30 protein-coding genes and 1 pseudogene are annotated in these 51,723 nt (G+C 68.0%); 15 read left to right on the top strand and 16 right to left on the bottom strand.

The features are described 5' to 3' along the window. From NOD94_RS18555 to NOD94_RS18525, 7 genes are all read right to left on the bottom strand, one after another. The coding region (locus NOD94_RS18555) for a type I polyketide synthase (RefSeq protein WP_281207087.1) at positions 1-1,562 on the bottom strand (1,562 nt) is incomplete at its 3' end. Next, positions 1,559-4,771 carry an amino acid adenylation domain-containing protein gene (locus NOD94_RS18550; RefSeq protein ID WP_281207086.1) on the bottom strand — a complete coding sequence of 1,071 codons (3,213 nt, stop codon included), beginning with the start codon at positions 4,769-4,771 and terminating at the stop codon, positions 1,559-1,561. The genes NOD94_RS18550 and NOD94_RS18555, both read right to left, overlap by 4 nt. A 14-nt stretch (positions 4,772-4,785) precedes the next feature. Beyond that, entirely contained in the window at positions 4,786-13,518 is an 8,733-nt protein-coding gene (locus tag NOD94_RS18545; protein WP_281207085.1) for a non-ribosomal peptide synthetase, read from the bottom strand. A gap of 45 nt (positions 13,519-13,563) precedes the next feature. Continuing rightward, positions 13,564-21,588, bottom strand: a complete 8,025-nt coding sequence (locus tag NOD94_RS18540; protein WP_281207084.1) for a type I polyketide synthase — start codon at positions 21,586-21,588, stop codon at positions 13,564-13,566. After that, entirely contained in the window at positions 21,585-26,081 is a 4,497-nt protein-coding gene (locus tag NOD94_RS18535) for a MupA/Atu3671 family FMN-dependent luciferase-like monooxygenase (RefSeq protein ID WP_281207083.1), read from the bottom strand. Before NOD94_RS18535 ends, NOD94_RS18540 begins: the two co-directional genes overlap by 4 nt. Positions 26,082-26,104: 23 nt before the next feature. After that, on the bottom strand, positions 26,105-28,120 hold the full coding sequence (locus NOD94_RS18530; protein ID WP_281207082.1) for an AMP-binding protein: 2,016 nt from the start codon (positions 28,118-28,120) through the stop codon (positions 26,105-26,107). A gap of 267 nt (positions 28,121-28,387) precedes the next feature. Further along, on the bottom strand, positions 28,388-28,615 hold the full coding sequence (locus NOD94_RS18525) for an MbtH family protein (RefSeq protein ID WP_281207081.1): 228 nt from the start codon (positions 28,613-28,615) through the stop codon (positions 28,388-28,390). A gap of 527 nt (positions 28,616-29,142) precedes the next feature. Between NOD94_RS18525 and NOD94_RS18520 the strand changes: the two genes are divergently transcribed. The 4 genes from NOD94_RS18520 to NOD94_RS18505 all read left to right on the top strand — a co-directional run bounded on the left by NOD94_RS18520 (position 29,143) and on the right by NOD94_RS18505 (position 34,465). Continuing rightward, positions 29,143-30,708, top strand: a complete 1,566-nt coding sequence (locus tag NOD94_RS18520) for a conjugal transfer protein (protein WP_281207080.1) — start codon at positions 29,143-29,145, stop codon at positions 30,706-30,708. A gap of 131 nt (positions 30,709-30,839) precedes the next feature. Continuing rightward, positions 30,840-31,133 (top strand): TcpD family membrane protein, encoded by a 294-nt coding sequence (locus NOD94_RS18515; protein WP_281207079.1) that lies wholly within the window; start codon positions 30,840-30,842, stop codon positions 31,131-31,133. 48 nt (positions 31,134-31,181) lie between these two features. Then, the gene (locus NOD94_RS18510) at positions 31,182-31,778 is read left to right on the top strand and encodes a hypothetical protein (RefSeq protein WP_281207078.1); all 597 of its coding nucleotides are present in this window, start codon (positions 31,182-31,184) and stop codon (positions 31,776-31,778) included. Then, positions 31,775-34,465 (top strand): ATP-binding protein, encoded by a 2,691-nt coding sequence (locus tag NOD94_RS18505; RefSeq protein ID WP_281207077.1) that lies wholly within the window; start codon positions 31,775-31,777, stop codon positions 34,463-34,465. The genes NOD94_RS18510 and NOD94_RS18505 overlap by 4 nt, the downstream gene beginning before the upstream one ends. Here NOD94_RS18505 and NOD94_RS18500 read toward each other — a convergent pair. Beyond that, positions 34,444-35,034 (bottom strand): hypothetical protein, encoded by a 591-nt coding sequence (locus tag NOD94_RS18500; protein ID WP_281207076.1) that lies wholly within the window; start codon positions 35,032-35,034, stop codon positions 34,444-34,446. The two genes, NOD94_RS18505 and NOD94_RS18500, sit on opposite strands and share 22 nt — an antisense overlap. 100 nt (positions 35,035-35,134) lie before the next feature. After that, complete coding sequence (locus tag NOD94_RS18495) at positions 35,135-35,785, bottom strand: hypothetical protein (RefSeq protein WP_281207075.1); 651 nt, start codon at positions 35,783-35,785, stop codon at positions 35,135-35,137. Positions 35,786-36,048: 263 nt separating this feature from the next. Here NOD94_RS18495 and NOD94_RS18490 point away from each other — a divergent pair, with 263 nt between their 5' ends. The 3 genes from NOD94_RS18490 to NOD94_RS18480 are packed head-to-tail and all read left to right on the top strand — an operon-like array spanning position 36,049 to position 39,923. Beyond that, entirely contained in the window at positions 36,049-38,748 is a 2,700-nt protein-coding gene (locus NOD94_RS18490) for a hypothetical protein (RefSeq protein ID WP_281207074.1), read from the top strand. Between the two features lie 43 nt (positions 38,749-38,791). Further along, on the top strand, positions 38,792-39,355 hold the full coding sequence (locus tag NOD94_RS18485) for a hypothetical protein (RefSeq protein ID WP_281207073.1): 564 nt from the start codon (positions 38,792-38,794) through the stop codon (positions 39,353-39,355). 7 nt (positions 39,356-39,362) lie between these two features. After that, positions 39,363-39,923 carry a hypothetical protein gene (locus tag NOD94_RS18480; RefSeq protein ID WP_281207072.1) on the top strand — a complete coding sequence of 187 codons (561 nt, stop codon included), beginning with the start codon at positions 39,363-39,365 and terminating at the stop codon, positions 39,921-39,923. A 22-nt stretch (positions 39,924-39,945) separates the two neighbouring features. On the opposite strand, the gene NOD94_RS18475 is transcribed toward NOD94_RS18480, so the two are convergent. Next, a complete protein-coding gene (locus NOD94_RS18475) occupies positions 39,946-40,737 on the bottom strand; it encodes a hypothetical protein (RefSeq protein WP_281207071.1) in 792 nt (263 codons plus the stop codon). Between the two features lie 131 nt (positions 40,738-40,868). Here NOD94_RS18475 and NOD94_RS18470 point away from each other — a divergent pair, with 131 nt between their 5' ends. The 4 genes from NOD94_RS18470 (at position 40,869) to NOD94_RS18455 (ending at position 44,369) form a co-directional block, all read left to right on the top strand. Further along, positions 40,869-41,738 carry a hypothetical protein gene (locus NOD94_RS18470; protein ID WP_281207070.1) on the top strand — a complete coding sequence of 290 codons (870 nt, stop codon included), beginning with the start codon at positions 40,869-40,871 and terminating at the stop codon, positions 41,736-41,738. 337 nt (positions 41,739-42,075) lie between these two features. Continuing rightward, positions 42,076-42,444: a hypothetical protein gene (locus NOD94_RS18465; RefSeq protein ID WP_281207069.1), complete on the top strand. Its 369-nt coding sequence runs from the start codon at positions 42,076-42,078 to the stop codon at positions 42,442-42,444. A 330-nt stretch (positions 42,445-42,774) separates the two neighbouring features. Then, positions 42,775-42,993 carry a hypothetical protein gene (locus NOD94_RS18460; RefSeq protein WP_281207068.1) on the top strand — a complete coding sequence of 73 codons (219 nt, stop codon included), beginning with the start codon at positions 42,775-42,777 and terminating at the stop codon, positions 42,991-42,993. Between the two features lie 428 nt (positions 42,994-43,421). Continuing rightward, complete coding sequence (locus NOD94_RS18455; RefSeq protein WP_281207067.1) at positions 43,422-44,369, top strand: MinD/ParA family protein; 948 nt, start codon at positions 43,422-43,424, stop codon at positions 44,367-44,369. A gap of 33 nt (positions 44,370-44,402) precedes the next feature. On the opposite strand, the gene NOD94_RS18450 is transcribed toward NOD94_RS18455, so the two are convergent. Together NOD94_RS18450 and NOD94_RS18445 are read right to left on the bottom strand one after the other, a co-directional pair. Then, positions 44,403-44,810, bottom strand: a complete 408-nt coding sequence (locus tag NOD94_RS18450) for a hypothetical protein (RefSeq protein ID WP_281207066.1) — start codon at positions 44,808-44,810, stop codon at positions 44,403-44,405. A 224-nt stretch (positions 44,811-45,034) separates the two neighbouring features. Continuing rightward, the gene (locus NOD94_RS18445; RefSeq protein ID WP_281207065.1) at positions 45,035-46,204 is read right to left on the bottom strand and encodes a C40 family peptidase; all 1,170 of its coding nucleotides are present in this window, start codon (positions 46,202-46,204) and stop codon (positions 45,035-45,037) included. 183 nt (positions 46,205-46,387) lie between these two features. Here NOD94_RS18445 and NOD94_RS18440 point away from each other — a divergent pair, with 183 nt between their 5' ends. Continuing rightward, complete coding sequence (locus tag NOD94_RS18440; protein ID WP_281207064.1) at positions 46,388-47,011, top strand: hypothetical protein; 624 nt, start codon at positions 46,388-46,390, stop codon at positions 47,009-47,011. A 196-nt stretch (positions 47,012-47,207) separates the two neighbouring features. Next, a pseudogene (locus NOD94_RS18435) lies at positions 47,208-47,369 on the top strand (thymidine kinase); the annotation flags it as partial. A 26-nt stretch (positions 47,370-47,395) separates the two neighbouring features. Here NOD94_RS18435 and NOD94_RS18430 read toward each other — a convergent pair. From NOD94_RS18430 to NOD94_RS18420, 3 genes are read right to left on the bottom strand one after another with little or no spacing between them, the layout of a single operon-like run. Further along, a complete protein-coding gene (locus NOD94_RS18430; RefSeq protein WP_281207063.1) occupies positions 47,396-47,671 on the bottom strand; it encodes a DUF3817 domain-containing protein in 276 nt (91 codons plus the stop codon). A gap of 1 nt (position 47,672) precedes the next feature. Then, positions 47,673-48,152, bottom strand: coding sequence for a hypothetical protein (locus tag NOD94_RS18425; RefSeq protein WP_281207062.1), 480 nt, complete (start codon positions 48,150-48,152; stop codon positions 47,673-47,675). A 38-nt stretch (positions 48,153-48,190) separates the two neighbouring features. Beyond that, on the bottom strand, positions 48,191-48,859 hold the full coding sequence (locus NOD94_RS18420; RefSeq protein ID WP_281207061.1) for a DJ-1/PfpI family protein: 669 nt from the start codon (positions 48,857-48,859) through the stop codon (positions 48,191-48,193). A gap of 220 nt (positions 48,860-49,079) precedes the next feature. Here NOD94_RS18420 and NOD94_RS18415 point away from each other — a divergent pair, with 220 nt between their 5' ends. Next, entirely contained in the window at positions 49,080-50,033 is a 954-nt protein-coding gene (locus NOD94_RS18415; RefSeq protein WP_281207060.1) for a helix-turn-helix domain-containing protein, read from the top strand. A gap of 84 nt (positions 50,034-50,117) precedes the next feature. Here the strand turns inward: NOD94_RS18415 and NOD94_RS18410 are convergent, their stop codons facing one another. Then, positions 50,118-50,939, bottom strand: a complete 822-nt coding sequence (locus NOD94_RS18410) for a class I SAM-dependent methyltransferase (protein ID WP_281207059.1) — start codon at positions 50,937-50,939, stop codon at positions 50,118-50,120. A gap of 101 nt (positions 50,940-51,040) precedes the next feature. Between NOD94_RS18410 and NOD94_RS18405 the strand changes: the two genes are divergently transcribed. Next, the coding region (locus NOD94_RS18405) for a helix-turn-helix domain-containing protein (protein ID WP_281207058.1) at positions 51,041-51,723 on the top strand (683 nt) is incomplete at its 3' end.

The following is a 51,723-nucleotide window of genomic DNA, read 5'->3' as shown; positions in this document are numbered from 1 at the left end:
TGCCCGGTCACCGGACCGGATCCCTCCGCCAGCGCCCGCGCCGCCTCGTCACCGCTACGGGCCACCACCGCGGCACGGTACTCGTGCTGCCTCCGCCCCGTCTGTAGGCTGTACGCCACGTCCGGGAGGGTATGCGTACTACGTCCCGCCAGGTGTTCTGTCAGGCGCGCCCGCTGGCCGGACAGCGAAGCCGCCGTCTTGCCCGAGGTGATGAGGACCTCCCACGCGGGTTCGGCGCCGGAATCCTCCCGGCCGGGAACTTCCACCACGGGGGGCTGCTCAAGGATCACATGCGCGTTGGTGCCACCCATGCCGAAGGAGCTCACCCCGGCCCGCCGTGGTGACGGGCCGGACCAGTCACGCAGCTCCGAGTTCACGAAGAACGGGCTCGACGCGAAGTCGATCTCCGGATTGGGCGTCCGGTAATGCAGACTCGGCGGAATCAGCCCACGTTCCACACACAGAACTGCCTTGATGAACCCCGCGACCCCCGCGGCGGTATCGAGATGCCCCACGTTCGTCTTCACCGAACCGAGCGCACAGAACCCACGCTTCGACGTCGACGCACCGAACGCCTGGCTCAGGGCGGCGATCTCGATGGGATCACCGAGCGGTGTCCCCGTCCCGTGTGCCTCGACATAGCCGATCGACTCGGCGGCGACCCCCGCCACCTGCTGCGCCTCATAGATGACGCTCGCCTGCCCCGTCACACTGGGCGCGGTGAAACCGACCTTGTCCGCACCGTCGTTGTTGACCGCCGAACCACGGATCACCGCACGGATCGTGTCCCCGTCACGGACCGCGTCGGCCAGCCGCTTCAGCACCACGAGTCCGACGCCACTGCCGCCGACGGTACCGCGCGCTTCCGCGTCGAACGTTCGGCAATGGCCGTCGGGGGAGAAGATGCCCCCCTCCTGATACTGGTAGCCGCCGCGCTGAAGGACGTTGATCGTCGCCCCACCCGCGAGTGCCACGTCGCATTCGAACTCGAAGAGACTCTTGCACGCCTGATGGACCGAGACGAGCGACGTCGAGCAGGCAGTGCCGATCGTCATGCTGGGTCCGGTCAGGTCCAGGCGATGGGAGATCTGGGTGGCGGCGAAGTCCTTGTCGTTGAACAGTGAGATCTGGCGCGCGAACGAGGCCATCAGATCGGTTCGTGGCAGCAGGTGGTGGAGGAAGTATCCGCTGCGCCCGATACCGAGGAACACGCCGATCGTGTCCTCGATCTCCGCCGGGTCGCAGCCCGCATCCTCGAGGGCCTCGACGGCCACTTCGAGGAGGAACCGCTGCTGCGGATCCATGATCTCCGCTTCGCGTGGCGTATAGCCGAAATACGCGGCGTCGAACTCCTCGATCCGTTCAAGAATTCCGCCCGAGTTCACGAGTGCCGGATCCGCCAGGATCGCGGGGTTACCGTGTGCGGCGATGACGTCGTCGTCGCTGAGGCGAACGATCGACTCTGTTCCCCGGACGAGGTTCTGCCAGAATTCCTCGGCGTTCGCGGCTCCGGGGGCACGCAGTCCGATCCCTACAACGGCGATGCTTCGATCGTCGGTCACTGCTTGTCTCCAGTTCGTGCTGCGCCCATTGCAGCGCGGCGCCTTTCGAGTCGGCCCTGGACACCGGCGAAAGCCGGCTTGTCCTCGCTCCCGGATATATGCCGGGCCAGAGAGGCGATCGTGGGATATCTGTACAGATCGGTCATGGTGACCCGGTTCGGGTAGGCGGCCTTCAACTGACCGAAGACTCGTGCCAGGAGGATCGAATCGCCTCCGAGGTCGAAGAACCCGTCGTCGGCTCCCGGGCGGGAGACACCGAGTACCGCCTCCCAGATCGCGGCGATCGCCTTCTCGGTTTCGGCCGACGGAGCCCTGTAGGCGCGCTGTGCCCGCGCCGGTTCCGGAGAGGGGAGCGCGGCCCAGTCGACCTTTCCATTGGGTGTCAAGGGTATGGTGCCCAGTTCGACGAACCCGGCAGGAACCATGTACTCGGGGAGCGTCGCCCGGACCGCTGCCACCGCCTCTGCCCGATCGATACCGTGGCCGGCTTCTGCGACGACGTACGCCACGAGGCGCTTCGTGCCCATCCGGTCCTCGCGTACGACGGTCACCGCGGCACGGACACCATTGAGCTTCCTGAGTGCCACGTCGATCTCTCCAAGCTCGATACGGAAGCCGCGCAGTTTCACCTGGCGGTCGTTCCGCCCCAAATATTCGAGTTCGCCGTGCGGGAGCCACCGAGCCAGGTCCCCGGTACGGAAGAGACGGGCTCCGGGGCGTTTACCGAATGGATCCGGAACGAACCGCTCGGCCGTCAACGACGGCCGACGGTGGTAGCCCTGCGCAACGCCTTCACCCCCGAGGTAGAGCTCTCCCGCGACCCCCGTCGGGACGGGGATCATCGAGCGGTCGAGCACGTACGCCTGGGTGTTCGCGATGGGGCGCCCGATGAGGGGCTTCGTGCCGTCCTCGGCGACGAGGGCGAATGTCGAGTACACGGTGTCCTCGGAAGGCCCGTACAGGTTGTGAACCTTGCGTATGCCGTCGCGCGCGTAGAGCCGGTCGACGAGATCGCGGGGCACCGGCTCTCCTCCGAGGTTGACCACGCGCAGGCGGTCCGGCAGCTCACCCAGGCGCAGAAGGGCGTCCATCGCGGAGGGGACGGTGTTCACCAGCGTCACGCTGTGGCGGGCGGGCAGGGACGGCAGGAGGAGCGCGTTCCCCGCGAGTATGACGGTGGCTCCGGTCGTGAGCGGCAGGAAGAGCTCGAATACGGAGAGGTCGAAGCAGATCGATGTCGAAGCCAGCGTTCCCTCGAGCTCGGCGGGGGAGAATACCTCCCGCGCCCAGGCGAGGAATTCCCCGACATTGCGATGCGTGACCTTCACGCCCTTCGGCGTGCCGGTCGAACCCGACGTGTAGATCACGATGGCCACGGACTGCTCGTGCAGGGCCGTGCAACCTGCCGGGGCCCCGGCCTCGGCGGGGGATTCCCGGTCGGCCTCCTCATCGACCATCAGCAGCCGGGCCGACGAGCGGGAGAGAGCCTGGCGCGTGGAGGCCTGGGCCAGCACCACGGTGGGTGCCGCGTCGGCCAGGATCTGGTCGACGCGTGCCGCCGGGTACGTGGGATCGAGCGGGACGTACGCCGCTCCCACCTTCCAGATCGCCAATAGTGCTGCGGGGAGATGGGCGTCACGGTCGAGGCACACTCCCACGAACGCTCCGGGGGTCACCCCCGCCGCACGGAGCCGCCGTGCGAATCCGTTGGCGACCGAGTCGAGCGCCGCGTAACTGAACTGCACGTCCCCCGCGATGAGGGCCGTCGCATCCGGTGTCGCCGCCACCTGCGCCTCGAACAACTGGTGCACGGCCGGCTGTACGCGTTCGTCGGTCGTCGGTCCGTTCCAGTCGGCCAGCAAACGCTGCCGCTCCAGCTCGCCCACGATCGGCAGCGTGCCGATCGTGCCCTGCGCGTCGGCCAGTCCGGTGAGCAGGACCTGGTAGTGCTCCAGCATCCGCTCGACGGCAGCGGGGTCGAACCGGTCCTCGTCGAAGGCGACCTGGATGGACATCTGTTCGCCGGGCGCGACCACCAGCGTGAGTGGGAAGCTCGTCTGCTCCGACATACGGACCGATTCGACGCGTATCCCTGCGCCAGGGGCGTCGAGTGCCGCCCCCAAGGGAAAGTTCTCGAACACCACGAGTGACTCGAACAGCGGCACATCGCCCTGCACGTCCGTCCAGCGCCGGATCTCCGAGAGAGGCGAGTAGCCGTACTCCTCGCGCTCGACCTGTTCCATCTGGAGCTTACGGAGCCAGTCGGCGGCACGCGCCTCGTCGTCGACAATGACTCGCACCGGAAGCGTGTTGAGGACGCACCCGACCATCGACTCCACACCGTCGATGGATGGCGGACGCCCTGACGTCACCATCCCGAGGAGGACGTCGCGTTCGCCCCCGTAGCGTCGGAGGAGGACAGCCCAAGCTCCCTGTACCAGAGTGCTGAGCGTGATCCGCTCACGCCGCGCGGCGCCCTGGAGGGCCGCCGTGGTCTCCCGCGAGAGCAGCACACGCCGCCTTTCGATCCGGCCGGGCTCCCGGTGGCCGGCCGTCGGTCGGTCGACTCCCAACGAAGTCGGGCCGCGCACTCCGGCGAGCGACCGGCGCCAGTAGTCCTCGGCCTTGGCGGCATCCTGCGCGCGCAGCCACGCTATGTACTCGCGGAACTCCGTGACCGGCCCGAGCGCTGCCGATCCGCCTTCCACCAGGGCCCGGTAACAGCGCATGATCTCGCCCATCACAACCGGCATCGACCAGCCGTCGGAAATCGCGTGATGGCGCGTCCATAGAAACCGGTGCCGGTCCTCCGAGAGGCGCACCAGGAAGCAGCGCATCAGAGGGGCGCGGGACAGCTCGAAGTCCTGCCCGCGGTCCTCCGCCATGAAGGCGTCGAACCGGGTCTCCTGCTCATCGGCCGGCAGGCCGCTCCAGTCCTCCTCGCTCCAGGGAAGGCTCACCCGCCGGCGTACGACCTGCAGCGGCCGGCTCTGGTCGAGACGCATGAACAGAGTGCGATGGGCCGCATGACGCGCCGTCACTTCGTCCCAGGTCGCTCGGAACGCATGCGCATCGAGGGGCCCGCAGACATCGAATGCCAGCTGTACGACGTAGACACCGCTGTTAGGGGTGAGCTGTGACTTGAGCAGCATCGCGTGCTGTAGCGGCGACAGCGGATAGATCGCCTCGATGTCGTTCGTCTTGTTCATTGCGTCAGTCAGTCCTAGCTCTCGAGGTCCTCAAGAAGGTCATCGAGCTCATCCTGGGTCAGGTCGATGTCCGGGAATGCGGTCGGATCGAGCCGCAGGCGGCCCGCTCGGCAGTCGTCGAGAACTCGTCGCACCGAGGCGGTGAACCGGTCGGCCAGTGCCTCGATCGTTCCCGTGTCGTGCACCGACTCGCCAAAGGTGAAGTCGACGCGGAGCCCGCCGTCCGCCACGATCCCGTTGATGTTCAGCAGGTGCCTGCGCCGTTGTGCCCCGCCGTGCGACGCGCCGACAGAGTCGGTGGACAGCGTGAACAGAGAGTCCGGCAGTCGTGAGGCGTCGGCTTGCCCGAGGTAGTTGAAGACGATCTCCGCCTCGCTCCCGCGACCCAGGCGTGCGCGGGTTGACTCATCGGCCGCCAGATGGCGCAACAGACCGAACCCGACCCCGCGGCGCGGGATGCTCCTCACCTGCTCCTTCACGGCCCGCAGGCCGTTGTCCCCGGCCACGTCGAGGCGCAGCGGATACATCGAGGTGAACCAGCCCACGGTTCGCGAGATGTCCACGTCCTCGAAGAGCTCCTCGCGGCCGTGGCCCTCCACGTCGACGAGCAGCGCGCTGGAGCCGGTCCATGGCGCGCACGCCTCGGCCAACGCATACAGCAGCACCTCGTGAACATCGGTCCTGTGTACGGCGGGTACGTCGCGCAGCAGCGTCGTCGTGTCGTCGGCGGAGAGCTCCGCGGTGACCGTCCGCGCCATCGCCTCTGTGTTCTCCCCGTCGTGCTCGCGCGGCAGCGGCGGCGTCGCCCACTCGACCTGGTTCGCCCAGTATTCGAGCTCGGCTTGCGTCTCGTCGTCGGCAGCGTGTGCTTGGAGCCTCGCGACCCATTCCTGGTACGAGGTCGTCTTCAGTGGCAGCAGGACGGAGCGTCCTTCACGCAGCGCCTCGTAGGACGTCTGTAGGTCCTCCATGAGGATGCGCCACGAGATGCCGTCGACAACAGTGTGGTGGATGACGGTGTAGAGCTGGTCCTGGCGCCGGCCGCCGTAGTCGATGCAGACCATACGGATCAATGGCCCCTGTTCCAGATCCAGATCACTCTGGGTGTGCGCCTGCATGGCGGCGATCGCCTCGGCCCAGGACGACGGCGGCTCATTCGTGAGGTCGAGGCGGCCGACCGGTACGGCCCGGTCCTCTGGTGCGCTCGTCCACTGGCGTACGCCGGCCCCGTCGCGAACGAAGCGGTTGCGGAGGGCGTCGTGGTGGTGCACAAGGGCATCACGCGCCTGTGCGAGGAGGCTGAGGTCCAGGCGTCCCGAAGTGACGTCGACCAGCACGGCTTGGTTGTAGTGGTGGGCGTCGGCGAGCTCTTGCTCGAAGAACCAGCGTTGTATGGGGGCCAGCCCGGTCTCGCCCCGCACCAGGCCCTGATCCGCCCGCGTTCCGGTGCCCTCCTTGACGACCCGGGCCAGCTCGGAGAGCGTCTGGTGCCGGAAGAGGTCACGGGCGGAGAGGACGATCCCGGCGTTCCTCGCGCGCGAGACCATTTGGATGGCAATGATCGAATCGCCGCCGAGCTCGAAGAAGTTGTCGTTCGCGCCGACCCTGGGCAGGCGTAGCAGCTCGCTCCAGATCTGTGCGAGCCGCGCCTCGACGGGTGTCCGGGGTGCGAGGAAGGCGGCTGCTGGCCGCTGCTCGGTGTGGGGTTCCGGCAGCGCCTTGCGGTCCACCTTTCCGCTGGGCAGCAGCGGCATCACGGCCAGCTCTACGAACAGGGCGGGGATCATGTAGCGCGGCAGCCGCCCCTCCAGGTGCGTGCGTACGCGGGCCGGGTCGAAGCCGTCCGCCGTGACCACGTACCCGAGAAGCCGCTTGCCGCCGCGTCCGTCATCGTCGGCCACGACCACGGAGGTCGTCACGCCGGGCGCGTCCGCGAGTACGGACTCCACTTCGCCGAGTTCCACCCGGAAGCCGTGCACCTTGACCTGGTGGTCCCGCCGGCCGATGAACTCCAGTCGTCCGTCGGGCAGGTACCGGACGATGTCGCCCGTGCGGTACATGCGTGCCGCGGGGTCCGCCGCGAACGGGTCGGTGACGAACCGTTCGGCGGTGAGCTCGGGTTGGTGCAGGTAGCCCAGGGCGACACCGTCACCCGCGATGCACAGCTCGCCGGGTACCCCGACCGGAACCGGGTTCAGCCGCCCGTCCAGGACGTGGGCGCGTGTGTTGGAGAGCGGACGTCCGATCGAGTTGTCGGCGCCGTTCACCACATGGCTGGTGGACCAGATCGTCGCCTCGGTCGGACCGTAGACGTTGAGCACACGGCCGCGAACGCTCTCGGAGAGCGTGGCGGCCAGCGCGGGCGGCAAGGCCTCTCCGCCGACGAGCATCCAGTCGAGGCCGCTCAAGGACCGTCGTGCCTCGTCGTCGGACACCATCAGCGCGGCCAGTGACGGCGTGCACTGGAGATGCGTCACCCCGTGCTGCTCGATGAGCCCGGCCATGTCCTGGCGCGGCTCGTGCGCGGGGAGGCGTGTCACCAGCCGGCGCAGGGCATCGAGGTGCTCGAAGCTCGCCAGCACCTCGTCCGTGTCGACCCCGAAATCGACGAGGCAGGCAATTTCGTCCACTCCGCTCTCACGGAGCCGGTCCACGAAAGTCGCGCACTGTTCCGGTGTACCGAAGAGCCCGCTGCTGTCGTAGTAGCGGTCGAAGGCGTGATCGAGGAGTGCGTCGAGGTCGCCCGCGTCGAAGTCATCGAGTTCGAGCCCTCGCGAGCGCGCGATGGGACGGACGAGATCGACGGACTCGCGGAGGTAGTTCTTGAACGGCTCGCGCACCGTCCGCCGGACGAAGTCCTCGTCGTCCGATACGAACGTGTGCAGCATCAGCGTGACATGACCCTCGCCGGCATGTCCGGCCTCGGTCCAGGCCGCGCGGTAGACCTCGATCACCCGCGCCAGGTCCTCGGCCGACTGCCCGAGGAGGTGCGTCAGCAGATTGGCGCCGATGGCACCGGCACGACGGCACGTCTCCGGATTGCCCGCCGCCGTGATCCAGACCGGGAGTTCCGGCTGTACCGGCCGCGGCAACGTGCGCACCTCGATCTCCTCGCCGGTGCCGGAGGTCGTGCGAACCGCCTCGCCGCGCCACAGCCTGCGCACCGTGTCGAGATCGCGGAACATGACTTCTTTGCGGTCGGCGAAGTTCTCGGGAGCGAGGGCGAAGTCGTGCGGCTGCCAGCCGGCGGCGATCGAAAGCCCCACGCGCCCGTTGGACAGGTTGTCGATCATCGCCCAGTCTTCGGCGACGCGGATGGGATGGTGCAGCGGGAGTACCAGGCTTCCGGTGCGGATTCCGATCCGCCGGGTGCAGGCGGCGAGGGCGGCCGCGGTGATTCCGGGGTTCGGGTAAAGCCCGCCGAACGTTCCGAAGTGGCGCTCCGGGGTCCACACCGCAGCGAAGCCGTGCTCGTCGGCCCAGCGTGCGCCTTCGAGGAGCAACCGGTACTTGTCGGTTTCGCGCTCACCGGCGTCGCTCGCGAAGTAGAACAGGCTGAGGTCGACGGACCGGCCGGACTCGGCTGTGCGGGCCTCGCTCAGCACCAGGTCCTCACCGGCCAGGACGACCTTGAAGCCACGCGTGAGCGACCACAGCAGTTCGAGCACCGAGATGTCGAAGGTGTAGTGCGTCAGCGCGAGCCAGGTGCCGGGTGTGGAAGCGCCGAAGCGCTGGTCCATGGCGGAGAAGAAGCCGGCCAGGTTCTGCTGGGCGACCATGACCCCCTTCGGGCGGCCGGTGGACCCCGACGTGTAGATCACGTACGCGCGGTGCTCGGGGCGGACCGTACGGACGGTCGGGGGCGCGTCGGTGGACGCGGATGTCCTCGGGTCGATGAGCTCGGCGCCCTCAGGGAGCTCCGCCGCACGGATACCCGGGGCGACCACGAACCCCAGCCGCGCGTCCTCGATCACGTACGCGATCCGGGCCGGGGGAGCTTCGGGGTCCAACGGGACGTACGCGCCACCCGCCTTGAGCACGGCGAGCATGGCCACCACCATCTCGACCGAACGTTCCAGCCAGATGCCGACGAGCACGTCCTCGGCAACGCCCCGTGCCCGTAGGACCCGTGCCAGCCGGTCTGCCTCCCGATCGAGTTCGTCGTAGGTGAGGGAGCGGTTTCCGAACACCAGCGCCGTGGCATCGGGATCGGACCGCACACGTGCCTCGAAAGCGTCGGCCACGAACGGCCCGTCGCCGGGAACCGCGTACTCCCGGTTCCACTCCGAGAGGAGGTTGTCCCGTTCCGGCTCGGTCAGAAGGCCGAACTCGCCGATGCAGGTGTCCGGCTCGCGGACGATCGCGCGCACCAGCTCAGTGAAGTGGCCGGCCAGCCGCTCCATCGTGGCCTCGTCGAAGAGATCGGTGCGGTACTCGATGCGCCCCACCAGTCCCTCGTCGTTCTCGACCAGGTCGATGGTGAGGTCGTACTTCGCGAAGGCCCCCGGCAGGGGCAGCGGCTCGATTCCGAGGCCGTCCATGTCCAGGCCGTCGCCCGGCGCGTTCTGGTACACGAAGAGGGCCTGGAAGAGCGGGGTGTGCCCGGGGTCACGCGGTGGGTTCAATGCCTCGACGAGGCGTTCGAAGGGCAGGTCCTGATGCGTCTGCGCGGCCAGGGTCACCTCGCGCACCCGGCCCAGCAGCTCGGAGAACGATGGATCGCCGGACAGGTCGGTCCGGATCACCAGCGTGTTGAAGAAGCACCCGATGAGGTCCTCGACCTCGGCTCGCGTCCGGTTCGCGACGGGAGTGCCGACGACGATGTCCTCCTGGCCCGTGTAGCGCGAGAGCAGGACGTTGAACGCGGCGAGCAACGCCATGAACATCGTCGACTGCTGCTCGCCGGAGAGGGCCCGCAGCGCGGCCGCGGTGTCGGGGTCGATGACGAGCGGGAGGGTCGCTCCCCCCATCCCCTGAACGGCGGTCCGCGGGTGGTCGGTCGGGAGTTGCAGCAGTGCGGGCATGCCGCGCAGATGCTCCGTCCAGTACTCCAGCTGAGGCCGGATCTCGTCGGCTTCGAGCCGGTGGTTCTGCCAGGAGGCGAAGTCGGAGTACTGGATCGCCAGGGGTGCCAGGGGGGACCCCTGTCCCGCGCGGAACGCCGTGTACAGCGTCACGACCTCCCGCCACAGCACGGCAGTCGACCAGCCGTCCGAGACGATGTGGTGCAGGCATAGGAGCAGGACGTGCTCCTCGGGCGTGACGCGCAGGATCTCGGCCCGGAACAGCTCGTCGTGCTCAAGGTCGAAGGTGCGCGCGGCGAAGTCCTTCGCCCTGGACAACACGGCCGGGGCGGAAACGTCCACCACCGGGACTTCGGTGGAGGAGGCCGTGCGCACGACCTGCAGGGGAACGCCGTTCACGGGCACGAAGTTGGTGCGGAGCGCCTCGTGGCGGCGGACCACCTCGCTCAGCGCCCGAACGAGGGGATCGATCTCCAGGGCGCCTCTGATGCGAATGGCCGCGGGGATGTTGTAGGACGCGTTGGCGCCGTCGACCTGCGAGAGCACCCAGAGGCGCCGCTGAGCGTAGGACAGGGGCAGCGGTCCGGTGCGCTCGATCGACATGATCGCGTCGTTGTCCGCGGCGTTCCCAGCCGTTTGTTCGCGGTCGATCAGTTTGGCCAGCTCCGCCACGGTGGGGGCGTCGAACAGGCTGCTGACCTGGAGCCCCACTCCGGTCGCCGCCCGTACTCTGGCGACGACACGGGTGGCGCCCAAGGAATTGCCGCCGAGCGTCTGGAAGAAGTCGTCGTGCGCGCCGACCTTCTCGCAGCCGAGGATGTCTTCCCAGAGCCCCGCGAGCAGGGTCTCCGTCTCCGTGCGCGGTGCGACGTAGCTCTCCGCCCTGGCCGCGTCGGGGTCCGGCACCGGTAGCGCCCGCCGGTCCACCTTCCCGTTGGGGGTCAGCGGCAGTGCCGGCAGGGTGACGATGGCTGCGGGGATCATGTAGTCGGGCAGGTGCGCACGTAGCTGCTCGCCGAGTTCGGCGGTCTGCAGGTGGGTGCCACGGCGCGCGACGACGTACGCGGCGAGGTAGGGGTCGGCGTCCTCGGAACGCACGACGGCCACGGCGTCGCTGACCCGCTCACTGCGCAGGAGCACCGTCTCGATCTCGCGGAGCTCCACCCGGTGCCCGCGGATCTTCACCTGCTGGTCGGCACGGCCCAGGAACACAAAGGTGCCGTCCGGCCGTTGCCGGACCACATCTCCCGAGCGGTACATGACCGCGCCCTGCTCGCCCGAGAAGGGATCGGGAAGGAAACGCTCGGCCGTCGCGCCCGGCCGCCCCCAGTAGCCACGTGCGAGGCCCCGGCCACCGATGTACAGCTCGCCAGGGGCTCCTTCCAGCACCGGACGCAGCTCCGCGTCCAGGAGGTAGGTGCGGTAGTTCGGCAGGGGACGGCCAATGGGGACGGGCCCGCTCACCGCGTCGGGCATGGCGAGGGCCAGGGCGCCGACGGCCGTCTCGGTCGGCCCGTAGTGGTTGAGGATCCGGAGGCCGGGACGCAGCCGCCGCACCTCCTGGGCCAGGGATGCGGGCAGCTCCTCACCACCGAGCACGAGACAGGTGGTGGGAAGCAGTTCGGGACCCTCTGCGGAGTCCAGCAGTGCTGCGAGGTGCGAGGGAACGATCTTCAACATGTCGACGGGCTGCTCGCGGAACCGGCGGACGAGGGCCTCGGCCGACAGGACTTCGTCCGGCGCGGCGAGGAAGAGCGACCGCCCGGTGCACAGGGCGCCGAACACCGCGGTGTGCCCGAGGTCGGCAGCCGTGGTCGCCAGGGTGCCGAGTACGGCGTCCTCCGGCAGTTGGAGCTCGGGCAGGATGCCTTCGGCGTAGGCGCGGATCGCGCGGTGCGGTACGCCGACGGCCTTGGGGCGACCGGTCGAGCCAGAGGTGAAGATGAGGTAGGCGAGGTGCTCCGGCTGCACGGCGACGACGGGCGGGGTGTCCGGCAGCGAGTCGAGCTCCGGGGCGTCGTCCAGGTCGATCACCGGTATGCCTCCCGCTCCTTCGCGAGAGGTCAGACCGCGGTGCGTGACGATCACAGCCGGGCGGGTGTCCTCGACCATCTGGGCGAGGCGGACGGCCGGTACGGACGGGTCGAGGGGGACGAAGGCGCCCCCCGCCTTGAGCACGGCGAGCAGGGCGATGACGTACTCGACGGAACGCTCGAGCATCAGCCCGACGGGCACGTCGGGGCCTGCTCCCCGCGCGCTCAGGGCGTGCGCCAGCCGGTTCGAGCTCCGCTCGACCTCGGCGTACGTCAGGCGCTCGCCCCCGCACACGACGGCGAGGGCGTCGGGCAGGGCGGCGGCCCACCGCTCGAAGCAGGTGTGTACGAGCTGGTCGTCCGCGGGCGGCCGGCGCTCACCGGCACCGTGTGCCAGCACTCGCGCGGTCTCCTCACCGTCGGCGAGCCCGAGGTCGCCGACGGGCGCTCCGGGATCGGCAACGATCGCGCGGACGACGGAAGCCAACTGGTCGGCGATCCGCGCCGCCTGCCGTGCCGACACCTGTCCGGTTCGGTGGATGATGCTCAGGGCCGGCTCGCCCTGTGCTCCGTGCGCCACATCGAGGTGGAGGGACGAGCCCACCGGTGGTACGCGGAGCCCCACCAAGGCCACGCGCAGGTCACCGAGGTGTACCTCTCCTGGCATCTCGGTGCAGGCGAAGGAGAAGGGGACCGGCTTGGTGGCCCTGGCCCCGTCGAAGGAGAACTGGTCCGCAGGTGCCTCGGCCTGCGCCCTGTCGAGCTCCTTGACGAGGGCCTCGAAGGGCAGCTCCGGATCCATCAGGGTGAGGAACGGGACGGGGCCCTCGAAGGTCCCGACCACGTACTCCAGTTCGTCCAGACCGCGGGACGTCGGCAGGACCGCCGTCACGATCCGGTCGTCGCCTGTGAGCCGCCACAGCAGCACCTGCCAGGCTCCGAGCAGCAGCGAGGGCACCGACCGTCGCAGCTGCGCCGCCGCCTGCGCCAATGCTGCGGCCTGACTCCCGTCGAGCGGGACCCGCACCACACCGCTGCCGGTGTCCGTGCCGGTCTCGAAGGGCAGGCGCATCTCATGGGCGGCGGGCAGCTCGCGCTCTAGCCAGGTGTCCATCTGGGCCCGTGCCTCGTCGCCGGCGACCTGCTCGTGCAGCCACTCCGCCGCGTCCAGGTACTGCAATGACACCTCGTCCTGCGCCTGCCCGCCGAGCGCGGCGGCGAAGTCTTCGAAGACCACGGCGAAGGACCGGCGGTCGACGAACATCCCGGAGGCCGTCAGAACAAGGACGGACCGGCCGGAGCCCAGCATGAGCCGTGCTCGGAGCGGTTCGGCGTACCCCCCGGCCGTGGCCGGACGATGCGCATCCTCGTCGGCCGCCCGACGGACCGCTTCGGCCGCGTCGGCCGCCCCGTCCGGAAGGACATCGTCGATCCAGTCCGGCCCGGCGGGGCCGTCCACCGTTTGGAGGGGTGCTGCCAGTCCGGACACCGGCACCAGAGCTGATCGCAACGATTCATGACGTTCCATCACAGCCCGCACGGCGCGCAAGACCTCGGACCGTCGCACCGGTCCCTCCAGCGCGATACGGCACTGTGCGCGGCGCTCGGCGGCATGCGACCACGCATGGGCCTGCTGGGGCGACAGCCGGAAGCCGGAAGTCGGCGTAGGTTCGAGATCGGCGTCGTTCATCGTATTGCGACTCTCCATAGGTGTCAGCTGACAAGGCGGGCGGTATCAGCTGTTTTCTGCGACCGGTTGCGGAGAGCTCATGTCTCCGAGCGCCACCACGATCTTGCGCGGTCCGACGAACGGACGGCGAGCGTGGGCGACGAGCATGTTGTCGATGACCAGCACATCGCCCTCCTGCCAAGGGAATGCGAGCGATTCCCGGTCCATCAATGCCCGGATTTCATCGACCACGGCGTCCTCGATCACTGATCCGTCACCCCAGTAGACGTTGCGCGGCATGCCCGCTTCGCCGTAGAGGTCAACGAGTGACTGGCGGGTCTCGGAGTCGAGGCAGGAGACGTGGTGCAGTGCCAGTTGGTTGAAGAAGACCATTTCCCCGGTACGCGGGTGCGGCAGGACCCCGTCGGCCACCCGCCAGGTCTTCAGCGTGCCGTCGGGGCTCCACTCGAATCCCATTCCGGCCTCGGCACACTTGCGTTCCACCTCGGCCGGGTCGTCGGTGCCGTAGAAACGAGACCAGCTCACGTCGACCGATTCGATGAAGTTCCGGACGTAGCGCAGCTTCTTCTTCTCGAACTGCTCGACCAGCTCCGGGCGAAGCTCGGCGTATACCTTGCGGCAGTCGACGATCGGCGTCTCGCCTCCCTCCTGCGGTGCCACGATGCACGAGAAGAACTGCCTCATGGGCCAGGTGTGCAGGTGCGAGCTCTCGTTGTGGAAGAGGATCGACTGGTCCTCCGGGTACGGGGTCGACTTATAGATCTGGTCGGACTCCCCCTCACGAGGAAGGTCCCCGTACTCCCGGAAGAGTGTCGGGCAGATCGCGCCCGCGGCCTCCTCGAACTCGGCCACCGAGCTGGAGTGGAAGCCTCGAAGCAGCAGCGCCCCGTGACGGTGGAGGTGCGACTCCACGAGGTCCCGGTTCGCCCTGAGCCAGCCGGGCAGGTCAACGCCTTCACCCGTCGGCTCCAGGACGAGCGGCGTCTCCGGCAGGCCGGGCAGGAAGCCCGTCTTCACCGGATTGATGTCCGTGATCTCCACCGAGCGCCGCTTCGCGGTGCGCAGTGACTGGAGCCTCGTAGTCTTGGAATTCTCCACGGTCATGTTCCTCAACCTCACCTCGTCGTCCGTCTCCATCCGCAGCGATCCAATGCGCTCCTCCGGCGTTTCCGCCGCACTCGTCAGAAGCTGGACGAGATGCGCCGACAAGCGCTCGACGGTGGAGGCGTCGAAAAGTGCCGCGTTGTAGATGAACGTTCCTACGATTCCCTGTTCCTGTTCTTCCATGAACAGCGTCAGGTCGAATTTCGTGTGCAGTGAATCGACTTCGATCGTGTGCGCCGCAATTCCGGGAAGCTCAAGCGTGATGTTCAGCTTCTGTAGCAGGAAGAGGACCTGGAACAGCGGCGTATGGCCCGGATTCCGTCCCTGTCGCATTTCGTCGACGAGAGTCAGGAACGGCAGGTCTTGATGCGCGTAGGCATCGACGGACGTCGCCCGTACGCGTTCGAGAAGCTCCGTAAAGGTCGGGTTCCCCGCCAGGTCCGTACGCAGCACGAGGTTGTTCACGAACATGCCGATCATCTGCTCGAAGACGGCGCGCGTGCGGTTCGCGTTGGTCGTTCCCACGGCGATGTCGGTCGTGCCGGCATGGCGTGAGAGGAGCACGTTGAACGAGGCGAGCAGCACCATGAACAACGTCGCACCCTCGTTCCGGCCGAGCGCGTCGAGCCGCGCCGACAGCTCCGGGGGGACGACGAAGCGGTGTACGGCATTACGTATGTTCTGCCGGTCGGGCCGCGGCCGGTCCGTCGGCAGTTCGAGCAGCGGAGGTAGCCCCGCGAGCTTGCGCTTCCAGTAGCGGAGTTGCTCGTCGAAGACCTCGCCGTCGAGCCAGTGCCGTTGCCACTGCGCGAAGTCCGCGTACTGGTGCTCCAGCGGCGGCAAGGGGGACCGCTCGTCCCGCGCGAACGACGAGTACAACGTGACCAGCTCATGAATCAGTACGCCGAGCGACCACCCGTCGGAGACGATGTGGTGGATGTTGACGAGGAGCACATGGTCCTCGTCGTCGATCCGCAGCAGTGCCACCCGGATGAGTGGACCGGTCTCCAGGTCGAAAACACTGCGCGCATGTTCCTGGGCCAGGTCCTGGATCTGGTCCTCGCGCACCTTGCGGACCGGCAGCTCCACGGTGAAGTCCTCGTGGACCCGCTGCACCGGAGTGCCATCCACCGAGTGGATGGTGGTGCGCAGCACTTCGTGCCGGCTGATCACCTCGTGCAGGCTGCGCCGCAGGCAGTCGATCTCCAACGCACCGACCAGGCGCACCGCGCCCGGAATGTTGTACATCGCGCTGGGCCCGTTGAACTGTTCGGCGAGCCAGAGAGACTGCTGGCCGAACGACAGCGGTAGCACGGCGTCCCGCGACACGCGCAGCAGAGGGACATCCGTGTGCGAGCCTCCACGCTTCGCCTCGCGCACCCTTCCCGCGAGCCCGGCGACCGTCGGCGCGTCGAACAGCGCCTTGACCGCGAGATCCACGGAGAACCTGCGGCGGACACGAGCGATCACCTGTGAGGCGAGGAGCGAGTCGCCCCCGAGACGGTGGAAGTCGTCGTGCCGACCGACAGCTTCTGTTCCGAAGAGCTGCCTGAAGATGGCGAGGAGTTCGGCCTCGACGTCCTCACCGGCCGGTGCTCCCCCTGCCCGGTGGGACCGGTGCAGCGCACGGCGGTGTTCGGCACGGACGGCGGACGCCGCAGCGGGGTGCTCCGAGGACACCACGATGACTCCGGTCCGGCCGAGGGCGCGTCCGACCGAGGACACGTCACCGTCGTCCGTCCAGTGGATCGAGGCGTTCTTGGTCCGCTGGGGCTGCGGGCCGGCGAGAGCGTCGAGGAACCCACCGATGGCGGCGGATGCCGGCGTGCCCTTCCCGCCACGGTCCTCCGCCGGGGACACGAACGCGACGTGCCGGACCCCGGCGGAGGCAGCGGCGCTTTCGATGGCCAGCGCGGCCTGCGCCTGGGCGGACACTTCAGTCCTGAGGTCCACCGGTGTCCACTCGGACGGGGCACCCCAGGCCGTCGGATCCACGGCGTGGACGATGCGGTCCACCCCGCCGAACCGTGCCTTGGCGAGGGCGATGACCTCGGCGAACTGCTCAGGGGAGGTCAGGTCCGCGGAGGTCAGGAGGACCTCGGCCCCGTGCTCTTCGAGCTCGCGGACCGTGTCGATCAGCGTCCGGCGGGCGTCGAGGATTTCCTCGGCCCTGCGCACCTGATAGGCGGTGAACTCCGGAGACTGGATGACCTCCGGCTGCTGCGCGAGCACGAGACCGTAGTCCGTCGAGGCTCGCGCGGCCGCTTGCTGGGGGAACGACACGACGTCCTCGAACGGCTGCTGACCCAGTACCCGGTCCCAGGTGTCGAGCGAGATCAGCGGTGAACGCGTCCTGACGTCCTCGTCCTCGAAGAACCACCATCCTTCGGCGAGGCCCCACAACATCTCGACCCACCGCAGCGACACGACCGCCTCAACGAGGCACAGCACGCCGCTCGGGGCGAGCAGCTCGCGCAGGTTCCGTGTTGTCGCGTCGATTCGCGGCGTCGCATGGACCACGTCGAAGCCGATGATGACGTCGAAGGAGTACGGGTCGAAGCCCTGGGCCTCGGGGTCCTTGGAAATGTCGAAGACCTGACAGTGCATCTCGGCGAACCCGTAGTCGGTGGCCGCCTGCCGGGCACGCCGGACGAAGGAGCTACCGAGATCGGTGAACGTGTACCGCACGTCCCGGCCCCGCAGCAGCGGGGCGACGAGGCGGGTCAACTGGCCGTTTCCGCCGCCGACTTCCAGGATCCGGAGTGGACGGCCCACCGTGGAGTCGGCCAGTCGGGCCAGCAGCCGGCCCAGGAGGGACGCGTAGACGCCGTAATTGCTCCCGCCCAGCAAGCCGCGGAAGGCGGTCTCCAGCCGCTTCGGGTCTCCGTCGGGGAAGAGCACACCGACGGCGTCGATGTCACCGCTCAGCGCCGCCGGGTAGTGGCGCACACAGTGTTCGAGGAACGTGATGGTGTCCTCGAAGCCGGGCAGTTGCTCCAGAGCGGAACGCGTGTCCGTGAAATCCGCGGCCCCTCGGTCGGCGAGGACCTCGATGCGATCTCCGTCGCGGCGGATGACCCCGTCCTCGCGGAGGACCTCCAGGAAGAAGTCGAGGAACTTGTCGAACTTGGGCAGGATCCGCATCCGGTCGGCGATCTCCGCACGCCGCTGGACGACTCCCGGGGTGAGATCGACACCCGCCGCGGTCAGCGCGTCGTACACGTACCCGCCGCAGAGCCGGTTCAGTGTCCGCTCGACGGAGCTCCGGTCCTGTCCCGAGTCCGCCGCGTCGGTCAGTTCCCGCTCGATCCGGCCGAGCCACGCGGCTTCGTCACGTATGGGGTCCTCGACGGCGCCACCCAGTCCGGCGGTGGCCTCGGCCAGAGCACGCCCCGGTCCGGTGGAACCGTCGAGCCAGTGGGACCACTCGGCACGGTCGGGTACCGGTTGCCGGCCGACGAGGGTGAGCCGCGACCGGTGCGTCTCCGCGAAGTGCCGGGCCAGACGTGCCGAAGTACCGGTGAACCCGTCGGTGACGATGAGGCTCGCCGTCTCTCGGACGGGATCGAGCGGACCCTCGGGCAGAGGACCGTACGTTTCCGTGTACCGGGCGTCCTCGCGATGGGCGACCACAGCATCGCCGAGTCCTGCCGCGACCTCCATGACGACGCTCTCGGCGGACGCCGACAGGTTTCCCTTGATGTCCAGGCAAGCGATGGCGAGTTCCGGGTGGTCGTCCGCGGCGGCCCGGCAGAAACCGCTCAGCGTGCTCTTGGCGACCGAAGGAAGGTCGCCGGCCACCACCGCGTGCAAGCGGTCCGACACCACGGCGAGCCGTATGGGAGCGTCGGTCACGCGCCCGGCAAGGGCGTGGACCCATGCCGCCGCCCTACCCAGACCGTCCCGCTGAACCGCGTCGAAGTCCTCGGCCTCTCCGGTCGCGCAGGTGAGTACGACGGAGCCTGGTAGCCGGTCCTGTTCCTCCAGCGCGTCGAGCAGACGGTCGATGTCCTCGGGGCGCGAGGGATCGATCACGTAGCCTTCATCGGATGCTGAGAAGGCCGCACCGCTACCGACCAGCACCACCGACTGGTCGGCCTCGACGAGCCGTTGGGCCAGGGCCCATCCGAAATCGTCCTCGTCCACTGCCAGCAGCCACGTGCCCCGTTCCCGGAGCGAGGCCTCCGCGACGGCACCGTCCAGCGAGGCAGTTCGCCAGCCGGGTGCGAAGTGGACCGGCTCCTGCAGGTCCCGTCCCGTGACGGGCGGAATCTCACCTGTGTGCGCGGCGAGCAGGGACCTCTTCGGATCCGCGTCGATCCAGTGGCGCTGCCGCTCGAACGGATATCCGGGCAGGGGAAGACGGTGACGCCGCTGACCTTCCCAGAACGCGTCCCACGCGACGGGGACGCCGGCGCAGTACAGGGAGCCAAGGGCCGCGAGGAGCGCCCCTTCGTCGCTCCTCGCGTCACTTCCGCCGCGCCCGGAGGTCACGATGCGCAGCGGATCGACCCCCGCACGGCGCACCATCGGGGTCAGTGTCCGCCCCGGACCCACTTCCAGGAACACGTGCTGCGGGTCCTCGGCGATGGTGCGCACGGCATCGGCGAACCGCACCGTGCCACGCATCTGGCGCGCCCAGTAGGAGGGATCGCAGATCTCTGACGGGTCGAGGACACGACCCGTCAGACACGACACGACGGGAATGGCCGGCAGGTTCCGCTCTACCTGGGCGACCCGGGCCTCGAAGGCCCGGGCCATGTCGTCGAGCATCGATGAGTGGAACGCGTGGGAGGTGCGCAGACGCCGGTACTCCACACCCTGCGCCGACAATCGCTGTTCCAGTGCCTCGATCGCCTGATGTGGGCCGGAGGCCACGCACTGCTGCGGGTCGTTGACCGCCGCGAGTGAGCAGTCACCCAGCAGCGGTGTGAGCGAAGGCTCGTCGAGGGAGATGGCGAGCATCGCTCCGGGCGGCAGATCGTTCATCGCCCGGGCCCGGTCGACGACCAGGTCCAGCGCGTCCTCCACCCGGAACACTCCGGCCAGCGTCGCGGCGACGTATTCGCCGAGGCTGTGCCCGAGCATGACGGAGGGCTCCACGCCCCAGTCCTGCCACACCCGGGCCATGGCGAGGGAGACGGTGAAGAGCGCCGGCTGGGTGAGCCAGGTCTCGTCGAGCCGCGCACGTTCACGTTCTCCGGTCGCGGCGGACGGATAGATCAGCTCGCGCAGGTCGACGCCGAGCCGCCCCATGGTGTGCTCGGCGCACCGGTCGACCTCTTGGCGAAACGCGTCCTCGCCCTCGTACAGGCCCGCGAGCATGCGCAGCTGCTGCGCGCCCTGCCCCGGGAAGATGAACGCGACCCGGGGCGCGTCGGTTTTCCGCTCCCCGGAGACAATGGTCTCAGGACGGGCGCCTTCGAGGGCGGAGATCGCCTGCGCCCGGCTGGCGCAAACGAACGCACGGCGGTGCGCATAGGCGCGGCGTCCGCTGCTCAGTGTGTACGCGAGGTCCGGCAGCGCCGTTTCCCCGGCCTCCTGGAACACCGTCACGAGATCGCGGGCAGCACGTTCCAGCGCTTCGGGAGAGCGGGCGGAGACAACGATCAGCTGCTCGTTGCGAGACTCTCCCGATGCCTCCCGGATGGGCGCCTCCTCCAGTATTACGTGCGCGTTCGTTCCGCCGATGCCGAACGAACTCACTCCCGCGCGGCGGGGGGTGTCGGAGGCCGGCCAGGGGCGGCGCAGGGTGTTGACGTAGAAGGGGCCGGCGTCGAAGTCGATCGCGGGATTCGGACGCTCGAAGTGCAGCGTGGGCGGAAGCTCCGCGTGGCGCAGCGTCTGGACGGCCTTGATCAGACCGCTTACCCCCGCGGCCACATCGAGGTGACCGACGTTGGTCTTGACCGAGCCGATCGCGCAGAACTGCCGCTGGTCGGTCTTCTCGCTGAACGCCCTGGTCAGTCCGGCGATCTCGATGGGATCGCCGATGACCGTGCCCGTACCGTGCGCCTCTACGTACCCGACCGTCTGGGCTGGAACCTCGGCGAAGGCAAGTGCGTCGGCGATGACAGCGGCCTGGCCGGTGGCGCTGGGGGCGGTGAATCCCGCCTTGGAAGCCCCGTCGTTGTTCACGGATGAACCACGGATTACGGCCCATATGTGGTCGCCGTCGGCGCGCGCGTCCTCGAGGCGCTTGAGCAGGACGAGGCCCACCCCGCTGCCGAAGACCGTCCCCCCCGCACGCGCGTCGAACGCACGGCAGTGGCCGTCGGGCGAGGCTATCCCGCCCTCGTGGTAGGTGTAGCCGACGCCGTTGGGCAGGACCGCGCTGGCACCACCGGCGATCGTGAGATCGCAGTCATAGGCCAGCAGGGCCCTGCATGCCTGGTGAATGGCTACGAGTGAGGTCGAGCACGCGGTGTCGACACCGATGCTGGGGCCCGTCAGATTGAACTTGTGTGAGATCCGGGTCGGCGCGAAGCCCTTGTCGATGGCGAAGAAGATCTTCTGCATCCCGACCTGTTGCACGATCTCGGGCCGGGTGAGGACATTGTTGACGAGGTACGAAGGGAATCCGACGCCGACGTAGACCCCGGTGAGCTGTTCCAGAGTGTCCGGGTCGTAGCCGGCATTGTCGAACAACGCCTGCGTGCACTCGAGCAGCATCCTGTGCTGAGGGTCGAGAATTGATGCTTCCATCGGTGTGAGACCGAAGAACTCGGCGTCGAAACGGTCCATCTCCTCGAGGATGCTGGCCGCCGGCACGTAGTGGGGATCGAGGAGCTGCTCCGCCTCGACGCCTGCCGCCCGGAGATCGTCCGGCGACAGCCTGGAGATCGATTCGACCCCTTCGGCGATGTTGCGCCAGAACTCCTCAGGATCAGCCGCTCCGGGGAAACGGCCTGCCATACCGATGATGGCGACGTGCTGACTCTCGTCGCTCAAGTGTTGCTCGCTCACGAACCCTGCCTCCTGCGCTGCCGTTGACGAACGGCAGCCTTCTGCTTGCTTGCCCGCCTCTCGGCACCTGCGGCCAGTGTCTGGACACCGGTCTCTCCGCTCGCGCTGATGTGTGCCGCGAGCTCGGCGATCGTCGGGAAGGTGAACAGGTCGACCAGTTCGACCCGGCCGAGTGCCGCCGCGGTGATGCGCGCGTGCATCCTCGCGGCGAGCAGTGAATGGCCACCGACTTCGAAGAAGTTCTCGTGGATGCCGACGCCATCGCGTTCGAGCAGTTCCTGCCAGATCTCCTGGAGCAGGCTCTCGACCTGATTGCGCGGCGCCAGGTACGTGGCCCTTGGGCTGCCCTTTGTCTCTTGCGCCAGCCTGACGAGCGCACCGCGATCGACCTTGCCGTTCAGAGTCAGCGGCAGCCGGTCCATCACAACGATTCGCGACGGCACCATGTACTCGGGCAGTGTGCTTCGGGCGTGGGCGCGCACATTCGGCTCGTCGAAGACCGCCGCGCCGCGCACTACGACAAAGGCGACGAGGCTCACGTCTCCGTCGCGGTCAGGCCGGGCCACCACGGTGCAGTTCGCAACGGCCGGGTGCGAACCGAGCACGGCTTCGATCTCGCCGAACTCGATACGGAAGCCGCGTACCTTCACCTGGTGATCGGAGCGGCCCAGGAACTCGAAGCGGCCACCGCCCAGGGGTCGGACCATGTCACCCGTCCCGTACATCCTGGCACCCGGCCGGTCGGTGAACGGGTCCGGAAGGAACTTCTCGGCGGTCAGGGCAGGCTTGTTCCAATATCCTCGGCCCACGCCGGCCCCGCCGATGTACAACTCTCCCTGCACGCCGACCGGCACCGGCCTGAGCTGCGCGTCGAGAACGTAGAGCGAGGTGTTCACGAGGGGGCCGCCGACCGTCACGCGGCCGTCATCATCCGCTTCGAGCCGTTGTACCGCCGACCAGACACACGTCTCCGTCGGGCCGTACATGTTGAACACACCGGCCATTTCGGCGTCCCGCAATTGCGCGACGAGATCCGGCGGTGACGCGTCTCCTCCGACGAGGAGGGTGCTCAGCGTGCTTCCGGCCGAAGGATCGTTTCCCTGGTCGAGAAGCAGAAGGCGCGCGAACGCGGGCGTGCACTGCATGTGCGTGACGCCGTGCCGTGCGACGGCTTCCGAGGGCGTACGGGACGGCCTGGCCGCCGGCTCCGCCAGCGCGCGCTTGACGGCCGCGATGTGCCCGAGCGCCTCGAACGCCACGTGGTCGGGGACACCGAAGTCAATGAGGCAGGCGATCTCGTCCACCCCGGTCGCCGCCAGGTCCCGGACGAAAGCGGCGCAGGACTCCGGTGTCCCGAACAGCGCGCTGGTGGTGAAGTAGCGCTCGAAGGCATGCTCGACGATCACTTCGCGATGCCGCACGGGATCGAGTCCGAGACCCTTCGCGATCCCCTGCATCAGATCGATCGAACTGCGGAGGTAGTTCTTGAAGGGCTCGCTGACGGCCTCGCGGACCACCCCCACGTCAGGGTGGACGAAGGTGTGCAGCATCAGCGTCACGACGCCCTCGTCATGCCCGGCTGCGGCTCGCGCCGAACGGTAGACACCGATCTTGCGGGCGAGCTCCTGCACGTTCTGCCCCAGCAGGTGCGTCAGGAGGTTCGCGCCGGTCTCACCGGCCCTGCGGAATGTCTCGTCGCTGCCCGCGGCCGTCGCCCACACCGGAAGTTCGGTTTGCACGGGCCGTGGGAGCGTGCGCACCTCGATGTCCGCACCGACACCGTTCCGGCGGGGGACGCCCTCCCCGCGCCAGAGCCTGCGGACCACGTCGATGTCGTCCCACATCGACTCCTTCCGCGAGGCGAACCGTTCGGGTGCGAGAACGAAGTCGTTGGGCTGCCAGCCCGAGGCGAATGACAAGCCGACACGTCCGTCGGACAGGTTGTCGACCGCGGCCCATTCCTCGGCGACCCGGAGCGGGTCCTGCAGGGGAAGAACGACGCTTCCGGCACGTATCCCGATGTTCTCCGTCATGGCAGCTACCGCGCCCGCGAGGACCGCGGGGTTCGGGTACGCGCCGCCGAAGGTGTGGAAATGCCGTTCGGGAACCCATACGGCGCGGAAACCATGGGAATCCGCGAAGCGGGCTCCGTCGAGGAGCAGCCGGTACAGGTCCTTCCCCTTGTGTTCGCCGGAGTCGGCGGCGAAGTAGAACAGGCTGAAGTCCACGGGGCGTTGCCGTGGCTTCACGGCCTGCGGAGCAGGCGCCTCTCCATGGGAGGTCCACAGCTCGGGCTCGATGACGACCTTGTACCCCCGGCAGAGGGTCCAGAGGAGTTCGAGGACGGATATATCGAAGCATACGCTCGTCACGGCGAGCCACACGGGTTGCTCGTCCCCGGTTCGGCCTTCGTCTCCCAGCGCCCGGTCGAGACCTTCGAACAGGTTGACGACGTTCCGGCGGGTGACCATCACGCCCTTGGGGCGGCCGGTGGAACCCGAGGTGTAGATGACGTAGGCGAGTGCCTCGGCGGCGTTCCCGTCGAGGGGGTCGGGCTCGAGACGCTCCGCCTCGCTCTCGAGGGCGTGCAGAGGCAAGACATCTCCGGCGTAGGAACCCAGGGCGCGTCGCCCCGGTTCATCCGCCACGCACAGCGCCACTGCCGCGTCCTCGGCCATGTAGGCGATCCGGTCCTGCGGGTAGGCGGGATCCAGCGGAACGTGGGCGCCGCCGGCTCGCGCAGTCGCGAGCAAGGCCACCACGAGGGCAGCCGACCGTTCGATGCACAGACCGACGCGGACTTCTTCCCGTACACCGCGCGCGCGGAGTGCCGCGGCGAACCGGCCCACCCTGGCGCTCAGTTCTTCGTAGGTCAGCGTCTCGTCGTCACAAACCAGCGCCGTTGCCCGTGGAGTCCGCAACACCTGCGCGTCGAACTGTTCGAACCACGTGCGCCCGCGGATGTCGATCTGTGGGCCGTTCGCCTCGTGGAGCAGGGCGCGCTGCTCGTCCGGGGACATCGAAGGCAGCGACGAAACACGCGCGTCGGGACGCGCGGCGATCTCACCGAGCAGCGCGAGGTATCCGTGTGCCAGGCGTTCGACCGTCGAGTCCTCGAACAGGTCGACGTTGTACGTCCATGAGCAGACGAACCGCCCACCCGCCTGGTGTACCGACAGCACGATGTCGAACGGCGCACCGCGCTGGCCGGAGGAGGACAGCGTCTCCAGCGGCACGTCCTGCCCGCCGGAACGCGTCTGCTGCCAGACGTACATCACCTGGAAGAACGGCGGGCGGCTCGGGTCGCGCGGAGGGCTCAGCCGCTCGACGAGAAGCGGGAAGGGATAGGGGTGGTCGAGAGCGTTCAGGAGTGTCGAGCGCGTCCTGTCGAGGATCTCGGTGAACGTCGGGTCGCCCCGCAGATCACCGCGTACGACGACCGGATCGGCGAAGAAACCCACGGTGTCCTGCATCTGCGGTGAGCGCCGCCCGGCCGTGGGTGTACCCACCACCACGTCGTCGGAGGCACTGTACTTCTGCAGCAGCACCTGGAATGCCGACAGAAAAAGCATGTTCGGTGTCGCGTCGCCGTCACTCGCAATCCGGGCGAACCTCTGCGACAGCGCGGGGTCCACCTCGACGGAGAGACGGGCACCACGCATTGTCTGGGCCGGCGGACGCGGACGGTCGAACGGCAGGTTCATCACCGGCAGGGCGCCGCCGAGTTGTTTCCGCCAGTACGCGAGATTGCGCTCCGCCTCGGGCCCGGTGAGCCAGGCGCCCTCACTTCGTACGTGCTCCACGAACTGCTTCGCGGCGGGCAACGATCGAGCCTCGTTACCCGCTGTCCGGGCACGATAGGCGGTTAGCCACTCGTCGACGATCACGTCGATCGACCAGAGATCCGCAGCGATGTGATGAACGACGATCACCAGCACGGGCCGCTCGTCGTCCGGACCGGTGCGCACCAGCATGGCCCTGACCGGAAGATCGTGTTCGAGGTCGAAAGGGGAGTCCATGAAGGTCTCCACGACACACTCGACCGTATCTTCCGTCGCGGTTTCCTCGGTCAGGATCCGGGGCGGAGCCTCACGCGCCGACTGGGCCGGGTCACCCTCGCCCCACGTGTAGGTCGTGCGCAGGATCGCGTGCCGCCCCACCACCTCACACAAGGCGGCGTCCAGTTCCGCCGCGTCCATGGCGCCCACGGCACGCGCGGCGAAAGCCAGGTTGTAGGCCGCGCTGTCCGGCGTCACGCGCTGGTGGAGAAGAAGACTCTGCTGGCCGGCGGTGAGCGGGTTCGAGTCGGACGGTTCGCTTCCACGCTCCAGGTGGGCACGGAGCTCGTCCCTACGACCACGGACCAGGTCGAGAAGCTCGGGCGTCAGTGCGTCGCGGGAACCCCGGCATTGCAGCCGTCCGTTCTCCAGGAACACCCGTACGCCCTGCGAGGCAAGCGAATCGACCAGCTCAGAGGTGTTGTCAGGCTCCATCGTGTCCTTCCCCCTCCCGATCATCACCCGAGATCGACCTGAACTTCGTCGTACGCATCCCGCTCAGCGGCGCGGCTGCGGATGAGCTCCGCGCATTCCTCGACCGTGTGCACCTGGGCGACATCGGACAGGGTTAGCTCATATCCACAGCTGTCCTTCAAATCGGCGAGCACGCGGACTGCCCTGAGTGAATCTCCCCCGAGCTCGAAGAACCGGTCGTGGATCCCCACCCTTTCCACACCGAGGGCCCGCCCCCAGGAGTCGGCGACGGCTTGCTCCTCCGCGTCGCGTGGTGCGGAGTACGGCCTGTGGGCACGTGTCTCGCGCCTGTATTCGCCCGCGAGATAGGCGGCCCGCACCGCGGATCGCTGAAGCTTTCCGCTCGATGTACGGCGGATTCCTCCACGCGGCACGAAGACGATTTCGTGTACGGCCACCTCGTGGTGTTGACCGATACGATCACGGATCGTCCCGGCGGTCTCGTGGCGGTCCCCCTCCGACATCCTCGGAGCTGCCTCCACAGCCAGTACGAGCTGCTCCTCGCCACCTTCGTCGACGGAGAACGCGACACACCGGCCGCTCCGGCCGGAGGACGGGTAAGCCTCCTCCGCAGTCATCTCCAAGTCATGCGGGTAGTGGTTGCGGCCGCGGAGAATGATGAGGTCTTTCAGACGGCCGGTCACGAACAGTTCGCCGGACCGTACGAATCCGACATCGCCGGTGCGCAGATAAGGCCCTTCACCGGTAACCGCGATGGTTGCCCGGAACGTCGCCTCGCTCTCCTCACTGCGATTCCAGTATCCCTGCGCGGCGCTTCCACCACTGACCCATATCTCGCCCACGATGCCGTCCGGGCAAGGTACGCACGTCTCCGGATCGACGATGTCCACGTGTTGCTCGGGGTCGGCGCTGGCGCCGCAGCCTACGACGGTGCGCAGCTTCCCTCCCGAAACCGCCTCGACCGCGCGATTCTTTTCGAGCTCCGCAGCGTCCAGTGACACCACGGAGGATCCTCCGGAGTTCGCGGTCACCACGAGCGTGTTCTCGGCGAGGCCGAACGAAGGATAGAAGGCGTCCCGCCGGAATCCAGCGGGAGCGAAAGCCTGGGCGAACCTGTCGAGCGTATCCGCACGCACCGGCTCTGCCCCTGAGATGGCGACGTGCCAGTTCGAAAGATCGAGCCCCGCGACTTCCTCCGGTGCCGACATCGCCGCTCGTGCGCACATTTCATAGGCGAAGTTGGGAGCGGCGCTCACATACGCACCGTAGTGAGACATCGCCCGTACCCAGCGCAAGGGGTCACGGAGAAAGGCGAGGGGTGTGAAGAGTTGAGCGCGACCCCCACAGAAGAGGGCCATGAGAATTCCCCCGATGAGCCCCATGTCGTGATAGGGCGGCAGCCAGAAAACCCCGTTCATTCTGCCTTCGATGCCGTACGCTTCACGCCCGGCACGCAGGTTCAGGAGGAGATTCCGGTGCGAGAGCATCACGCCCTTCGGGCGGCCCGTCGAACCGGATGTGTATTGCAGCACGGCAAGGTCTTCGGGCGACGTGCCCGGCGGGACCCAGGAATTCGCGAGATCCGTGTCCACCGTGGAGGTCACGATCCACTCCACGCCGGATTGCCCGCCCCAGGGCGATTCTCCCGTGGTGGCCAGAGTCTCGGGGTCGACCAGCACACAGCTCGGCCTGGCGTCTTGAGCAATGGCACGTATGCGTTCCCAGCCGCGGTTCAGACGTGTCTTCTCCGGTGGATACGCGGGAACGGCCACCATGCCGGCGAGCATGCTCGCGTACACACCGACGATGTAGTCGATACCCGGCTGGTTGAGTATGAGAATCCGGTCACCGCGCTGCGCAGTCGCTTGAATGCGAGCAGCGAGAGCCCGAGCGCGCCGGAAAAGGTCCTCGTTCGTCAGCGGTCGCTCGTGAGGTGCGTCCCCGCCCGAGAACCGGTCGAGGTAGGTATAAGTGACGCCCGCAGGTTCTTCTTCCGAGCGCCGCTGCAGCAGGAAATTGAGATCGTTTTCCGCTATCACGGTAGTCTGGACGGCCCTTCTCGATGAAAAGCGGAAATGTGTCGCCCCACTCGAAAGCGGCGCATCAGCTGCTCGGGGGCAGTGAGTTCAGGGAGGCGTCGACACGAGGATGGCCACTCTCTGGCGCATTACACACATGCGAAGAAATGTCGACCCGTCATGAGTCCCGTGCGCCTAACACGTCAAGCCATCGACCTTTGGATCCATTGCCCGATTCGCAGCCAAGAGGTGCGGTCCGTGAGATCTCGCAGACCTGCGCTGATCGACTCAGCGGGCTTCCCCAGGATTCGGCTGCTCGCGAAGGCTGAGCGGGCGCATATCCGTCCACACCTCGTCGATATGACCCAAGCAGTCGCTCTTCGGGCCGGAAAACCCCGCTGTGCGCCATCCGTTCGGAATGGATCTGCCCGTGAACCAGACGGAGTACTGACCTTCATGGTTCACCACGACGTGGTACGTCCTCTTGTCGTCTTCGTTGACGCGATCGTCCTGCACTCTCGTCAACCCCCGTCCCCGTGAGTACACATTCTCTGGCCTGTCGAGCGCGGAACTTTACACTCTATTGAGTGATCGTCAAATTTGGCTCACGTAGGCTGACATGACCGCCGCAGTGTCGTCAAGATTGAACTCTGCGGGGCGGATCCGGCGTCCTCGGCGGAGCTTGGTGAGCCCCCACCTCCCGCGATCAGGGGAAGTGAGTCGGGTCCGCCGGCCTCGCCGCTTTCGATTGAGGCGGGGCCGGTTCGGTTCTCACTCCTTTGGTGACACACAGAGCTTGGCGGCAGTCGATCGTACGTCCGTCCGAGTGGGACGGCGCGGGATGCGCCTCGGCCGTCGGGACGCCATAGCAGTCACAACCCCCCTACGTCCGGCCACACATGCGCGATCAAGCTCGGGCGTGACCAGGCGGCGGACACTGCCGCTCGGTACCACTCCTGTGACTATAGTGCTTGTGTCTAGACAGTGAACGGGGAGCTGTCATGCACCCCGCGATGGGGCATGACAGCAGTGGAAGGGGAGTCGTGACTACGCCGCCTCATGACGGCCGGGAGCCGGTACCGGCACTGACCGAAGACATGCTCATCCAGCAGGAGGGGAGCAGCGCCGGCGGGTGGTTCCGCAATCCGTTCGCCAAGAAGCGTCCGGTTCGCCCCGCGCCGCCCAACCCCTGGACAGTTGCCGCCAATTCGATCCCGGGTGACGTGCCGGTGGTGAGCGGTTCCGGCGAACGGGAGGCACCGGCTCGGCGCCCGCCCAGTGCCCAGTTGCCGGAGGAGCCTCCTGCGGAGACGACCCGGAGGGACGGCAAGAAGGGCAAGAAGGGCAAGGAGGAGCGCCGGCCGGTAGCGGCAGAGGGCAACGGATGGTTCCACAACCCGTTCGCCAAGGCCAAGCCCAGCAGTGGAGTTGACCGTGGACAGGTGTCCACGGCGCAGATGTGGGCGGGACCCCGGCGTGGAATCCTGGTACGCCGGATACTCGGCATCACCGGCGTTCTGCTCCTGCTGTTCCTCTTCGCCAAGATGGGGGGCAAGGCCTCCAAGGCGGACGTCCAAGCCTTGGCGGACCAGCAGGCGTCCGCGAACAAGGGGGATTTCCCCCGGGGTGCGGCACTGATGTGGGCGGCACCCTTGGTGAAGGCCTTCGCGAGCTACGACCCCGCGCAGGCTGATGCGCGCTCGACGGCCCTGAAGCCGTATGCGATCAACGGCCTTGACGAACGGCTGGGCTGGAACGGTCAGGGGAAGCAGGTGGTCATCGACATGGTGATGAGCACCGACGTTCAGGTCACGGCAGCCGACAGGGCTGTCGTGCGGGCGACCGTGCAGGTGCAGGATGGGTCTTGGCGCTGCCTTGCCGTGCCGCTGTTCGCCGTGCAGCGCAACGGCTCCTCGGCCTTCGGCCTCACCGCGGCCCCCGTGTACGTGCCGTGCTCCGGACTGACCACGCCTTCGAAAGACGTGACTTCGGCGTCCAACGACGCCGCGCTCGCCCAGACCTTCAAGTCCGACCTGTTGCCACCGTTCATGGCTGCCTGGATCCAGAGCGACAACGCGAACCTGGCTCGGTACCTGCTTCCCGGGGTGACCTCGTTCGGACTCGGAGGTGCGTACACGGGAGGCGGCGGGGGCGGCCGGCCGGTGATCGGCGAAGTCTACGTTCCCGCAGTCGCCAAGGGACAGGACGCCAGCAGGCGCACCCTGACCTTCTCCGTGACGCTGAAGAGTTCCGCGGACACCAAGGCGGAGCAGACGTCGGCCTATCAGGTCGCCATCGCGCAGAGCAACGGCCAGTGGTACTTCGCGTCCGACCCCACTCCCGTACTTGGTGGCGGATCCGTCGGCGGTGACCAACTGCCCAACGTGCAGCCGACGAAGGGATCCGGGGGGTTGTTCTCGCAGAGTCCGACGCCTTCGCCGGGGTCCTCCGCGAGTGGCGCGACGCCCTCTTCCGGGCCCACCGGCAATGGCGCAACACCTTCGTCCGGGCCCACCGGCAATGGCGCAACACCTTCGTCCGGGCCCACCGGTACCGGCAGCGGTACAGGTGTGCAACAGCCGCACGCCAGTGGATCCCCGAAGCCGTAAGAGCGTCTATACATGACATGGAGCGGCACTCCTCCGCGGTAAGTCGACTGCGACCGCCCTCCTTGTGTATATACGATGACCCTGCGCGTTCGGCCTCTCCGACGCGCCAGCCAGAAGAGGACACAGCAACCATGGTGACTCAGACCCTCCAGGCCCTTCCGCCCGGCACGCACATGATCCTCGCGGACGTCGGCACCATCACGTCGAAGACCAGCGGCATCGGCAGGGCGATCCTGGCCGCGACCGTCGTCTTCGCGGTCGTCGCCGCCTTCTTCACCCAGGCCCAGCGCAAGTGGATGGTGGTCGTCACCATCCTGCTGATCGGCAGCTTCACCTTCATGATCGTCGACGACCCGAAGGCCCTGCTTGAGGATGGTGGCACGTTCATAAAGACGAACGTCTGGGATCCGCTGCTGAGTGCCTGACCAGCTCCGAAGGATCGCGGCGGGAACCACCACGAGGGAGGAGGGGCGATGAGCGACGAAACGGTCACCTTGCGCGACTACACGGAGGCGTTCAAGGTCAAGAAGGCACTCCGCAAGGTAGGCAAGGCGACCATCCCCATGAAGGAGGGGCTGTTCGTTGATGACATCAAGGTCTTCGCCTCCTCTCTGGTGGTTTGGATCATGACCTACAACATGGTTCTCGCCCCACCGATCAAGGTGATAACGCACGCCTTCGGGAAGCAGGCGCCGGTTGGCCTCCCCTATCTCTTCATCCTTCTTGTGCCCCCGGTCTTCGCGGTGGCCCTTTCTCGCCGGCCGGTGCGCCACAATCTGGGCATCTTCGGCCTGATCCGGGCGGCAGTACGTGACTTGATGGACGATCCGGTCCACCGCAAGGGCGTACCTGTACGCACCAGCAAGGACGCCTCGGCGTACCGCATCATCCTGTGGCGGGCCCGCCCGGAGGCACTGCCTGCGCTCGCACCGAAGACGCCACTGCCGAACGGCTACGGGACGGTTCCCGTGCCGCCCTGGAGTGGCTTCGGGCCGGCGAGGGAGCGTCGGACGAACGCGGGCACGGCAGGACCGGACGATCAGCTCATCATGGAAGGCGTGCAAGGGTGAACAACGTGGTCTCCCGTCTGATGCCGGACGGCTACCAGGCACCGTCCCGCATCGGCTACCGCTACCTCGACGACGACATCCTGCTGGATGCCGAAGGCGCCTACACGTTGGTCAGCGTGCCGACACGCAGCTGGGAGCTGACGAGCCCGCTCGACAAGAGGGCGGGCCTGGCGCAGGTTTACGCCGCACTGTCAGGCCTGCCCCGCGGGAGTGCCCACCAGACCCGGCTGATCACCACGGACTTCCCGTTCAACGCCGACCTCTGGGCCAAGCGGCTGGACGAACGGACGCAGAGCCAGGGCATTCCGTCCGTCGGCTGGGCTTCCGTGCTTGAGGACACCCGGGTACGGATCAATGATGCCGCGTGGCCGATCAAGCGCGTGTACCTGGTGGTTCGCCTCGGGGACCGTGCCTCGTACAACGGGGCGTGGGGCCGTATTCAGCGGATGTGGGACCAGGTCAAGAAGCCCCTGGACCTCGATGACGAGATGCCGCCGCTTGAGGAGATCTCGGTGTGGCACGACGCCGCCCGCGATGTGCGCAACACCCTGGCCGGGTCGCCCCTGCGCTGCCAGGCTGTGGGGCGCCAGGAGGCGGAGATGCTCCTGCTGCACCTTACGCACCCCGGGCTGCCGGCGCCGGACCCCTCCGCCACCCCGCCCAAGCGCTACGGGCCGGGGGAACTACAGGCTCTCTGTGGGGGCGAGATGACCAGGGAACCGTTGGGGCGCATCGGTAAGTATCAATACAAGGTCCTCCGCCACGAGACCGTCACCGGGACTTCGTACCAGCTGTGGTTCGCGTTGTCCCTCGGGCCCGAAGAGGTGACCTTCCCGAACACGCTGTGGCTGCACAGCACCGACGCCCTGCCGTTCCCGGTGGTTCAGTCCATAGGCTTTGAGATCCAGGAACTGGCCGACACCCGCAAGGACGCGGACAAGGCCTTGCGCAATGTCGAGGAGCAGTTCTTCAACGACCAGGAGGCCGGCGTATCGACGGACCTCACATATCATCAGAAGCGCGAACTCGTCACGCAGATGAAGTACTTGGTCGACCACCACCGCACGCCCTTCATTCGCATGCGCGCCTTGTTCGGCATCTCCTCCACGGACCGCGACGAGCTGCGCGAGAACGCGCGGGACTTCGTCCGGTCCATGCGTGAAGCGGGATACACGGTTGACGGTCCGCCGACTCATCAGAAGTTCTTCTTCTACGAGTCGCTGCCCGGTGGTCGCCCGATGGACACCGACTACATCCGGCGCGTCCCGCTGGACTACCTGGCCGCCGGTATGCCGCACATCTCCCCTTCCATCGGGGACGGTCAGGGGCTCTATCAGGGATACACCATCGGGGCGGGTGGGCTGCCGGCCGAGCCGGTCTTCGTCGACCACATGTTGTACGCGACCCAGTCGCAGCTGGCCCCCACCGAGGGCGTGCCGGGCGACCCGGGAGGCGGCAAGACCGTCAGTCGCGGTCTCAAGCCCGTCTGGGAAGACGCCCTGCGTGGCATCACCCAGGTCGTGTGGGACCCGAAGGGCGACTACCTCGTCCTGAAGAAGTACGCGGAGGAGCTGGGCCTCAACCCCGACAAGATCATTTGTGTCAACGTTTACGATGCCGAGCCGGGCATGCTCGACCCCGCCGCGCAAGCCGAGACGCCCGAGGACGCGGCCCAGCTGATGCGTGAGACGCTGCTGCGTATGGTGCCCGACCTGCTGGCCGGCCAGAACGGCAGTGACTTCGGCGACGTAATCCGGCAGGCGGTGGGCGCCGCCGTCACCGAGGGCCGCGGGTCCACCTATCTCATGCGCGTCGTGGAGATCCTCGAAGCCTGGGAGAAGCTCCCGCCGGCACCTCACAACATCAACCAGGAACGCTGCCGACAGTTCTCCGGACCGCCCGGGCGCCGGTTTCGCGAGGTGTCCCAAACGAAGCTGGGCCAACTGGTCTTCGGACGGGCGCCGCGCCCCTTCAAGATACCCGTGGGCTACACGGTCATTTTCTGCACGCTCGGCCTGCAGATGCCCGACCCGGGCAAGTCGCCCGAGATGATGTCCGAGCGAGAGCTTCTCTCGGACGTGATCGCCGGCCTGATGGCCGACAACACCTGGAACATCATGGCCACGCTCGACCCGGCGATCCCCAAGGCGATCACCTGGGACGAATGGCACACCAGCAAGGACAACCCGCGGGCCCGCACACTGGTCGACCGGATCAAGCGCCTCGGGCGGTCCCGCAACACCTTCCTGCGGTTGATCTCGCAGTCGGCCGGCGACTTCGACTCCAGTTTCGTCACCGGTGTGTGGGCCTTCGGTACGACGTCGAAGGATGAGGCTGCGAAGACCTGCGAGTTCCTCGGCGTCGAGCCGAACCAGCAGAACATCGGCACCATCATGTCGTTGGGAGTGGGTCAGAAGGGCGTCTGCGTGTTCAAGGACCGCACGGGAAAGCTGGCGCGCGTCAGGGTCGAGTTCATCCATGACCACGTTCTGGAGATCTTCGACACCAACCCCGAGAAGGACCCGGGGAAGATGACCCGCATCATCGCGGAGATCTTCGGTGAGGAGGCGGCGGGGGCACGTCGTGCGATCGAGGCGAAGGGCCACGAGGCCGATGCCGAAGACGGCGGGGAGGACGATCCCGTCCCGTTGGCCGCGCTGTTCGGTCACGGCGACTTGACGTCGTAGCTGAGGTGGTTGACCCTACCGTTGCCCTTCTCGTCGCTGTGGCCCATGGCCCTGCCGGTGAGCCAGTCACCATCGCTGCTCTGCACCTTGAAGGTGAACCAATAGTCCTGCCGGGTCCCGTCCGGCTGCTGTTCGACACGATCCACCGTGAGGGTGGAGGCGATGGTCCGGTTGTCCCGGGTGAGGGACTTGAACAACAGGTCTTTCTCGGCCGGGGTGAGTTTGCCCGGGTAGGTCACGGTCATGCCCTCGTAGTTGCGCCTGTCCCAGCCCGGCTCGCTCGTGCTGCGCGGAGTGTAGACGAAGCTATCGGTCCAGTAGGTCGCGTCGTCCGACATCCAGGTCCGGTAGGTGCCGTCCTGAGGGGTGCGCAGGGCCTCCAGGAGGTGGACGACCTGAAGGCGCCAGGGCGCGTTCGCGAACGGGGCCGCCGATGGGGACGGCGAGGCGGCGGCGGAAACGTGGTCCGGGGAGCCGGGTTCGGCGTGGTCACCGTCCTTCGTGCAGCCGGTGAGTGTCAGGGAGGCTGCCATCAGGGCGATCGCCGCAACCTGTGATCGCGTATTCATCAGCACGCTGTCTCCGTCCTCGATGTGCAGCATTGTGTCTATACGGAATGATCTCTCGTGATCCTACGTGCAAAGGACGCGTACGTTCCGGCGTGACTGCTCAACTTCCGTACACCAAGCGAAGAATGACTGGTTGTTCGGACTCCCGGGTGGAGAGCCGAGCCTCCCCCGCGAGCAGTGCGCCGTCCTTGGTGCGGAGGGTGAACTTCAGCGTTCGGTCCTTGTCCGTACCCGCCGCAGAGGAGACCTCGAGCGTCGACGGGGCGATGGCGCCGTTCCGTGACACGGCTCGGAACACCGCAGCGGCATCGGATGCTGAGAGGTCCCGGTGGTGTACACGCGCCGTTCGGTCCGGTCGGCCGGCGCCGGGATCCGTGTCCGAGACGGGGGAGTAGGTGAAGCCGTCCGTCTCCGAGGCGGCTCCCGGGAACCAGCGATCCGCTCCGGCGTGACCCGGCTCCCCTGCCGACGTGAGGAAGGAGACGAGCTGCTGGCGCCAGGCGGCGGCCATGGCGGGGGAGGGGGCGCCCGGCTCGCCGGCCGCTACGGACCCGGTCGGGGCCGGAGTGTCCGCGGGGCGTGCGGGCACCTGCTGTTGGGCAACGACGAGACCGCCCATGACGAACAGTCCGAGGATGCCGAAGACGCCGCCGAAGAGAATCGCCGCGGCCTTCCCGCCGCGCCTCAGGTCTCTCAGCGCGGCCGCGTGCAGGGTGGTTTCCACGTGTTGGGCCGGTCGATCGGGAGTCATCCTCGGTCTGCACCCTCCGCCCCATCGGACCCTGAAGCGCGCCCAGTTCACTGTCAGAAACACATGCTAACGTGCACAGCGTATATACACAGCAGTTGAAGTCGTAGAACCGGGGGATCCGCATGGCCATCGCCTCGACGCCGGGGGCCCGAACCAGGCTGACGTCCTTCCGTGACGTCCCGGCCTCCAAACGGCCACGGCCAGGGCGGCCGACAGGGCGTAGGCGCCGGGTCCTGCGTCGGATCGGCACACTGGCTCTGTTGATGCTGACCACGTTCACGCTGTGGTTCACCATGACCACTCCGTCGCAGGCCCTTGAGGACGACATCATCTCGATGTGCGGCCCGCTCGACGTGCCGATGCCGGAGAACCGGGCCAAGGGCCTCGACGCCTTCTTCAACACCTTCCAGCCGGACCCGTCCATACCGCCGCATGAGCGGGAGACCTTCATCCCCCCGGCGAACTCCAAGTACAACGGGCCCGAAGCCTCGTACCACCGCTACGGGATGGCAGGACTCAGCTGGCACGTTTTCGGCTGGGAGCCCGGCTGCTTCTCGATGAACCGCCACATCAACTTCGTGCCTGACGCGATCTTCGGCCTGTCGAAACTATTCGCGACCTTCACGATGGCCCTGCTCGGGTGGTCCTTCGGGGACGACCCCTTCAAGTTTCTGGAACAACCCGTCGGTTCCGTGGCCGGAGCGATGTCGAACATCGCCGCGCCCTTCCTGGGGTTGGTCGGCGCGCTGGGCGGAATCTATCTGGGCGTCAAGAACTGGGGGCCACAGGGGCGGGTGACGGCGGTACTCAAGGGTTTCGGCTGGATGACGTTGATCACGGGGCTGTTCTTCTGGTTCGCGGCCAACCCGACGCTGGCCGGTAGCAAGATCAACGACGTCGTGGGTGATGTCACATCCACTGGTTTCGAATCCCTGGCCAAGCTGCCGGCGACCGGCGGGGCCAACAGCACCGCACTGTGCAATGGAGAATTTGGAACCGATGCCGCACGTTGCGTGCAGGACGCGGTATGGGTGCCCCTCGTCTACCAGCCATGGCTGTACGGACAGGTGGGCAACAACGGGCCTGCGGCCGACCGGTGGGGCGCGGAGATGCTCAACGCGCAGTTCGTCGGGGTCGACGGCCAAGGGAAGATTGACGACAAGGGTATGACGGTCGTCAAGGGAATCATCTCCTGGAACGGCACGGACGACGAGGTCGGAGAGAACTCGAAGTCCGGGAAACGTGCGTGGACGGGGAAGTACGTCGAGAAGATCCCCTACCTCAATCTGTGGGGCAACGGGCTCTGCAACGAGTCCGACCAGAACAACTTCCGCCTCTGCTGGGGTGACAAGGACACTGGCTGGAGCTGGTTCGAAAACGACAAGCACAAGGTCCGACCCGAGGACGAGTCGGTCATCGCAGTCGCCGGCGGCAACGACTTCATGTCGCGCCTCTCCGCGGCCGCCATGAGCGTCATGGGCGGCATGATCATCAACGCGTCGATCTATTTCATCTGCGCGATGCTGCTCGCCGCCAAGCTCGGCGTCTTCGTGTTGATGATATTCGCCCCCTTCTATCTCCTCCTCGGGATATTCCCAGGTCCCTCCCGGGTAGCGGCGATCAAGCTGGGCGAACTTTTCCTCACCAACCTGTTCCGGCAGGTTGGTTGGGGTCTGGGTCTGGTGATCGTCACCTACATGGACACCCTGATCCTCGCCCCGGGTGGCGAGCAGAACTGGGTACTGAAGATCCTCACCTGCGCCCTGATGACGGCTCTCCTCGGTGTTTACGCCAGGCCGGCCATGCGAGCCCTGTCCGGTATGGCGATGGGGAACAAGGACGCGGGCGACGCGATCGTTGGCGTCGGGGCGGACCTGGCGAAGAAGGCGGCGCAGACCACACTCCAGGTGGGCGCGGCGGTGGCGACCGGCGGTGCGACCGCGGCGATGTCCGCGGGCGCGGCGGTCAAGGGGGCGTCGGCGGCTGCCTCCGCCTCCGGACAGACTTTGTCCACGTCCGAGAAGTTCCAGGCCGCGGGGATGGGTGTGCTCAAGAACGCGCCCAACCTCGGCAAGAGGACGCGCTCCGTGCTGGGCAAGTTCGGAGATGCCAAGGAAGCCGGCAAGGAGACGTTCGAGAAGGCCCGGGAGCGCGAGGACCAGGCACAGACCTCGGAGACCATCGGCAAGAGCACGGCGGCGCGCGAGGGTCTGGTCATGCAGCGAAAGCAGCGTGCACAGGATGTCCCGCACAAGGCGGCCCTGGCTGCAATCCAGCATCGGCGCGCCGAGGGGGACGAGGCCGGAGCGGCTGCCATGGAGCGCGAGCACTACGACGCGCTGCGGGATCCGCGTACGGGTGGTCGGCACCCGGACGACCCAATGCACGCGAGCAATCTGCGGCGCAATGCGACCGGAGGGGTCGACCCGGTGCGCAACGTGCGTCCGACCGAGCGGGGCGATGACCTCCTGTCCACCAACGGGATGTCGAAGGAGCAGGCTGCGGGCAACCTGGACCGGGTGCTCTCGATGTACCAGAACCCCGCCAACATCGACCAGAACCACGCGGCGGGCCTCGCCCTGCGAAGCCTCGCGGTCCAGGTCGACTCCGGCGGTGAGCACACCGATGTGGCAAGGTTCGTCGCCAGCCAGGCGGTCGCGCAGCACGGCGTTCCGGATCGCATCGATGCCGTCGGCCTGCCCTCCAGTAGCAGAGTGAGCGACGAGGTCATCGTGCGGGTGGCCAGTGAGATACCGGTCCAGCTCTCACCCGCCGGCCTGGAGCCGCAGGGACGCATGGAGGTCCTCAACCGGGTCGAGTCGCTGGCGCAGCAGATTCCGGTCGCCACGGCGATGTCCACGGCTCTCAACGACCTCCGGGGTGTGCTGGCCAACATGAAGGCTCCCGAGGAGCAGATCACGCAGGCGCTGCAAGCCGTGCAGCATGCCGCCGGCCGAGACTGAGGGGTGACCTGGAATGGGATATCGAGGGCGAAAGGTGGCGGCCTTGGTCATCACGCTGGTCCTGCTCGGCTTCGTGCTCAACATCGTCGCCGGGAAGACCAGCACCACGACCGCCACGACCGCCGATGGTGAGATCGCCGTCCCGGCACCGCGCCCCGTCGCGCCGCTCTTCGTACCTCGCTCGGCGGACCTGATCATCGCGCAGTACGGGGGGTCACTCAGCGCCGATGCGTCGCCGCAGGACGTCGCGAGGGCGTTCGCGCTCTCGTACTACCAGTACGACCCCGACAGGAACACGCCTGCAACCTTCGCGGACGCCCTCCCGCGGTTGGGCGAGACTGCCCGGCAGCGGCTTCCGGAACAACTGCCCAAGCACTGGGCAGAGTTCCTGATCAAAGCCTCACGTACTGGCACGGTCGAGGCGACCACCCGCGACGCGGAGCAGGCCAAGGCGAAACCGGATCGCACGACCGTCGCCGTATCGCTCGTCGACAACCCGGCGCAGGGACCGAAGCCTGTGGAGGGTCCGCTGCGGATGGACATCGACCTGGAGAAGCTGGACAAGACCGGGTGGACCGTCACGTCGGTGAACCTGGCATGGGGATGATGTCTGCATGGTGAACAAGAGCAAGGCGGGCAGCAGCACGAGGCGGCACGGCACCGCCGCCGCGGGCTCGAAGGCGCGACCGCGCCTCGGGCTCGCGGCCGGGGCCCGGGACGCGGAACCGTCCTCGGCCACAAGGGCGGCGGCGTGGCTCAGCAGGGCCGGAGGATCTCTGTTCCGGCCTGGCGCGCGGAGCCTGGCCGGGCAGCTTCTGTCGCACCTCAAGGTCGCGTTCGCGTTTCTGATCTGGATCAGTCTGGTGCGCGAGCAGGCCTCGTTGATCGTGGACTGGCGGCTCTACTACTCGCAGGCGCTGGTGGCCACCTGTGCCGTGGCCGTCATGAGCGTGATGGTGGTGTATCTCCATCCGCCCAGGACGGAACGCTGGCGCACCGTCGTCTGGGCCTTCCTGGCCTCGTCGGTGGGTGGTGCGCTCGCGTACGCCGCCTTGGGCGGGCGTGCGGGCCTGCTGGGTACTCTGCTCTGCGGGGCTTTGGTTCTCTGGGCCCGTGGTGAGGAGCGAGGGCGCCGCGCCTACCGCAGACTGCGCATGCGGCGGCGGGCGTCCTGAGGGGATTCCCGGCGTGCCCCGCTCACGCGGGGTAGCGGGCGATGATGTCCTTGCCCCGGGGCGTGTCCGGGTCGGGTGACTCCTGTGCCAGGGCGACCAGTTCATCGAGATTGCTGACGAAGCCGGCGTTGTCGAGCACCACCCGGTCCCGCAACGCCAGGAGGCACGAGGTCCGGTAGGTCGCGTCCCAGGATCGGTCGATGTTGCGCCACACCAGCACGGAGCCCTCCTCCCAGGTGACGCCGACGACCGAAGGCGGCGCGGGCGCCGGCTGAGCGGATGCCGCGGGCGCCGGCTGCGCAGTGGCGGCAGGGGACCTGGTGGAGTTCCGCACCGGCTCATGAGCGGCCTCGCCCGCGTTCGTGCCGCTCTCCCGAAGTCCTGAACCGCCGATGTGCAGCACCCTGAGCTGTTCCGAGCCTTGAGACACGAGGAGTTGCACCCCTTGGCCGACGAGTGATCTCGCTCGCTCGAAGACGTCGCGAGCCCACCGGCCCGTGAGTTCCTCGGTCGTGTAGGTCCGCTCGTCGGAAGTGCCGGACGTCGCTTCACGCACGCGCACCACCAAGCGGGCGTGCGCCTCGCCCCCACTGACGCCTGCGGACACCAGCACCCCGGTGACAGGGACGCATGTGGAGAGTTCGGTGGCCCTCCGGCCAACTGTCCCACCGGGAGCGGACATCAGCCACAAGTCCACGGCCACTTGGTCGACCTCGGCCAACCACGCCTCGTAATTCCGTCCCGCCACGGGTCCCACCGCCCGCACCGCGAGATCCACCCAAGCCACCATGCCCGCGCTGTTGTCGCCGCTCATCGGCCCCCCATTCGTGTGTCAATACACAGTGTACTTCCCGTCAAACTGCTTATCATTGTGGTGAATCGCAGTTCCTGACCCTGCGTGAACAGATCCGCAGACGTATTGGACATCTAGTCCGAAGGAGTCATATGGCTGCTGATCCCGGTACGGGTACGGGAGTCGGACTCGCATCGCATCAGGTCGCGCTGACCATCGTCGTGCACGCCGATGGCACGGCCAGCGTGGGCGGAGTTCCTGTGAAGGTGGACGGCACCACGGACATCGCGGTGGTCCGGGCCGCCGCGATGGCGGCTGCAATTTCCCTCGTTGCCCGGATGGGGCGTTCGATACGCGCTGTCGCCCGCGAACCCGACGGGGGTACCTGGCCGTTGGTCATCCACCCGAACGGGCTCGTGGAGGACGGGTCCCGGGTCGGACTCGACGACAAGCCGGCGTCCCCCCGTGGCGCGGTCCCCGTGGCCGATGGTCCGGCCGTGCGTCGCGGAGCCGCTGCGGCCGCGAGCGGGACGCTCGTCCTGGCAAGAGTCGGCTTGCCCGAGATCGAGCCGCCTCCACCGCCCGAGCGGCTACGGAGTCGACTGGAGCGGATCGGCGAAGCCGGCAGCTCGGGCAACTTCGAAGCGGCCGTCACCATGGCCGCGGACCTTGAACGTGACGTCAGGACGGAATTCGGGAAGGTACACCCGTACGTACTGCAGGCCCGCGCGGTGCGGGCACACGTCAGCTTTCTCGCACACGACTGGGTGCGAGCCGCCGACTCGTACCTGGGCATTGCCCAGGCTTGGTTGAGCGGCGAGGGCGCCACCTGCTCCCAGGCCATGCTGAACGCCGCCAACGCACACGCCTGCTGGTTGCGCGTCTCCGACGCCACCGAAGGCGAACGGATCGGGGAAGCCGTCATCCGGCTGTGGCAGAAGATGCCCGGCGCCGAACGGCAGCTGCGAGCGGCTTGCGCCCGCAAGGGCGGGTCGGGCCGACAGTCGGCGTTCCCTTCGTAACGCTCCCGTTCCCAACTGCTACCACTCCGTATCGAACCTGTGGCAACACCTGTTCGAGTGCACTGTCATGATGGAGCATCAGTGGCACACGAGTGCAGGAGCGATTGAAGTCGTTCCTTGCGTATCTCACGGGGGAGAGTGCATGGAGAGGCGATTTGGCGCGTATGGAACAAACAGTGAGGCCCTCACTCTGGCCGTAAAGGAAGGCGAATGGTCTGCACGGATATCCTTTGAGCTGGACCCCTCCACCCCCTCACTACTGCTGTCCCTTCCTCGGGGCCTCTTCGTCGGTCACGACAGGGCGATGTACCGGATGGGCGCCCATTCGGGTCCGACGGTGGAGACCGACACGGAATACCTGACCGCCCTATGGGGTTTCACCCGCTTCGGGCAGGAGGGGAATCTGGCAGAGGTGTACGACGTCCCACTGATCGACATACGTGCGGTGGAGCGCGGCCTGTCGGTGTACCTGGCGGGATGCCCGTGGCTGGCTCACCCGGGTCCGTTGGAGATGCCGAGGGAATGGCTGGGCGCCGGTGGCCAGGGGGCGTGCCTTCTGGGAATCTGCTTCGGGCTCGACCTCTACGCGGCTGACGCCGACGAGTCCTTTCTCCAGGAAGTCGCACAAGGTGATGCAGTTCTGGGACAGGTGAGCGCCGTGGGTGTGGGAGCGGGATTGATTTCGACTCGGTGTGGAAACCCATGAGGTAACGTCTGTACACAAGTATCGTGCGCCCTCTCGGAGATCCAAGTCCGGGGCGCCGAGTGAGAGCTGGAGAAGCTGCCTATGAGCACCTCGGACATTCCTCAGCGCACTCGCCCGCAGCGGCGCCGCATGGTGACCTCGAAGACCTCGATGTCACGGCGGCCTGACGGAGTGGATGAGGCAGAGGCTCTACCGGGCGAGCTGCAACCTCTTGAGTGGACCCCGAGTCGCGGACCCATCACGGAGGAAGAGGCCCTGGGGGTTCTACGCCGTAGGCGGCGAAACGAGCTGAGTCAAGCACCGAAACGGGAGGGCGCCAAGCGCCCTGAGGTGCCGACGGAGCTGCCTGCGGTTGGCGATCGGAAGGTACCGGTCGTCAACCGCTTTCCCGCCCGCTACCTGGCGATCGCCCATGCGCGTGCCGAGGTGGAGGGCACCAACCTGACCGCCATTCTCGAAGAGATGCTGGTCAAGTACGCCACAGGAAAGCCCACCCGACCGCAGACAGTGAGTCGGCGGTTGCTGTCCTTGTACACTCGCGAGGACTAGCCCGACGGCCCAGGCCGCGGCTGGGTGATGAACGTTGGGGGAGAGTACGCGTGTCCAGGAATGGCGTCTTCGGCGTTGTGCCGAGTGCCGAGACCGATGACGACGAGTTGCCGCCGGACTTCGCCAGGCAGTTGCCTTCGACGGGAAACGATCCGTCGCAGGTCCAGCCCGCGGCGTCGACCGATGTCCGGGAACCGGTTCGGACACCCGCACCGCAGAGCGTGCCCGTGCAGGTACACACGCCGGCACCGGTGCCCGCACCGGTGCCCGCGCAAGCGTTCGCTCCGGAACCCCCGCCGGACCCCCGGCCCGGTCCGGAGTCGGCCCCGGCGCACGTATCCGAAACCGCACCCTTGCCCAGTCCTGCGCCGGGGCCCGACGCATCCCACAGCGGGCCTGCTCCGGCCCCGGCGCCGCTACCGCAGGGCGTGAGCCTTCCGGCCGTCAACCCGTACGCGGGGCATTACCAGCAGCCCTCCGCCACGACCGACCGCGGAGCCGTGGATCCCGGGCGGCGGCCGGGGTTGCTCCGGCTGGTCGGCCGGGGCAAGGCGTCCGATCTCGAACAGCAGCGCCTGACCAGGCTGCAGGCGCCCGTATCACGCCCCTATCGCATCAGCGTCACGAGCATCAAGGGTGGTGTGGGAAAGACGACCACGTCGGCCATGCTCGGTCTGACGTTCGCCCGGTACCGCGACGACCGGACGATCGTGATGGACGCCAATCCGCACGCCGGCACCCTGGCCGACCGGTTGCTGGGTGAGCGCGTCATGCCCACGGTGCGCGACCTGGTGAGCGCGGAGCAGAGGATGCGAGCGGTGAACGGCAGGGGCTTGACGGAGCCTGCCCAGATCCACCAGTACCTCGGACGCACGGACCGGCTCATGGTGGCGGCCAGCGAACAGAACCCGGACATCAGCGAGTCGTTCGACGAAGGCGACTACCTCAGGACCCAGGACATCCTGGCCCGGGCCTTCGACATCATCATCACCGACAGCGGCACGGGGATGAAGCACTCCGGCATGCGCGGAACTTTGGCGGTGACGGACCGGCTCATCGTCGTGGCCGCACCCCGCTTCGATGCCGCGCGCCGTGCCGTCAAGACTCTGGACGAGGTGTACGCGCAGGGGTATCCGGAGTTGGTGAAGAACGCCGTCGTGGTGATCACGATGGATACGCCGAAGGCCGTCGGCATCAACTTCGACACCCTCGTGCAGTACTTCCAGCAGTTGTGCACCACAGTGGTGCAGATCCCCTATGACCGGCTGCTCTACGCCGGTGGAACGATCGACTACGACCGGGTGTCCCCGGACACCTGCGGGGCGTACATGGACTTGGCCGCCTTCCTGGCGGACGGATTCAGCGGCGCATCCTGATGAGCTGAGGCCTGCCCGGCAGGGAACCGGCCGTCAGCCTCGGACCCGGCCGGCGACCAGCCATTTTCCGTCGAGCAGGCGCAGTCGCAGGACCATGCCGTTGCGGTTGGCGTCACCGCCCGCGTCCCAGGTGGTCCGTACCACGTAGGAGACCTGTACCCAGCGTTCGGAGTCGCTCGCCGGCGCCTCGGGCGGAGTCACCGCGACCAGATCCTCGACGGTGACGCGGACGTCGCGCTTCTTCGCCTGTTCGCAGTCGCGGTCACATCGATCCGTACCCGCGTCCCGAAGCGACTTCAGGTAGGCAGGATCCGTATACGGCTTCACCTGCTCCAGGTACACCCGGGGGCCCGGGTTCACCTTCCAGTGCCGCTTGAAGTAGTTGTACGCGTATGCCTTGGCCACGACCTCGGGGTCCTTGAAGTCGATACTTGCGGCCATATCGGGCTCCGGGGTTTTCGGAGGATCGGCTGCGGGCGTTCCGCCGGTGCCTGGGCCGGGTGCGGCGCTCACCGGCGGGGCCGAGGGCCCCTGGTCCGCCGCGGGCTTCTTCGGATCCTGGGCGCAGCCACTCAGGAGCGCGGCGGACACCGCTGCCACCAGGCACGCCGTCGAGAGTCGTCGTGCCGTGGTCCATCCGGTCCTCGACCCCACCGGGGTCCCGTTCATATTTCCCTCCGAGGCGCGATCAGGGCTACGCCGGCAGCTTTCGTATTGCCGGAGTCCTTGTCTTTACCGGCGCCTTCCTTGAGGATCCGCGACCCGCCGATCCACTGGTTCATCCAGTAGCTGTTCTTGCTGACCGCGGGCACGATCTCCACGTCCTTACCGGTTCGGGGTGCGTGGATCATCTGATCGTTGCCCAAGTACATGCCCACGTGGTGGATGCCGCCCACGGTTCCGGTGTCCGACCAGAACATCAGGTCCCCGGGCTTGAGATCGGCGTAGTTGCTCACGCGTGTACCGGCCTCCCACTGATTTCCCGTATAGGGGTACAAACTGATGCCCACCTGCGCGTAAGCGTGATGCATCAGCCCCGAGCAGTCGAAGCCCGGCGGCATCGGGCGGGGGCACCGCTCCTCATTGGTCGGGCCCTTCTCGTCACCACCGGCCCAGCAGTAGGGCGTTCCCAGCCAGCGTGTGGTCGCGGCGATGACCTTGCCCACGTCCCCCTCCAAGCCGACGTTCTCGCACTTGATGTCCTTGGCGCGGCCGACGATCTTTCCTGCCAGGCTCTCCCACTGGTCGTAGGCATCGGGGAAGGCAGACCTCTGGACTTCCTGCGCCGCTTGCCCCTTGCCCATCGTCTCCCACTTGTAGTGCAGAAGGCCTGGGGGATTGGGTGGAGCGGGGTGGTTCGGCCCACCGAAGAAGGCCTTGGCCGAGTAGTTCGGATCCATGATCTCGTCGATGGTGCCCCAGCCGGCCGAGGGGCGCTGCTGGAAGAGTCCCACGCTGTCGCGGTCGCCGCCCCTGAGGTTCTCCAACTTGCTTTCCTGGAGGGCCGTCATGATGGCGATGATGAGGCCGTCGTCGGACACCTTCGTCTGTTGCCCGACGCGCACGATGACGGCGGCATTGGCCATCTGTTGCTCGGTCACCGTGTGCCAGCCGTAACCGGGGACCTGCTCTTTGAGGGTCGCTCCGCCGGGATCGCACACGGTTCCGGGCGGGACGCCTCCGTTGTCTCCCTCTTCGCCCCCGAACCCGCCTACGCCGCCGCTGATGCCCGACGCCATCGCGACTACGGCACCGGTGCCGGCCAGGAGCAGTCCACCACCGCTGAACAGGAAGGCAACCGCGAGCACGATGGCGATGACCATCTTCTTGTCCACTGGTCGACCCGCCCCCGTTCGCAGTGCCCCCCGAGGGCACTCGTGTCTATACCTTACGAGTAAGTGTCTATACTTCCAATCGCCTTGGGTAATGATTGGGAAGGGGTCAACACCTTGTCCGAACCGCCGACTTCGGTGCCATTGGGTCCCCAGAAACCTTCGGCCCACGCCCTCTCCGTCGTCATGCGCGACTACCTCACCTACGGGGAGAGCGGCATGGAAGACCTCAGGACCGCGGTGAACGCGCGTCGGCGCAAGCCCGTCATCAGCGCGTTCTGCAACGAACTCCAGCGAATCCTGCGCGATGAGGCTCCGGTGCCGACGGACGTCATCAACCGTGAGTTCCGGCGCAGGGCGAAGGAGGAGGCAGAGGGGGGCGAGCAGGAAGACCCTCTGGTGTATGACGACCAGCAGGCCTACGAGGCCCTGGCCGATCTCTGGGAGTATCTCGGGCTGAACGCCGACGGCGAGCCTGAAGGCGTCATCGGTGAGGTGAAGTCAACCACCCGGAATGCCCGTTCGCAGCTGCTGTGGATCGACGGGGATCCGGTTGAGGCCCTGAGGACGTGGATGTCATGGCGCGCCCTCGCCCTCTTCATCGGCGGGGCCGTACTCTCCACGGCGAGTTGGGCGGGATACCAAAGGATCGACATAGGCTTCATCCGTGGACTCCTCCTCCTGCTGACCATCGCCGGCTTCGTCGGAGCGAGTATCGGCGGCGGCGCACTCTGGCTGCGGCGTGTGCGCTACGTCAATCCGGACGCTTTCCTCCCGAAGGAGCCGAAGCCCAAGGAAGAGCGTCGCTGAACGCTCGGAGGCCGGTGGTCTCCGGGAAGCCAACCCATGAGGACCAACCGCTCACACTGGGCGATCGCCTCAGGTGTGGTGGTGGACCGAGGCCTGCAGGCCAGGTCGGTAGGTTCGCGCTACGGCAGGCGCAGGTGTGGTGTCGTCAACGTGAAAGTGTGGCGGTGCCCGCAGCGCCCACCAGGTCACCCAAACCCGCGCCACCCACAACGCCCGTACGGTCGGCGGCGAGATGGTGGTCGAGGGCGCCCAGGTCGTCGTCGGCGACGTGAACCGCCCGGCGGGCGAGATCGGCTACGAGGTCCTGTGCCGCCGTCACCACCGCAAGCGGATGACCTCCGCCGCGGCCCACGCAGGGCGCCCTCTCCCTGGACCCCTTCCCGGTCAACCATTCCTGAACGGCGTACGGTTCGCTGTCAGGCGGCGCAGGGCGAGGACGCCGCCGACACCGGGGACGGCCGAGAGGGCGATGGTCGTCCGGTCGGCGTTCGGCTCGCGGGCGGTCGTGAGGACGACGATCAGGTAGGCGCAGCCGTGCAGGGGGCCGACGGCCGCGGCGACGGCCTGCAGGTGCAGCGCGCCAAGGTTGGTCAGCAGTACGGCCAGGGTGGCGAGTTCCAGAGGGGCGCAGACCCGCAGGAGCCGGTCGGGGCGTCGCACGTCAGGCTCCGGTGGTGGAACCGGGGCGGACGATCATCAGGACGGTCACCGTCGCCCACAGCAGGTTGAACAAACCGGTGTACATGCCCAGTTGCTTCGCCGTCCGTCGGACGGTCCCGAGCGTCTGCGCGTCGACGGGGCCGTCGAGGACGGCCAGTGCCGACGACTGGCGCGGGAGCACCAGGAGTCCGAGCACCGCCGCGGCCGCCGCGGTCAGGGCGATCGAGGTCAGGAGCCAGGGGCTGCTCAACACCCGGAGGCTGTTGGCGGTCGCCAGACCGAACACGGGCACCGCGACCGCGATCACGGCGTAGACCCGGCAGATGCGGTGCAGCGTACGTGCCTCGGCGAGGTGGGCGGTGTCGCCGGGTTCGGCCGCGGCCCGGCGGGCCGTCGGGGGGAACCTGCCGGCGGCGACGGTGACCGGGCCGATGGTGATGATCGCCGCCAGGACGTGGACGGCGAGGAGGAACTTCGTCACGTGGGTGATCCAGGAGGTCGGGGGGAGGACGACAGGCGTCAGAAGGCCGCGGGGACCGGCCCGGTGGCGCGCCAGACGGTGCCGCGGCGCTCGTGGGCGAAGAGCCGCTCCACGGCGTGGGCGATGCGCGGCCCGAGTTCGCGTTCCAGCAGGTGGAGGCCCAGGTCCAGGCCCGAGGTGACGCCGGCGCCGGTCACCAGGTCGCCGTCGTCCACGACGCGGGCGTCGACCGCGATCGCCCCGGTGGAGTCGAGCAGGTCCAGGCCCAGGTGGTGGGTGGTCGCGTGCCGGCCCTCGATCAGCCCGGCCGTGGCGAGCACCAGGGAGCCGCCGCACACGGTGGCGACGGTCGACCCCGGCCGGTCGAGGGCCTCCTTCAGCAGGGCGGGCAGACCCGTTCCCAGGGCGCGGCCGAGGACGGCGGGGATGGAGTCGGCATCCGACGGGGCGTCCGGGTCGGCGAGGTTGCCCAGGGGACCCGCGGCGCCCGGTACGAGGACCAGGTCCGCGCGCTGCGGGTCCAGCCGGGCGGCGGCCCGCAGCGAGACGGCTCCCGCGCCCGCGGGTACCTCTCGGGCGCCGTCCGCCGAGACCAGCTCCACCCGCAGCGCCCCCGGCGCGGCCATGGCGCCGGCGTGGAGGACCTCGTACGGGGCGATGACGTCCAGGGGGTCGAAGCCGTCGAAGAGCACGATCTGGCACAGCATCGGACAGGTGTCCTTGTCTCTCGGGGAAGCACCCCGGTGGGGCGCCGACACCGACGCTAGTCACGGCCCGCCGCTCGGAGAACAGGCTGGAATGCCACCTATCAACGGATTATGGCCAATCGCGATCCGCGCCGCTCAATAGGGCTTTGAACTGCTGCAATCGATCCATCGGGGGCGCCATCCCGGTAGGGCCGGCTCGGCGCCGGCCTATGGTCGAGCCATGCATACCGTGGTCGTGCTCGCCCTGGACGGCGTGATCCCGTTCGACCTGTCCACCCCGATCGAGGTGTTCGCGCGCACCCGGCTGCCCGACGGCCGTCCGGCCTACCGGGTCCGGGTCTGCGCGCCCGCCGAGGAGGTCGACGCCGGGGCGTTCACCCTGCGCGCGCCGTGGCCACTGGCGGCCCTGGCCGAGGCGGACACGATCATCGTGCCGGGCGTGGCCGATCCCGCGGCGCCCGTACCCGAGGAGGTCCTCGACGCGCTGCGGGAGGCCGCCGCCCGGGGAACCCGGATCGCCTCCATCTGCGTGGGCGCCTTCGTGCTGGCCGCCACCGGACTCCTCGACGGCCTGCGCGCCACCACGCACTGGTCGGCCGCCGGGATGCTGGCCGCACGTCACCCCGCCGTCGAGGTGGACCCGGGGGTGCTCTACGTGGACAACGGCCGGTTGCTCACCTCGGCCGGCGCCGCGGCGGGGCTGGACCTGTGCCTGCACATGATCCGGCGGGACCTCGGCTCGGCGGTCGCCGCGGACGCCGCCCGGCTGGCCGTCATGCCGTTGGAACGCGACGGCGGGCAGGCCCAGTTCATCGTCCACGACCAGCCGCCGACCCCGCGCGGATCGGTGCTGGAGCCGCTCCTGCGCTGGATGGAGGACAACGCCCGGCGCGACCTCACCCTCGACGACGTCGCCGCTCAGGGCGGGATGAGCGTGCGGACCCTCAACCGGCGCTTCCGGGAACAGACCGGTACCTCCCCGCTCCAGTGGCTGCACCGGGCCCGGATCCGGCAGGCGCAGTACCTGCTGGAGACCACCGCGCACCCCGTCGAGCGGATCGCCGAGCAGGTCGGCTTCGGTTCGCCCACCGCCTTCCGCGAGCGCTTCAAACGCCTCACCGGCACCAGCCCGCACGCCTACCGGCGCACCTTCCGGGTGCCGGAACAGGGCTGACGGCTCACCGCCGGCCACTCGGTCGCAAACGCCCCTCGGTCGCAAACGCCCCTCGGTCGCAACGCCCCTCGGTCGCAACGCCCCTCAGTCGTGGTCCCGTCCGCCCCGGGGCGCGGGGTCCGTGGGGCGGATCACCGCGAGCAGGTACGAGGCTTCGACCCGGACCGGGGCGGGACCGGGCGGGGGGTTCCGGTTCCAGGCGGTGAACACGGCCGCGAGGTCGTCGTGCAGGGCCTGCCAGGTGCCGGCGGCCCGCAGCCGGCCGGCTTCGACCTGGACGTGTCCTGCCGTGCGGACCCAGAAGTCGGCCGCCGCGCGGGGCGAGGGGAACGTGAAGGTGACGTGCTCGGTGGTCACGGTGATCCGGTGCCCGGGGAACAGCCCGCGCAGGAAGCCCTCGTCCCCCCAACGCGTGGGCGGCCGCGCCCCGGAGGGCGGGGCCGGGAGGTAGGGGCCCGTGGCGCGCTGCGCCGCCGCCATGAAGCCGTTCGGGGTCCAGGCGGCGCTCACGAGCAGCCCGCCCGGGGCGACGCAGCGGGTGAGGGCGGCGGCCGCCCGGGCCGCGTCGGGGGCGTACATGGCTCCGAAGACGGTCAGCACGCGGTCGTAGGTGCCGGTCAGGCGGTCGGCGTCGGTGTCCCGGAAGGCGATCGGGAGGTTCGACGCACGGGCCCGCCGCGCGGCGATGGCGAGGAGTTCCGGCGTCGGGTCGACGGCGGTGACGTCCGCGCCGGTGAGGGCGGCGGCGAGGGCGGCGTTGCCGGTGCCGCAGCCGACGTCGAGGACGGTCGTGCCGGACCCGGTTCCGGCGGCGGCGACGGCCCGCTCGGCGGCCGGGACGAGGAGGCGGGCCATGGCGGGGTAGTCCCCGGCGGCCCAGGTGGAGGTGGTCGGCGAAGTGCTCACGGACCGAGCGTCCTATGCTCGGTCCGCGTGCGGCGGTACAGGAAACGGACCGGCCCGGGAGCGCCGCGTGTGCGACGGGCCGTGGAGCGCGGGGGTTGCGGGTGGGGTCGAGGGGGATCGAGTACTGCCCGGTGACGGCGGGGGTCGAAGCGGTCGGCGACCGCTGGACGCTGCTCGTACTGCGCGAGCTCCTGCTCGGCTCCGAGCGCTTCAACGACATCCACCGAGGGTTGCCGGGCATCAGCCGGAGCCTGCTGTCGGCGCGGCTGCGCCGCATGCGGGCCGGCGGGCTGGTCTCGCGCGCCCTGGACTCCGACGGCCGTCCCGCGTACCGGCTGACGGAGGCAGGCGCCGCCCTCGAACCGCTCGTCTGGCAGCTCGGGGACTGGGCACGCCGCTGGGCCTTCGGGAGTCCCGGGCGCGAACAGCTCGACGGGGGACAGGCGTTGTGGCGGCTCAGGCAGTACGTGCGCGCCGAGGCGCTGCCCCGGCGCCGGGTGGTCGTGGAGTTCGCGCTGCGGCTCGACGGGCAGCCCGACGAGCACGGGTGGCTCGTCCTGTCCCCCGAGGAAGACGTCAGCGCCTGCCGCGTGCACCCCGGGTACGACGTCGACGTGTGGGTGGGCGCGGACCTCGCCGAGATGCACCGGCTGGTCGCCGGGACCGCCACGCTGGATGCCGCGCGGCGGGCCGGGCGGGTACGGATCGACGGTGAGCCGGGCCTGGTCGCCGCGTTCCCCACCTGGTTCGCCTGGCGCACGCCGGCGGCCGGGCCCGCCGCGGC

It is taken from the genome of Streptomyces sp. Isolate_45 (genome assembly GCF_024721315.2).
Lineage (GTDB): Bacteria > Actinomycetota > Actinomycetes > Streptomycetales > Streptomycetaceae > Streptomyces.
Note: the sequence above shows the minus strand (reverse complement) of the source record. Positions and strands in the feature narration are given on the sequence as shown.

Excerpts from the sequence above, each read along its gene's own strand:
- NOD94_RS18550 (WP_281207086.1), bottom strand. The coding sequence starts at position 4,771 with ATGAACAAGACGAACGACATCGAGGCGATCTATCCGCTGTCGCCGCTA.
- NOD94_RS18500 (WP_281207076.1), bottom strand. The coding sequence starts at position 35,034 with ATGAATACGCGATCACAGGTTGCGGCGATCGCCCTGATGGCAGCCTCC.
- NOD94_RS18515 (WP_281207079.1), top strand. The coding sequence starts at position 30,840 with ATGGTGACTCAGACCCTCCAGGCCCTTCCGCCCGGCACGCACATGATC.
- NOD94_RS18450 (WP_281207066.1), bottom strand. The coding sequence starts at position 44,810 with ATGGCCGCAAGTATCGACTTCAAGGACCCCGAGGTCGTGGCCAAGGCA.
- NOD94_RS18420 (WP_281207061.1), bottom strand. The coding sequence starts at position 48,859 with ATGCTGTGCCAGATCGTGCTCTTCGACGGCTTCGACCCCCTGGACGTC.
- NOD94_RS18535 (WP_281207083.1), bottom strand. The coding sequence starts at position 26,081 with ATGGAGCCTGACAACACCTCTGAGCTGGTCGATTCGCTTGCCTCGCAG.
- NOD94_RS18510 (WP_281207078.1), top strand. The coding sequence starts at position 31,182 with ATGAGCGACGAAACGGTCACCTTGCGCGACTACACGGAGGCGTTCAAG.
- NOD94_RS18470 (WP_281207070.1), top strand. The coding sequence starts at position 40,869 with ATGGCTGCTGATCCCGGTACGGGTACGGGAGTCGGACTCGCATCGCAT.
- NOD94_RS18495 (WP_281207075.1), bottom strand. The coding sequence starts at position 35,785 with ATGACTCCCGATCGACCGGCCCAACACGTGGAAACCACCCTGCACGCG.
- NOD94_RS18475 (WP_281207071.1), bottom strand. The coding sequence starts at position 40,737 with ATGAGCGGCGACAACAGCGCGGGCATGGTGGCTTGGGTGGATCTCGCG.
- NOD94_RS18480 (WP_281207072.1), top strand. The coding sequence starts at position 39,363 with ATGGTGAACAAGAGCAAGGCGGGCAGCAGCACGAGGCGGCACGGCACC.
- NOD94_RS18490 (WP_281207074.1), top strand. The coding sequence starts at position 36,049 with ATGCTGACCACGTTCACGCTGTGGTTCACCATGACCACTCCGTCGCAG.
- NOD94_RS18440 (WP_281207064.1), top strand. The coding sequence starts at position 46,388 with ATGCGCGACTACCTCACCTACGGGGAGAGCGGCATGGAAGACCTCAGG.
- NOD94_RS18415 (WP_281207060.1), top strand. The coding sequence starts at position 49,080 with ATGCATACCGTGGTCGTGCTCGCCCTGGACGGCGTGATCCCGTTCGAC.
- NOD94_RS18545 (WP_281207085.1), bottom strand. The coding sequence starts at position 13,518 with ATGAACGACGCCGATCTCGAACCTACGCCGACTTCCGGCTTCCGGCTG.